Source organism: Abiotrophia defectiva ATCC 49176 (genome assembly GCF_000160075.2).
Lineage (GTDB): Bacteria > Bacillota > Bacilli > Lactobacillales > Aerococcaceae > Abiotrophia > Abiotrophia defectiva.
Window position 1 is genome coordinate 407,761 of sequence record NZ_KI535340.1, and the last position, 57,671, is coordinate 465,431.

The 57,671-nt window shown below is 46.4% G+C and carries 51 protein-coding genes, 1 tRNA gene, 2 pseudogenes and 1 riboswitch (1 of these 55 running past the window's edge); of the genes and pseudogenes, 13 read left to right on the forward strand and 41 right to left on the reverse strand.

The genetic code is table 11. The features are described from left to right. Window positions 1-220 precede the first annotated feature (220 nt). The 5 genes from smpB to GCWU000182_RS01865 all read right to left on the reverse strand — a co-directional run bounded on the left by smpB (window position 221) and on the right by GCWU000182_RS01865 (window position 5,236). Window positions 221-673 carry an SsrA-binding protein SmpB gene (smpB, locus tag GCWU000182_RS01845; RefSeq protein WP_023391036.1) on the reverse strand — a complete coding sequence of 151 codons (453 nt, stop codon included), beginning with the start codon at window positions 671-673 and terminating at the stop codon, window positions 221-223. Window positions 674-696: 23 nt separating this feature from the next. Next, window positions 697-3,294 (reverse strand): ribonuclease R, encoded by a 2,598-nt coding sequence (rnr, locus tag GCWU000182_RS01850; protein WP_023391037.1) that lies wholly within the window; start codon window positions 3,292-3,294, stop codon window positions 697-699. A 39-nt stretch (window positions 3,295-3,333) separates the two neighbouring features. Beyond that, window positions 3,334-4,080: an alpha/beta hydrolase gene (locus tag GCWU000182_RS01855; RefSeq protein WP_051372912.1), complete on the reverse strand. Its 747-nt coding sequence runs from the start codon at window positions 4,078-4,080 to the stop codon at window positions 3,334-3,336. Window positions 4,081-4,147: 67 nt separating this feature from the next. Next, entirely contained in the window at window positions 4,148-4,384 is a 237-nt protein-coding gene (gene secG / locus GCWU000182_RS01860) for a preprotein translocase subunit SecG (protein WP_023391039.1), read from the reverse strand. Between the two features lie 66 nt (window positions 4,385-4,450). Further along, window positions 4,451-5,236, reverse strand: a complete 786-nt coding sequence (locus tag GCWU000182_RS01865; RefSeq protein ID WP_246269777.1) for a sulfite exporter TauE/SafE family protein — start codon at window positions 5,234-5,236, stop codon at window positions 4,451-4,453. A 390-nt stretch (window positions 5,237-5,626) separates the two neighbouring features. On the opposite strand from GCWU000182_RS01865, the gene GCWU000182_RS10135 reads away from it, so the two are divergent. Further along, window positions 5,627-6,361, forward strand: coding sequence for a hypothetical protein (locus GCWU000182_RS10135; RefSeq protein WP_023391041.1), 735 nt, complete (start codon window positions 5,627-5,629; stop codon window positions 6,359-6,361). A gap of 134 nt (window positions 6,362-6,495) precedes the next feature. On the opposite strand, the gene eno is transcribed toward GCWU000182_RS10135, so the two are convergent. The 7 genes from eno to GCWU000182_RS01905 all read right to left on the reverse strand — a co-directional run bounded on the left by eno (window position 6,496) and on the right by GCWU000182_RS01905 (window position 14,588). Next, the gene (gene eno / locus GCWU000182_RS01875) at window positions 6,496-7,794 is read right to left on the reverse strand and encodes a phosphopyruvate hydratase (RefSeq protein ID WP_023391042.1); all 1,299 of its coding nucleotides are present in this window, start codon (window positions 7,792-7,794) and stop codon (window positions 6,496-6,498) included. 109 nt (window positions 7,795-7,903) lie between these two features. Then, window positions 7,904-9,433, reverse strand: a complete 1,530-nt coding sequence (gpmI, locus tag GCWU000182_RS01880; RefSeq protein ID WP_023391043.1) for a 2,3-bisphosphoglycerate-independent phosphoglycerate mutase — start codon at window positions 9,431-9,433, stop codon at window positions 7,904-7,906. Further along, the gene (tpiA, locus tag GCWU000182_RS01885) at window positions 9,433-10,188 is read right to left on the reverse strand and encodes a triose-phosphate isomerase (protein ID WP_023391044.1); all 756 of its coding nucleotides are present in this window, start codon (window positions 10,186-10,188) and stop codon (window positions 9,433-9,435) included. Before tpiA ends, gpmI begins: the two co-directional genes overlap by 1 nt. Before the next feature lie 75 nt (window positions 10,189-10,263). After that, on the reverse strand, window positions 10,264-11,454 hold the full coding sequence (locus GCWU000182_RS01890) for a phosphoglycerate kinase (protein WP_023391045.1): 1,191 nt from the start codon (window positions 11,452-11,454) through the stop codon (window positions 10,264-10,266). A gap of 198 nt (window positions 11,455-11,652) precedes the next feature. Next, entirely contained in the window at window positions 11,653-12,654 is a 1,002-nt protein-coding gene (gap, locus tag GCWU000182_RS01895) for a type I glyceraldehyde-3-phosphate dehydrogenase (protein WP_023391046.1), read from the reverse strand. Between the two features lie 26 nt (window positions 12,655-12,680). Further along, on the reverse strand, window positions 12,681-13,730 hold the full coding sequence (locus tag GCWU000182_RS01900; protein WP_035363905.1) for a sugar-binding transcriptional regulator: 1,050 nt from the start codon (window positions 13,728-13,730) through the stop codon (window positions 12,681-12,683). A 387-nt stretch (window positions 13,731-14,117) separates the two neighbouring features. Beyond that, window positions 14,118-14,588 carry an S-ribosylhomocysteine lyase gene (locus GCWU000182_RS01905; RefSeq protein WP_023391048.1) on the reverse strand — a complete coding sequence of 157 codons (471 nt, stop codon included), beginning with the start codon at window positions 14,586-14,588 and terminating at the stop codon, window positions 14,118-14,120. 228 nt (window positions 14,589-14,816) lie between these two features. Between GCWU000182_RS01905 and GCWU000182_RS01910 the strand changes: the two genes are divergently transcribed. Further along, window positions 14,817-15,479 (forward strand): hypothetical protein, encoded by a 663-nt coding sequence (locus GCWU000182_RS01910; RefSeq protein WP_023391049.1) that lies wholly within the window; start codon window positions 14,817-14,819, stop codon window positions 15,477-15,479. A gap of 48 nt (window positions 15,480-15,527) precedes the next feature. Here the strand turns inward: GCWU000182_RS01910 and GCWU000182_RS01915 are convergent. Next, window positions 15,528-15,615: transfer RNA gene (locus tag GCWU000182_RS01915), tRNA-Ser, on the reverse strand. Between the two features lie 138 nt (window positions 15,616-15,753). Beyond that, a riboswitch (THF riboswitch) is annotated at window positions 15,754-15,855 on the forward strand. A gap of 59 nt (window positions 15,856-15,914) precedes the next feature. Here GCWU000182_RS01915 and GCWU000182_RS01920 point away from each other — a divergent pair. The 3 genes and pseudogenes from GCWU000182_RS01920 (at window position 15,915) to GCWU000182_RS01930 (ending at window position 17,676) form a co-directional block, all read left to right on the forward strand. Continuing rightward, on the forward strand, window positions 15,915-16,478 hold the full coding sequence (locus GCWU000182_RS01920) for a folate family ECF transporter S component (protein ID WP_023391050.1): 564 nt from the start codon (window positions 15,915-15,917) through the stop codon (window positions 16,476-16,478). A gap of 80 nt (window positions 16,479-16,558) precedes the next feature. Beyond that, complete coding sequence (locus tag GCWU000182_RS01925) at window positions 16,559-17,110, forward strand: GNAT family N-acetyltransferase (protein ID WP_023391051.1); 552 nt, start codon at window positions 16,559-16,561, stop codon at window positions 17,108-17,110. 14 nt (window positions 17,111-17,124) lie between these two features. Further along, window positions 17,125-17,676: pseudogene (locus GCWU000182_RS01930) on the forward strand (GNAT family N-acetyltransferase). A gap of 102 nt (window positions 17,677-17,778) precedes the next feature. Here the strand turns inward: GCWU000182_RS01930 and GCWU000182_RS01935 are convergent. Next, window positions 17,779-19,131: an FAD-dependent oxidoreductase gene (locus GCWU000182_RS01935; RefSeq protein WP_023391054.1), complete on the reverse strand. Its 1,353-nt coding sequence runs from the start codon at window positions 19,129-19,131 to the stop codon at window positions 17,779-17,781. A gap of 287 nt (window positions 19,132-19,418) precedes the next feature. Between GCWU000182_RS01935 and GCWU000182_RS01940 the strand changes: the two genes are divergently transcribed. From GCWU000182_RS01940 to GCWU000182_RS01945, 3 genes and pseudogenes are all read left to right on the forward strand, one after another. Then, window positions 19,419-20,909 carry a flavocytochrome c gene (locus GCWU000182_RS01940; protein WP_023391055.1) on the forward strand — a complete coding sequence of 497 codons (1,491 nt, stop codon included), beginning with the start codon at window positions 19,419-19,421 and terminating at the stop codon, window positions 20,907-20,909. A gap of 163 nt (window positions 20,910-21,072) precedes the next feature. Further along, a pseudogene (locus GCWU000182_RS10420) lies at window positions 21,073-21,213 on the forward strand (helix-turn-helix domain-containing protein); the annotation flags it as partial. A gap of 57 nt (window positions 21,214-21,270) precedes the next feature. Beyond that, window positions 21,271-22,563, forward strand: coding sequence for a helix-turn-helix domain-containing protein (locus tag GCWU000182_RS01945; protein WP_156905281.1), 1,293 nt, complete (start codon window positions 21,271-21,273; stop codon window positions 22,561-22,563). A gap of 86 nt (window positions 22,564-22,649) precedes the next feature. Here the strand turns inward: GCWU000182_RS01945 and GCWU000182_RS01950 are convergent, their stop codons facing one another. Continuing rightward, window positions 22,650-24,929: a glycogen/starch/alpha-glucan phosphorylase gene (locus tag GCWU000182_RS01950; protein ID WP_023391057.1), complete on the reverse strand. Its 2,280-nt coding sequence runs from the start codon at window positions 24,927-24,929 to the stop codon at window positions 22,650-22,652. A gap of 127 nt (window positions 24,930-25,056) precedes the next feature. Further along, complete coding sequence (gene malQ, locus GCWU000182_RS01955) at window positions 25,057-26,640, reverse strand: 4-alpha-glucanotransferase (RefSeq protein ID WP_023391058.1); 1,584 nt, start codon at window positions 26,638-26,640, stop codon at window positions 25,057-25,059. Between the two features lie 208 nt (window positions 26,641-26,848). Here malQ and GCWU000182_RS01960 point away from each other — a divergent pair, with 208 nt between their 5' ends. Continuing rightward, the gene (locus tag GCWU000182_RS01960) at window positions 26,849-27,097 is read left to right on the forward strand and encodes a hypothetical protein (RefSeq protein ID WP_023391059.1); all 249 of its coding nucleotides are present in this window, start codon (window positions 26,849-26,851) and stop codon (window positions 27,095-27,097) included. A 48-nt stretch (window positions 27,098-27,145) separates the two neighbouring features. On the opposite strand, the gene GCWU000182_RS01965 is transcribed toward GCWU000182_RS01960, so the two are convergent. Further along, window positions 27,146-28,318, reverse strand: a complete 1,173-nt coding sequence (locus GCWU000182_RS01965) for a hydroxymethylglutaryl-CoA synthase (protein ID WP_023391060.1) — start codon at window positions 28,316-28,318, stop codon at window positions 27,146-27,148. Window positions 28,319-28,420: 102 nt separating this feature from the next. Next, on the reverse strand, window positions 28,421-29,686 hold the full coding sequence (locus GCWU000182_RS01970; protein ID WP_023391061.1) for a hydroxymethylglutaryl-CoA reductase, degradative: 1,266 nt from the start codon (window positions 29,684-29,686) through the stop codon (window positions 28,421-28,423). Window positions 29,687-29,815: 129 nt separating this feature from the next. On the opposite strand from GCWU000182_RS01970, the gene GCWU000182_RS01975 reads away from it, so the two are divergent. Next, on the forward strand, window positions 29,816-30,502 hold the full coding sequence (locus GCWU000182_RS01975; RefSeq protein ID WP_023391062.1) for a YggS family pyridoxal phosphate-dependent enzyme: 687 nt from the start codon (window positions 29,816-29,818) through the stop codon (window positions 30,500-30,502). 69 nt (window positions 30,503-30,571) lie between these two features. On the opposite strand, the gene GCWU000182_RS01980 is transcribed toward GCWU000182_RS01975, so the two are convergent. The 10 genes from GCWU000182_RS01980 to GCWU000182_RS02025 form a co-directional block, all read right to left on the reverse strand. Then, a complete protein-coding gene (locus GCWU000182_RS01980; RefSeq protein WP_023391063.1) occupies window positions 30,572-31,036 on the reverse strand; it encodes a hypothetical protein in 465 nt (154 codons plus the stop codon). Window positions 31,037-31,150: 114 nt separating this feature from the next. Then, window positions 31,151-31,657: a hypothetical protein gene (locus GCWU000182_RS01985; RefSeq protein ID WP_035363907.1), complete on the reverse strand. Its 507-nt coding sequence runs from the start codon at window positions 31,655-31,657 to the stop codon at window positions 31,151-31,153. 344 nt (window positions 31,658-32,001) lie between these two features. Next, the gene (gene glmS / locus GCWU000182_RS01990) at window positions 32,002-33,807 is read right to left on the reverse strand and encodes a glutamine--fructose-6-phosphate transaminase (isomerizing) (protein WP_035363909.1); all 1,806 of its coding nucleotides are present in this window, start codon (window positions 33,805-33,807) and stop codon (window positions 32,002-32,004) included. A gap of 658 nt (window positions 33,808-34,465) precedes the next feature. Next, window positions 34,466-35,017, reverse strand: coding sequence for a nucleoside tri-diphosphate phosphatase (ntdP, locus tag GCWU000182_RS01995; RefSeq protein WP_023391066.1), 552 nt, complete (start codon window positions 35,015-35,017; stop codon window positions 34,466-34,468). Between the two features lie 129 nt (window positions 35,018-35,146). Continuing rightward, window positions 35,147-36,865: an ABC transporter ATP-binding protein gene (locus GCWU000182_RS02000; RefSeq protein ID WP_023391067.1), complete on the reverse strand. Its 1,719-nt coding sequence runs from the start codon at window positions 36,863-36,865 to the stop codon at window positions 35,147-35,149. Further along, window positions 36,862-38,553 carry an ABC transporter ATP-binding protein gene (locus GCWU000182_RS02005; protein ID WP_023391068.1) on the reverse strand — a complete coding sequence of 564 codons (1,692 nt, stop codon included), beginning with the start codon at window positions 38,551-38,553 and terminating at the stop codon, window positions 36,862-36,864. The genes GCWU000182_RS02000 and GCWU000182_RS02005 overlap by 4 nt, the downstream gene beginning before the upstream one ends. Beyond that, window positions 38,550-39,713 carry an A/G-specific adenine glycosylase gene (mutY, locus tag GCWU000182_RS02010; protein WP_035363911.1) on the reverse strand — a complete coding sequence of 388 codons (1,164 nt, stop codon included), beginning with the start codon at window positions 39,711-39,713 and terminating at the stop codon, window positions 38,550-38,552. Before mutY ends, GCWU000182_RS02005 begins: the two co-directional genes overlap by 4 nt. A gap of 96 nt (window positions 39,714-39,809) precedes the next feature. Then, on the reverse strand, window positions 39,810-40,352 hold the full coding sequence (locus GCWU000182_RS02015; protein ID WP_023391070.1) for a biotin transporter BioY: 543 nt from the start codon (window positions 40,350-40,352) through the stop codon (window positions 39,810-39,812). Window positions 40,353-40,535: 183 nt separating this feature from the next. Beyond that, window positions 40,536-41,975: a DUF5068 domain-containing protein gene (locus GCWU000182_RS02020; protein WP_035363913.1), complete on the reverse strand. Its 1,440-nt coding sequence runs from the start codon at window positions 41,973-41,975 to the stop codon at window positions 40,536-40,538. Window positions 41,976-41,982: 7 nt separating this feature from the next. Continuing rightward, window positions 41,983-43,188 carry an AI-2E family transporter gene (locus GCWU000182_RS02025; RefSeq protein WP_023391072.1) on the reverse strand — a complete coding sequence of 402 codons (1,206 nt, stop codon included), beginning with the start codon at window positions 43,186-43,188 and terminating at the stop codon, window positions 41,983-41,985. Window positions 43,189-43,307: 119 nt separating this feature from the next. Here GCWU000182_RS02025 and GCWU000182_RS02030 point away from each other — a divergent pair, with 119 nt between their 5' ends. After that, window positions 43,308-44,333, forward strand: coding sequence for a lactonase family protein (locus tag GCWU000182_RS02030; protein WP_023391073.1), 1,026 nt, complete (start codon window positions 43,308-43,310; stop codon window positions 44,331-44,333). A gap of 48 nt (window positions 44,334-44,381) precedes the next feature. On the opposite strand, the gene GCWU000182_RS02035 is transcribed toward GCWU000182_RS02030, so the two are convergent. Further along, the gene (locus GCWU000182_RS02035; protein ID WP_023391074.1) at window positions 44,382-45,224 is read right to left on the reverse strand and encodes an undecaprenyl-diphosphate phosphatase; all 843 of its coding nucleotides are present in this window, start codon (window positions 45,222-45,224) and stop codon (window positions 44,382-44,384) included. A 131-nt stretch (window positions 45,225-45,355) separates the two neighbouring features. Here GCWU000182_RS02035 and GCWU000182_RS02040 point away from each other — a divergent pair, with 131 nt between their 5' ends. Beyond that, entirely contained in the window at window positions 45,356-45,862 is a 507-nt protein-coding gene (locus GCWU000182_RS02040) for a PTS sugar transporter subunit IIA (protein ID WP_023391075.1), read from the forward strand. Window positions 45,863-45,962: 100 nt separating this feature from the next. Here GCWU000182_RS02040 and serS read toward each other — a convergent pair whose 3' ends face one another. The 3 genes from serS to GCWU000182_RS02060 form a co-directional block, all read right to left on the reverse strand. Further along, window positions 45,963-47,243 carry a serine--tRNA ligase gene (serS, locus tag GCWU000182_RS02045; RefSeq protein ID WP_023391076.1) on the reverse strand — a complete coding sequence of 427 codons (1,281 nt, stop codon included), beginning with the start codon at window positions 47,241-47,243 and terminating at the stop codon, window positions 45,963-45,965. Window positions 47,244-47,543: 300 nt separating this feature from the next. Next, the gene (gene trmL / locus GCWU000182_RS02055; RefSeq protein WP_023391077.1) at window positions 47,544-48,071 is read right to left on the reverse strand and encodes a tRNA (uridine(34)/cytosine(34)/5-carboxymethylaminomethyluridine(34)-2'-O)-methyltransferase TrmL; all 528 of its coding nucleotides are present in this window, start codon (window positions 48,069-48,071) and stop codon (window positions 47,544-47,546) included. Window positions 48,072-48,158: 87 nt separating this feature from the next. Next, window positions 48,159-48,437 (reverse strand): hypothetical protein, encoded by a 279-nt coding sequence (locus GCWU000182_RS02060; RefSeq protein ID WP_051372913.1) that lies wholly within the window; start codon window positions 48,435-48,437, stop codon window positions 48,159-48,161. A 163-nt stretch (window positions 48,438-48,600) separates the two neighbouring features. On the opposite strand from GCWU000182_RS02060, the gene GCWU000182_RS02065 reads away from it, so the two are divergent. Beyond that, the gene (locus GCWU000182_RS02065) at window positions 48,601-49,116 is read left to right on the forward strand and encodes a NusG domain II-containing protein (RefSeq protein WP_023391079.1); all 516 of its coding nucleotides are present in this window, start codon (window positions 48,601-48,603) and stop codon (window positions 49,114-49,116) included. Between the two features lie 28 nt (window positions 49,117-49,144). Here the strand turns inward: GCWU000182_RS02065 and GCWU000182_RS02070 are convergent, their stop codons facing one another. The 9 genes from GCWU000182_RS02070 to GCWU000182_RS02110 all read right to left on the reverse strand — a co-directional run. Then, window positions 49,145-49,729, reverse strand: a complete 585-nt coding sequence (locus GCWU000182_RS02070; protein ID WP_023391080.1) for a uracil-DNA glycosylase family protein — start codon at window positions 49,727-49,729, stop codon at window positions 49,145-49,147. A gap of 12 nt (window positions 49,730-49,741) precedes the next feature. Next, entirely contained in the window at window positions 49,742-50,503 is a 762-nt protein-coding gene (locus tag GCWU000182_RS02075; RefSeq protein WP_035363918.1) for a polyphenol oxidase family protein, read from the reverse strand. 16 nt (window positions 50,504-50,519) lie between these two features. Continuing rightward, entirely contained in the window at window positions 50,520-51,167 is a 648-nt protein-coding gene (locus GCWU000182_RS02080) for a hypothetical protein (RefSeq protein ID WP_023391082.1), read from the reverse strand. Window positions 51,168-51,317: 150 nt separating this feature from the next. Continuing rightward, window positions 51,318-54,701 carry a sialidase family protein gene (locus tag GCWU000182_RS02085; protein ID WP_023391083.1) on the reverse strand — a complete coding sequence of 1,128 codons (3,384 nt, stop codon included), beginning with the start codon at window positions 54,699-54,701 and terminating at the stop codon, window positions 51,318-51,320. A 114-nt stretch (window positions 54,702-54,815) separates the two neighbouring features. Beyond that, window positions 54,816-55,733 (reverse strand): dihydrodipicolinate synthase family protein, encoded by a 918-nt coding sequence (locus tag GCWU000182_RS02090; RefSeq protein WP_023391084.1) that lies wholly within the window; start codon window positions 55,731-55,733, stop codon window positions 54,816-54,818. A gap of 17 nt (window positions 55,734-55,750) precedes the next feature. Then, a complete protein-coding gene (locus GCWU000182_RS02095) occupies window positions 55,751-56,194 on the reverse strand; it encodes a YhcH/YjgK/YiaL family protein (RefSeq protein WP_023391085.1) in 444 nt (147 codons plus the stop codon). A 29-nt stretch (window positions 56,195-56,223) separates the two neighbouring features. Then, the gene (locus GCWU000182_RS02100; protein ID WP_023391086.1) at window positions 56,224-56,547 is read right to left on the reverse strand and encodes a hypothetical protein; all 324 of its coding nucleotides are present in this window, start codon (window positions 56,545-56,547) and stop codon (window positions 56,224-56,226) included. Between the two features lie 32 nt (window positions 56,548-56,579). Beyond that, on the reverse strand, window positions 56,580-57,266 hold the full coding sequence (locus GCWU000182_RS02105; RefSeq protein ID WP_023391087.1) for an N-acetylmannosamine-6-phosphate 2-epimerase: 687 nt from the start codon (window positions 57,264-57,266) through the stop codon (window positions 56,580-56,582). 8 nt (window positions 57,267-57,274) lie between these two features. Further along, on the reverse strand, window positions 57,275-57,671 hold the 3' portion of the coding sequence (locus tag GCWU000182_RS02110; protein WP_023391088.1) for a carbohydrate ABC transporter permease. The gene runs 437 nt beyond the window's last position; only the last 397 of its 834 coding nucleotides appear in the window; the start codon falls outside the window, past its right edge; the stop codon is at window positions 57,275-57,277.

A 57,671-nucleotide genomic window follows, 5' to 3' on the forward strand; every position in this document is an offset into this window, starting at 1 on the left:
ACGATATGATACTTACAATTCCAACTTGTGTGTGCTAAACTATCATTGTCCTTTTTCATAAGGATACCTCCCTGGTTCTTTTTGTGTGGTCGGGAAACCTACACTAAGTTTACCACTTGGGAGGTCTTTTTGCTTACCTCGCTGTAAGCTCTCCGGAACCACCAGCATTGCTGGTGGTTTTCTCCATACAAAAAAAACTGGGACCCATGGTCCCAGTTGCTTATCTGATTTTAAGGGCGCGGTCAATATCCCGTTTGGCCTGTTGGTCCTTGAGGGCATGACGCTTATCATACTTGTTCTTACCACGCGCAAGGCCAAAGAGTAATTTGGCCCGTCCTCTTACCAGATAAACCTTTAGTGGTACCAAGGTCATCCGGTTTTGTTGAACTTCGCGGTGAAGAGTCTGAATCTCTTTCTTATGAAGCAAAAGCTTACGGTCACGCTCCGGATCATGGTTAAAAATATTACCATGGTCATAGGGGCTAATATGGACCTGCTTCAGCCAAGCCTCCCCGTCACGAATGGAGATAAAGCCATCCTTGAGGTTCATCTTACCCTTGCGAATAGACTTAATCTCTGTCCCGGTCAAGACCATGCCTGCCTCATAGGTTTCGAGAATCTCATAATCATGACGCACCTTACGATTCTGAGCTAAGGGCTTATCTTGCGACATCAGTCACCTCTTTTCCGCAGGAGCTAGCCTAGGCGGTTCGCCTGAGGCTGCTTGCGTTTAATCTTAAATTGCTTGAACTTGTTTTCCGCAGACTTAGCTGACTTTTTGCTAGCCTTATCGCTAGCAAAAGACTGTTTCTTGGCCTGACGGCTGTCCTTGCTTTGATGCTCAGACAGCTCCTTGCGATGGCGCTTGCTAGCAGACTTAGATTTGGCTTTTCCCTTGTCTTCTTGACGGCCTTTATTGGCTTTTGAGCCCTTGGACTTGCTAGCCCCGGACTTATTGTTAGAGACTTTGTCTTCTTTAGTCGCACGCTTCTGCTTACCAGTGCCTTTAAGCTTTTTGGCTTGGCGCTGTCTGTCTTGAGTCTTACCTTTAGCCGACTTATTAGCAGCTTTGGCTTGCTTACTGCGCTGTAGGACCAAGTCTACATCTAAGCCAGTCACGGGTTCAGCCTCAAGTAAGCTAAAGTCAATTTCGCGTTCGCCAACATTAACAGCTTCCAAGCGTACTTTAACCTTCTGACCAATGCGGAAGATTCGCCCTGTTCTTTGCCCTACTAGTAAGAGATGAACCTGATCGAACTCATAATAATCGCCCGTCAAATCCTTAAGGCTAATCAAACCTTCTACTGTGTTAGGCAAGGCAACGAAGATACCGAATGAGGTCACCGAAGAGATGACCCCTTCAAATTCTTGCCCGATTTTATCTAGCATGTATTCAGCTTTTTTCATGGCGGTCACATCACGCTCGGCATCAATGGCCCGGCGCTCCATTTTAGAACTTTGTTCCGCAATGCCAGGCAACTTATCAAAAATACGAGCCTTGTCCTGATGGCTTGGCTTCTTATCCAGATATGCATGAATGAGGCGGTGAACAATTAAGTCTGGGTAGCGACGAATAGGCGATGTAAAGTGGGTATACTCAGCCGTTGCCAAACCATAGTGACCTAGGGCTTCCTCACTATAGCGCGCTTGTTTCATAGAACGTAACATCATAGTGGACACAGCCTGTTCAAAGTCTTGCCCATCAACTTGCTTAAGGGCTTGCTGCAGTTGCTTAGGCGCAATGGTTTCTACCTTACCTCTGAGGACAATGCCGAAAGCTGTAATGAACTCAGCGAATCGCTGCATACGTTCTGAATCAGGTTGTTCATGGACCCGATAGAGCATAGGATAGTCACGTGTCATATAGTGCTTTGCCACCGTCTCGTTAGCCGCCAACATAAAGGACTCAATCAGGCGTTCAGCCACGCCTCGTTCCCGCAATTGAATATCTAGCGGATGACCTTGGTTATCGACCAAAACCTTGGCTTCTGGCGCATCAAAATCTAACGCCCCTCGCTTAATCCGTCTGGCTTCCAGCAGATGGTGGAGCTGACTCATATCTTCTAAAAGGTCCACGATTGGCGCATATTTTTGGTGCAGCCCCTCATCTCCTTCTAGAATCGCATTGACATCATCATAAGTCATGCGGTAAGAAGAATGGATGACTGAGCGGAAAATACGATGGGATTTAACCTGCCCTTGGCTATCTATGACCATTTGACAAGATAAGGTCAAGCGATCTTCATGAGGATGTAGGGAACAAATCCCATTAGACAAGCGTTGCGGCAACATTGGCACAACTCGGTCAGTTAAATAGACAGAAGTCCCTCGCTGATAAGCTTCCAGATCTAAGGCCGAACCTTCTTCAACATAATAGGACACGTCGGCAATATGAACACCCAGGACATAGTCGCCATTATCTAGGCGTTCAAGCGAGATAGCATCATCCAAGTCCTTGGCATCTGCCCCGTCAATCGTCAGGATAACCTCTTGTCGTAAATCTTCCCGATTGGCAAGGTCCTGAGCCGATAAGCTCTGAGGCACTGCCTCAGCCGCTTCCTTAACTACTTCTGGGAACTCATGCGGAATTCCGAATTGATAGAGAACGGACAAGATATCCACACCTGGCTCATCGCGGTGGCCAATTTCCTTGGCTACTAGACCTCGTAAGAGGTGAGGGTTTTCTGCTGTCGGATACTGACTAATCTTAACAATACAAATGGAATGGTCAGCAGGCTGGATCCCAGCTGGGTCGATTTCAACCCGGACGGCGTCACTGTAATCACCTTGTGGTAAGACATAGCCCAGAGCCTGACGTTCCTGACGGACTTCGCTCGGGTATGCGACGAATTCCCCTACCAACTGGCTCACAGCACGTTCTAGTACGCGTAAAACTTGAACTTCTGAGCCTTTACCCGTTTGAGGGTTGGCCAATTTCAGGACTTCAACCTCAACCATGTCCCCTTGCATAGCATTCAAAGCTCGGCCTCTAGGAACGAAGAAATCAGGCTGGCCTTCGGCATAGGTGACAAAACCAAAGCCTTGGGCATTAGCTCGATAGGTCCCCACTACTGTTTTAGCAGTCTTGGCGTTAAGGCGATAATGGCCTCGTTTGGTCTGCTCTAGCTCTCCGATACTTTCTAAATAATTAATGGCACGCACCAATTTCTTATACATCTTGGTGCCACCGTAATTGAGGGCTTTGGCCAATGACTGGCTTGTCACAGTCGCCCCCGCTTCTTGGTCCTTCAAATAGGACAAAATTCTTTTTTCAATGCTTGTGAGTGCACTCATAGCGTCTCATGCACCTCCTTTGTTTTAAATTAAAATTCTTTAGTCATCAAATACTTGGATAAATTGCAATAAGCTAGCTTCAAAGTCTGAACGATTACGGTTGGTGGTAATGACATGTGTGTTATCCTCACACCAGTGGAAGCTGATTTTGGCAGATTCCAGAGCCTCTAGCAAATCATAGACCGCTTCTGGATCCACTAATTCATCTTGGGCCGACTGAACAATGTAGACAGGTAGTTCAATCGAAGCGAGTTGGTCTTCAAAACCACGAGCGAAAGCTTGAATGTCCGCTACCTGTTGACGGTGGGCAGTCCGCACTGCTTCTTCCGTCTGCAAATAGTCAGGCAAATCGCCTCGCTTTTCTGCCAAGTAGCGGGCAAAAGACATGAAGCGATTTTCTAGCTGTAGGCCATCGCGACTAATCACTGGCGAGTTAAAGACGCCCCCACCAACAAGTTGACTATCCGCCTCACAAAGGGCGCGCATGGCCATAACTCCACCCATAGATAGGCCGAAGACTAGGACCTTATCGTAGCGTTCTTTCATAAAGGCTAGTGCCTCTTCCAAGTCACGCCACCAGATTTCAGGTCCAGCATCTAAGATATCTTGAATATCTGTCGTCCCATGCCCTGTGAATAAGGGACAGAGTACTCCGTAGCCTTGACGATTCAATAACCCAGCTTGGGGTCTTACGTCAGCTGTGCTACCTGTGTAGGCATGGCAGAGAATGATACCAAGCCGTGCTCCCGGAGCTTCTAAATAATAGGCACCCTTAGAGAGGGGCATAATCATTCCTCCTTTTCAAGAAAAAAGACCTCTGAGTCTAAGGTCAGAGATCTAAAACTTAAGCAACTTATTTAGAAGAGAAATAAGCGAGTGCTAAGGCTAATACAAAGAACAAGACACCAAATACCACAGTGGTGCGAATGAGAAAAGCCTCAAAACCACGGGCCTTGGTCTTGCTCATTTGGTTCTCGGCACTACCACCTGACAATGAGCTTGCTGCATTACTTTTAGATGGTTGCATAATGACCAACATAATTAGAATAATTGATACGATGACTAAGGCAACAGTCAATACTTCTGACAAGGTACTTCCTCCTTTTCGAAAATCTCTACCCCTTATAATACCACATATTAGGCAAGCTAACAACTCCTAATGCCATATTTGGTAGGCATTATAGAGATTAATCCCTATGACTAGCAAGACCACCCATTGAAAGACCCGGCGAACAGCTTGGTCGGATAGAAGTCGAGACATTCTAGCCCCCAATAAACCACCTATTATGGCAGCCGGCACAATATATACCAAAATCGACAGGTCATAGCGGGCAAAGCCTGTTCCCCAGGCAATGGTCACTAACTTAGTTAACTGGGAACAAAAAATGGTCGCAATGGAATAGACCGTTGCTTCCTTGATTGGCATGGCGAAAACCAGCATAAGCAAGGAAACATTAATGGGTCCTCCACCGATTCCTAATAGACTAGCAAAAAATCCCAAACTTAAGCCTACTGCACTATACCATAGCGCCCCTTGCTTGGACCAATGTAAATTTTCGATGCGCGTGTAAATCATGGCAAAAACTAACAGCGCAACTGTCACTACGATTTGAATCAGGGTAACTTGACTGGCCTGTGCTACTCTTTTAAGCAAAAACTCAAAAGTTTGATTACCCAGGTAGCCGCCCAAAACTGACCCCAAGGCCAGATAGGCTACTTGCTGCCACTGGATCTTACGTCCCGCTTGAACTTGACGTATGGTTGATACCAAAGACATGGTAAAGACTGCCACCGTCGAATAAAAAGAGATGGCTACTACCGAATCATGGCCTACAAAGTCCAAGACCGGCTTGATAATGACACCACCGCCCATACCCGACACGCTGCCTACGGCATTGGCAACTACAATAATCAGAAAATATAGTACCCCTATTCCGCTCACACTTATTCGCGCTCCTCTGACGTCATCACTTCTCGTCACTTCTATTTTACACAATTATCAGCTATTTTGCACAAGTAAAGAACTCCATTGTACCACTATTTTATAAAGTAAATCCTCATAAAAAATGTATAATTAAAAATTGTATCGATTATATTTAAAATAAAATGTCTACACATTAAATTCTAATAATCGCCTTTATAGATAAAATTCGAGATAAATAGGGTTTATGGTCCCTAAAATAACTAAAACTACCTTTTTAAACCTTGCTATTATTATTATTCATATACATATATTAAGTTTTCTATTTTATTAATTTCTTTAATTTTTTCGTTTACAATACATATCAACCATGCTATACTCAGTCCATCAAAACGTAAAGGAGAGAATCCTATGAAAAAATCCCTAATTAGCCTTTTAGGGCTATCAACTCTTGCTGCTTGCGCTTTGGCTTCTGCTAACGTCCAAGCCGCTGAACTTCCCCCATTAGTCCTAGACCCCCTGGACAACCAAGTCATGACGACTGATACGCTACCCCCACGACCAAGCCAAGGTCTGCCAGGCTTTGTTCCTCGCTTCTCTAACCAAGAAAGCCAACCAAAGAACACGATGGCCAATGGCTACAAGCCACTTGACCCGATTGTTTTAGCGCCTGAGGACAACCAAGTCATGACGACTGACGCGCTGCCTCCAAGACCAAGCCAAGGCTTACCAGGTTTTGTTCCTCGCTTCGCTAGCCAAGAGACCAAACCAAAAGACACGATGGCCAACGGTTACAAGCCACTCGATCCTATTGTTGTGGCTCCTGAGGATAGCCAAGTTATGACGACTGCAACGCTTCCGCCTGCTCCATCCCAACCAGGTTCAGTTTCCCAAGAAGATGAGCTAGAATCAAACAATCACGAATCAAGCGAAAGCCATTCAGAAGAAACACCTTCTTACCATAGTAGTGATGACAACAACTACGATTACAGCTATGACTATAACTATAATCAAAACTACGATTATAACTATGATTACAATTACAACTATTACTACAGCAATGATTATGACTATAACTACAATTATAACTACGGTTATTACAATCAATACGACTACAACTACAACACGTCTTACTACTATAACTAAGCACTTAAGCAGCCAGCTTCAGACACTAGGTCTGGAGCTGGCTGCTTGCTTGTCCTCTATCTAGTCAGTCGCCAATCCCTAAGTCAACAAAAAGAGACTAGGACATACGTCCTAGTCTCAAGCCTACTTAAGAATTATTTACCTAAGTTGTAGAAAGACTTCAAGCCGTCGTAGCGAGCTACTTCGCCTAATTCGTCTTCGATACGGAGCAATTGGTTGTACTTAGCGATACGGTCAGTACGTGACAATGAACCAGTCTTGATTTGGCCAGCGTTAGTTGCTACAGCGATATCAGAGATGGTTGAGTCTTCAGTTTCACCAGAACGGTGAGATACTACCGCAGTGTAACCAGCTTTTTGAGCCATTTCAATTGCATCGAAGGTTTCGGTCAAGGTACCGATTTGGTTAACCTTGATTAAGATTGAGTTACCAATCCCTTTTTCAATCCCTTCAGACAATTTAGCAGTGTTAGTTACGAACAAGTCGTCACCTACTAATTGAACTTTAGAACCTAAACGGTCAGTCAATAATTTCCAACCATCCCAGTCGTTTTCGTCCATACCGTCTTCAATGGTGATGATTGGGTATTTGTTAACCAATTCTTCCAAGTAGTCTACTTGTTCAGCAGAAGTACGTTTTGCACCTTTGTCGCCTTCGAACTTGGTGTAGTCGTATACGCCATCTTCGTAGAATTCAGAAGCTGCACAGTCGAAACCTAAGAATACATCTTTACCTGGTTCCAAGCCAACGTTCTTGATAGCTTCTAAGATAGTTTCTACGCCATCTTCAGTCCCTTCAAAGTTAGGAGCGAAACCACCTTCGTCACCAACTGCAGTTACTAAACCGCGTTTGTGTAAGATAGATTTCAATTCGTGGAAGATTTCTGCCCCCCAACGAAGTGCTTCTTTGAAGCTTGGTGCGCCTACTGGCAAGATCATGAATTCTTGGAAAGCGATTGGCGCGTCAGAGTGAGAACCACCATTGACAATGTTCATCATTGGTGTTGGTAATACTTTCGTATTGAAGCCACCTAAGTATTTGTAAAGTGGAACGTTTAAGTAGTCAGCAGCAGCGCGAGCAACAGCAATCGATACACCTAAGATTGCGTTAGCACCGAGTTTCCCTTTGTTAGGAGTCCCGTCTAATTCAATCATCAATTTGTCGATGGCGTTTTGTTCTAAAACATCGTAGCCTAACAAAGCGTCAGCGATGACGTTGTTCACGTTGTCAACTGCTTTAGAAACCCCTTTACCTAAGTAACGTGATTTGTCGCCATCACGCAATTCAACTGCTTCATATTCACCAGTTGACGCACCTGATGGAACCATCCCACGACCGAAGGCACCACTTTCAGTGTAAACTTCTACTTCGATGGTTGGGTTACCGCGAGAGTCGAGGACTTCACGAGCATAAACGTCTGTAATGTATGGCATATTGTTCTCTCCTTTAAAGTTGATTAGCCTCTTAATTACTTAAGAGTATTGCCACTATCTATTTTAGTGATTTTCGTGGCAAAATGCAAAGATTTTCTTGCTTTTTAACCTATTTCTTAATGAGGGATTCCCCGGTCATTTCTTCCGGTTGCGCAACCCCTAATAAATCTAGCATGGTTGGGGCTAAGTCAGCCAAACGGCCGCCTGAACGGAGCTCTACCCCTGGCTTAGTTACAATAACCGGCACTGGGTTCGTTGTGTGGGCAGTCATTGGTTGACCGTCTAAAGTCACCACTTCGTCTGAGTTCCCGTGGTCAGCTGTAATGATGGCAGAACCGCCTTTGGCTAAGATTAAGTCAACGACTTCACCCAAGCACTCATCAACTGCTTCAATTGCTTTGACAGTTGGTTCTAACATACCAGAGTGACCTACCATGTCTGGGTTAGCGAAGTTAAGGATGATGGCATCCAACTTATCTTCATTGATGGCAGCTACTAAGGCATCCTTGACTTCATAAGCAGACATTTCTGGCTTGAGGTCATAGGTTGCGACCTTAGGAGATGGGATTAAAATCCGATCTTCGCCTGGAAATTCCTCGTGACGGCCACCACTCATGAAGAAGGTTACGTGAGGATATTTCTCAGTTTCTGCAATCCGTAATTGTTGTTTGCCATTATCGGCCAGGACTTCACCGATGGTGTTTTTGAGGTCAACCTTCTTGAAGGCAATCTCTGCTAAGACATCATCACTGTATACAGTGAAGGTCACGAATTTGAGGTCTTTTGGATAGTCGCCGCGGTCGAACCCTTCGAACGCTGGGTTAGACAAGGCAGTCCCTAATTGGATAGCCCGGTCTGGACGGAAGTTGAAGAAGACAACAGAGTCGCCAGATTCAATCTCAGCTACTGGTTGACCACCTTCAGTAACCACGAATGGCACTACAAATTCATCGTAAACTTCTTCCTTATAGGAAGCTTCAATCCCTGCCACAGCAGAGTCAAATTGGGCACCTTTGCCGTGAACCATAGCGTCATAAGCCAGTTGCACCCGTTCCCAACGCTTGTCACGGTCCATAGCATAGTAACGACCAGAAATGGTTGCGAAGCGACCTACGCCGACTTCACCAAATACTTCTTCAGTCTTCTTAACGAAGTCTAAACCTGAAGATGGCGCCACGTCACGACCATCTAAGAAGCCATGCACATAGACTTTTTCAAGGCCATATTGCTTAGCTAAACGCAAGAGCGCGAAGAGGTGTTCGTAGTGAGAGTGAACCCCACCATCAGAGATTAAGCCCATCAAGTGAAGAGCTTTACCTGATTCTTTGGCTGCTTTCACCGCTTCAACCAATTCAGGAATTTCATAGAATTGGCCTTCACGAATGGAAATGTTAATACGGGTTAGGGATTGATATACAATACGCCCTGCCCCAATGTTCAAGTGACCTACTTCGGAGTTACCCATTTGGCCATCTGGCAAGCCTACGTCTTCACCGCTGGCTTTGAGTTGGTTGTGAGGATAAGTTTCCCAGTAACGGTCAAAGTTTGGTTTCTTGGCTGCTTTAACGGCATTCCCGAATACTTCGTCGCGAATAGCAAAGCCATCCAAGATGATTAAGGCTACAGGAGCTTTTGACATTATTTCACACCTTCTAATAACGCTAAGAATGATTCTGGTACTAAAGAAGCACCGCCGACTAAGGCACCGTCAACATCTGGGCATGACATGTATTCTGCCACGTTCTCTGGTTTAACTGAGCCACCATATTGTACGCGTACAGCGTCTGCTGCTGCTTGACCAAAGTTCTTAGCTACGACTGAACGAACCGCTGCACACATTTTTTGTGCGTCTTCTTTGGTTGCAGATTTACCAGTCCCAATCGCCCAAATTGGTTCATAAGCGATAACAGAAGCTTTCACTTGATCTTCTGAGAAACCTGCCAAAGCAGCTGTTACTTGTTTTTCAACAACTTCTTCTGCTTGACCTGCTTCGTATTGTTCTAAGGTTTCACCACAGCAGATAATTGGCACCATGCCGTTTCGGAAGATTGCTAAGCCCTTCTTGTTAACGTCTTGGTCTGTCTCATGGAAGTATTCACGACGTTCTGAGTGACCAATGATAACATAGTCAACACCTAATGCTTTGAGTGATGCTGGGCTAGTTTCACCTGTAAAGGCACCTGCATCTTCGAAGTAGCAGTTTTGTACTGCCAAACCTAAGTTTGAACCAGCTAAGCTTGTTTTAACGTCAGAAGCCACTAAGGCTGGAACGCCCACAACTGCTTCAACAAGATCTGCGGAAGGTAATTTACCTTTAACCGCTTCAACGAAAGCTTTCGCTTCTTCGTTGGTTTTGTTCATTTTCCAGTTACCTGCAATAATTGGTTTTCTCATTAGTATCCTCCTAAGGATTACGGAAGGTCCCAGGGCTTAGAAAGAAGCCCTGGCCTTCACAGATTGATTTAATTCTTATTTGTCTGAGATAGAAGCAACCCCTGGTAATTCCTTACCTTCGAGGTATTCTAAGGATGCGCCCCCACCAGTTGAGATGTGAGTGAACTTGTCAGCATAGCCTAATTGAGCTGCAGCTGCTGCAGAGTCCCCACCACCGATAATAGTGGTTGCCCCTTCAAGGTGCGCAATTGCTTCGCAGACCCCAATGGTCCCGCCAGCAAAGTTAGAGAACTCGAAGACACCCATAGGCCCGTTCCATACAACGGTCTTAGCATCTTGTAAGTAGTCAGAGAAGAGTTTAACAGTCGCTGGACCGATGTCTAAACCTTCTTGATCTGCTGGGATAGCATCTGAAGATACTACTGTAATTGGTGCGTCATTGCTAAATTCTGGTGCCACCTTGTTGTCAATTGGCAATACTAATTTGTCGCCAGCCTTGGCCATGATTTCTTTAGCTAATTCTACGCGATCAGCTTCTAAGAGAGAAAGCCCTACTTCGTAGCCTTTTGCTTTGAAGAAGGTGTAGGCCATCCCACCACCGATTAAGACTTTGTCAGCCTTATCGAGGAGGTTTTCAATAACCCCAATCTTATCGGAGACCTTAGCCCCACCTAAGATCGCAACGAATGGACGTTTTGGATTGTCAACCGCGCCACCAATGAACTTGATTTCCTTATCCATCAAGAAACCAGCGGCAGTTTCCAAGTGGCTTGCCACCCCAACGTTAGATGCGTGAGAACGGTGTGCTGTCCCAAAGGCATCGTTGACAAAGAGGTCACCCAAGCTTGCCCAGTATTTGCCCAATTCTGGGTCGTTTTTAGATTCTTTTTTACCATCGATGTCTTCAAAACGAGTGTTTTCGAATACTAAGACATCGCCTTCAGCTAAACCGTCAATAGCTGCTTCTAAAGCTGCCCCGCGGGTTTCTGGCACGAAAGTTACTTCCTTACCTAATAATTCACCTAAACGTTTTGCAACTGGAGCCAAAGACTTAGAAGCCTTGTCTTCTTCAGTTTTAACTTTACCTAAGTGAGAGAAGAGGATGAGTTTTGCTTTGTTATCGATTAAGTATTGGATAGTTGGCAAAGCTTGAACAATCCGGTTGTCGTCAGTGATGACGCCATCTTTCATCGGAACGTTGAAGTCCACCCGAACTAATACCTTTTTACCTGCTACATCTAAATCAGTTACGATTTTTTTTGCCATATAAAAACCTCCTTGGGCATGCGATTTGGTGCTGTTATCAATTGACAGCAGTGACTCTTCCTGGCGATGGGTCAACCTGCTGATGCAACTGACCTCAACACCAAAGCGGTGATAATAAACAAAAGGCGAGGAAGCTTGTCACTTCCCCGCCTAGAGTGTCATGCGACTAAGCTCGACATTCGTATATGAAACTTATGATTATAAGCTTGCGAAGTAAGCTAAGGTACGAATTAATTGAGCAGTGTATGACATTTCGTTGTCATACCAAGATACAGTCTTAACTAATTGTTTGTCGCCTACAGTCATTACTTTGGTTTGAGTTGCGTCAAATAATGAACCGTAAGTGATCCCTACGATATCAGAAGATACGAGTGGATCTTCAGTGTAACCGTAAGATTCGTTAGCTGCTGCTTTCATTGCTGCGTTAACTTCTTCAGCAGTTACAGGTTTTTCTAAAACAGTTACTAATTCAGTTAAAGAACCAGTTGGTACAGGAACACGTTGTGCAGCCCCATCTAATTTACCGTTCAATTCTGGGATTACTAAGCCGATAGCTTTAGCAGCACCAGTTGTGTTAGGTACGATGTTTACAGCTGCTGCGCGAGCACGACGCAAGTCACCTTTAGGGTGTGGAGCGTCCAAGGTGTTTTGGTCACCAGTGTAAGCGTGGATAGTAGTCATCAAGCCTTCTACAACGCCGAAGTTGTCTTGTAAAGCTTTAGCCATTGGAGCCAAGCAGTTAGTAGTACATGAAGCACCAGAGATTACTGTTTCATCCCCAGTTAAGATGTTGTGGTTAACGTTGTAAACAACTGTTGGTACGTCGTTACCACCAGGAGCTGAGATAACTACACGTTTAGCACCAGCTTTTAAGTGTAATTCAGCTTTTTCTTTTGAAGTGAAGAAACCAGTACATTCAAGCACGATATCTACACCTAATTCACCCCAAGGTAATTCTTCAGGATTACGGTTAGCTAAAACTTTAACTTCTTTACCGTTCACACGGAAAGCACCGTCTAATACTTCAACTTCACCGTTGAAACGACCTTGAGTTGAGTCATATTTTAATAAGTGTGCTAATTGTTTAGCATCAGTTAAGTCGTTGATTGCGACAACTTCCAAACCTTCTACTTCTTGGATACGACGGAATGCTAAACGACCGATACGTCCAAAACCGTTAATACCTACTTTTACTGTCATATTTGACTTCCTCCTTAAGGAAAAATTTATTTTAACGGGGTATTAGCCCCACTTAAAACCATGTTTGCGATTCCTTCATCACAGATTAGAACCCCATGATGTTGGATAAGTTTGTAGTAAGCCTCTACAGCGCGGGCCTTGCTAGCGCCGCCTACTACGGTAATCAAGAGAGGCACCTCACGCAAAGACTGGAATTGAATTCCGAATCTCGGTAAACGCAAGACCTCCTGGCCACATTGATTGAAAAATACCCCGAAGGCTTCTCCAACCGCATCTTGGTCCTTCAATAATCGCTTCTGATCCGCCGTTAAATCATGTCGTTCTGCCATCACATTGGCATTGCCGACCGATAACAAGAGCACATTGGCTGTCTTACTTAATTCAACAGCATGACGTATAGAAGGATTGTTGAGTAGTACTTGCGAAACTTGCTCCCCGATATTCTCAGGGATAAAGAGTGGCACAAATTGACCGTCTGTCTGCTTAGCCATCAAGCCTCCGATATTGTTGGCTTGAATATCATAAGAACCCCCAACCCCGCCACGAGCCGGTACAAAGACTAGGTCTCGACCTTCTCCTAATTGAGGTGTGAATTCTTGGGCTACTTGAGCCAGGGTAGTTCCCCCGGTCATGGCAAGCACTTGACGTCCTGATTCTAGGTTCAAGGCCAGAAACTCTGCTACCTTGCGTCCTAGCCGGCTCCCAACCTTAGGATCGACATCGGCATCACCTTTGACAATCCAGACTTCTTGCAGTCCTAGCTTCTCCTTGACTCCTTGAGCTAGCTCGAAGAACTCATGGTGATCGTCTAAGGCTTGCTCCATGGCTTCTAAAACATCTAAGCCAATGGGTGTTAGCCGAATTCCTGACTGCTTGACATCCACCAAGCCCTGAGACCGCAAGCTATCCATCAAGGTTCGCAAGCTACGCTCTGATAGGGCCACTTCCTCTGCTAGGGTCTTACGACCAATTCGCTCGGGATGTTGGGCCAAGGTCTTCATTATGCGCAATCGCTGTACTAATTCTTGGCCGACTTGCGGGACGACTTTCTCAATCAAAGAAAACATATCTCGCATCATCTGCCTCCTTTGGTCAAAGATTGACCATGCAAAGCTTCTCAGACTCCTGTCTTAAGAAGAATCGCTCCTTCTCTAACCTCTTTTATGATACCATTCTTATTCCTATAATGCAAATGTTAAACCGCATACAGTTTTATTTCTCACTAAATTTTCATCTAGTTTCAATTGGGCGGGAAATGACCAATAAATAGGAAGTGCTTTCATGAAAATTACGCTGTCATCGCCTTTTATGTCCTATAAGGAAGTCAGGATGGCAAGCAAACGCCCTACTCTCTCATAGTCAGCTCTTGTCCTTACCCTATCTTTCCTGTCGACAACATTTTTTTGATTCCTATCTTGGAGTAGACAAAAAGGACAGGCTCATGCCTGTCCTTTTCATATGGCTTAACGAATTACTTGGTCACGGACAAAAGGATCCGTGCTAATGCCTTGTTCTAAGACCAAACGGGCATACTCTTTGGCGCCCCAGAGCGAATGATCCTTGTAATTACCACATTCCTTAGCCGTCGCTGCCGGAATGTCCGTAAAACCTTGAACCTTTTTCAAAACGTTAGCTAGCGCTTGGGCTACTTCTGCTGGTGTGTGCTCATTCCAAATCACCATGTAATAACCAGTCCGGCAGCCCATTGGTGAGATATCTACGACCCCTTCCAACTCATCGCGTAAGTTAATGGCCAAATAGTGTTCTAGGGTATGAAGCGCTCCTGTAGGGATTGCGTCTTGGTTAGGTTGCAAGAATCGCAAGTCATATTTTTGCAAGAGGGCTCCAGTTTCGTGGCGCTCCGTGCCGGCTAGGCGAACATACGGCGCCTTAACGGCATTATGATCTAGGGTAAAACTTTCTACTTGTGCCATAGTATTCCTTCTTTCTATCTTTCTTCAGCCAGAAATCCGTTTGTCAGTCCCTTTTTTAGGAGGGTGCGGAAGTTTTTCTTCCTATAAAATACGGGTTATTGCTAGTTACTATTATAGGTATTTTGCGTCTGAACTTCAACCCGTCTGCTTGAGGATTTCCGGATAGGCAAATTAGGCGAATTATGCTAGAATAAGAGGGTTGTCAAATCAAGAAAGGAACTTTAAATAATGTCTCAACCCCGCCCACTCACTCTCCAGGAAAAAATCTACTACCTATCTATCTCAATCTTGCTTAATACCTTTGGCAATGCCCTGACAGTCTCTATGAATATGGGCTCTTCCATGTGGACCGCTGCCTCCGTCAATATTTCTAACTACTTCCCTATTCAATTGGGTACCGTCTTGCTCTTCAATGCCCTGCTCGGCATTATCCTGAACATTATTATTGATAAGAAAATAGATATTCCCCTGATTATAGGGAACTTTGCCTTCATCTTCCCTTTCAGTGTCATGGTCCAGTTTTTCGTTCAAGGTATGGGCTGGCTGGGCTTACCTGGGCTGCCGGTTTGGTTACGTCTGGTCTTGAATGTGGCTGGCATCTTCTTGATTGCTATTGCCATTTCTATCTATCAACGGGTCAATTGGATTATTCATCCTCTCGATGAATTGACTAACACCCTCCGTTTTAAGTTCTGTAATGGCAACCCGGTTCAGGCACAACTCCTAACCTTTAGCATCCCAATTGCTATGCTGATTATCATGTTTGTCCTCTCTGGCCACCTCTATGCCGTTAACCTGGGCACCATCGCCGCCCTGCTCTGCCAAGGCGCCTGGATTGGTTGGGCCGACAAACGCGTCTTCGCTAGCCTGCCGCATTATTTTAGAGATTAAAATGTCAAAAGCCATCCTTACGTGGGATGGCTTTTTTATCTGATATAACGGAGACGGTGGGATTCGAACCCACGTGCCGGTTGCCCGACAAAATGATTTCGAGTCATTCCCGTTACGGCCTCTTCGGTACGTCTCCGGAACAAGCTTATTATAGCACCGGAATTCTCAGTCTGCAAGGCTTGACAAAGCCTCCTTTTATCCCTATGCTTAGGAGGTTAGAACCCTAATCTAGAAGAAGGAGGTTATGGCAAGGAGGGCGCTGACACCAACTAACACCAGAGTAAGAAAAGAAGCGTTAAGTGATAGCGAGATGGAATGTTGCTCCTATACGAAAAAATGCTGGACATTTTGCGGTTTCTTTTCTGCATTCGCTGCATTTAATTGGTTCTGTCAGTTAAATGAAGCAACTCGCTAAATTAAGGAGATGCTATTAAAATGGAAAATCAAGTATACCGCCGTAAAGGCGCCGTCACCACCCTACAGTTAACCACCCTGGCCATCTTGTTGGCTATTCGCTTCGCCTTGGATTACCTACCAGAAATCGATTTAGGCGTTACCAAAATGGGTTTTGGCTTTGTGGGGGCTGCCTTGACTGGCGCAATTGCCGGACCAATCCCTGCCATGATTCTTGGCGCTGCCCACGATATTCTCAAATTCGCCTTGGGTGGTGCTAAAGGTGTCTACTTCCCCGGTTACACCCTAACAGCCATTGTCGGCGGGTTGATTTATGGACTTGGTCTTCACCGCCAAACTAAGACCCCTCTTCGAATCTTCCTGACCGTCTTGGCTGTCACCCTCATCTGTAACTTGGGGCTCAATACCCTCTGGACCATGATGGTTCAGAAAAAAGCTATCATGGCTATCTTGCCTGTACGTTTCTACAAAAATATGGCTTCCCTAGTGGTCAATTCAGTCGTCCTCTATTACCTCTTCAATAACGAGCCAGTCAAACGACTGATTGAACAGATTCAATTCCCTAGCCTTTTGCGCAAAAAATAAACCTAGCCAAGACAGTCCGTCTGTCTTGGCTTTTTTCTTTCTCGGGCGTATAATCAAGGTCAAAGAAAGGAGGCTTGCCTATGAAAGCCATTGGAACCCAAAGTCTCATCACAGAAGACCTTATCTTACGACGATTTGAACTATCCGATGCGCCTGCCATGTTCAGCAACTGGGCAGGCCGTCCCGACAATGTCACCTACCTAACCTGGCCAGCTCACGCCGACTTAAGCGTCACTCAAGCCACCCTAGAGCGTTGGGTAGCGGCCTATCAAGACGGCGACACCTTTAAATGGGCCATCACCCTCAAATCCCAACCTGATCAAGTCATTGGCGATATTAGTGGCGTCGGCTATGACCCAGCCACCAATTCCATAACCATAGGCTATGTCCTAGGACGAGATTACTGGGGCAAAGGCTACATGACCCAAGCCCTCATTGCGGTCAGTCGTTTCTTCTTGCAAGAAGCAGACATCAATCGACTTCGGGCCACCCACGACACTGCCAACCCGGGCTCTGGACGCGTCATGCAAAAGGCCGGCTTCCACTTCGAAGGCATTCTCCGCCAGGCTGGGTGTAACAACCAGGGCATTGTGGATTCGGCCTACTATAGCCTGCTCAAATCTGATTTATAGAAGGAGGCTTGCTTATGAAAGCCATTGGAACCCAAACTCTCATCACAGAAGACCTTATTTTACGACGATTTGAACTATCAGATGCGCCTGCCATGTTCAGCAACTGGGCGGGCCGTCCCGACAATGTCACCTACCTGATCTGGCCGGCTCACGCCGACTTAAGCGTCACTCAAGCCATCCTAGAACGTTGGGTAGCGGCCTATCAAGACGGCGGTACCTTTATATGGGCCATCACTCTCAAACCCTAGCCTGACCAAGTCATTGGCGATATTAGTGCCCTCGACTATGTGCCTTCCACCAATTCCATGACCATAGGCTATGTCCTAGGCCGAGATTACTGGGGCAAAGGCTACATGACCCAAGCCCTCATTGCGGTCAGCCGTTTCCTCTTGCAAGAAGCAGACCTCAATCGACTTAGTGCCACCCATGACCCTGCCAATCCTGGATCTGGACGCGTCATGCAAAAGGCCGGCTTCCACTTCGAAGGCATCCTACGCCAGGCCGGGTGTAACAACCAGGGTATTGTGGATTCCGTCCACTATAGCCTGCTCAAATCTGATTTATAGGCAGACAAAATTCCCATTATATCATATATGATATAATGGGAATTTTTCTTGTCCCCTCCAACTCACAAAAAAAGAGACTGGCAAGGCCAGTCTCTTTTGCTATTAAGCGTTAAGTTTGCGTTCTTGTTCAACTGCAGCTTGAGCTAAGATGTTGAGGTAGTTCCAAGGACGGTCAAAGACAGGTTGGAAGAAGAAGTCAACATAAGCCAAGTCTTCAATGGTCATCTTGTTTTGGATAGCCAAGGACAAGGTGTTAGCAGAAGCGGTACAGTCGTATTTAGACATTACTTGCCCACCTACGATGCGGTTAGTCCCTACTTCGTAAACTAACTTCATGTAGATTTTCTCGTTTGTTGGCATGAATTCTGGACGGTAGTTGTCCACCACGTATACTGAACGAGTATCTAAACCGAAGTGCTTAGCAGAGCCTTCATTCACCCCAGTTGAACCGATGTTCCAACCGAAGAGGTGGAGACCAGAAGTTGATTGAGTCCCACGGTAACGAACTTTGTCGCCCGCGATGTTCTTACCAACCAAAGCACCCATACGCACAGCGTTAGTTGCTAATGGAATGTAAGCATGGCCACCGTTAGGGTTGTAGTTAACCGCACAGGAGTCACCTGCTGCAAAGACATCTGGATGGCTAGTCTTCATGTAGTCGTCAACGATGATAGCACCGTTAGGCATGGTTTCAACTTGGTCTTTAACTAAGTCAGTGTTTGGACGGAAGCCTACACAGAGGATTACCATGTCTGCTTCGTATTCGCCTCCAGTGGTTACCACTTTCTTAACGACGCCGTTTTCGCCCTTGAAGCCTTTAACCATTTCGTTAAGACGCACTTCAACGCCACGGTTACGTAGGTCTTCTTCTAAGATATCAGTAAATTCTGGGTCTAAGTATTTGTTCAAGATACGGTCTAAACCGTCAAGCAAGGTAACGTCTTTACCTTCTAAGTTGAAGGCTTCAACGAGCTCAATCCCGATATAACCCCCACCGATAACTACCACTTTTTTCTTGTCAGTTTTCTTAGCGAAGATTTCTTTAGCTTGGTTGTAGTTCTTGCAGAGTTGAACGTTTTCTAAGTCTAAACCTTCTAATGGTGGGATGATTGGCCAAGAACCAGTCGTTACCACTAACTTGTCGAAAGTTTCATCAAATTCTTCACCAGTTTTGAGGTTTTTAACTCGTAAGGTCTTAGCCTTCAAGTCAGCCTCTAAAACATCGTGTTCCATATTTACTTTAGCGCCTAAAGCAGCTAATTCTTCTGGGCTTGAGTAGAAGAGCCCTTGAGGATCTTTCACAACCCCACCAACATATAACGCAATCCCACAAGACAAGAAAGATACGTTGTCGTTACGTTCGTAAACAACCACTTCCGCTCCTGGGTTTTCGTTTAAAATAGTTTTAACAGATGATGTACCCGCATGAGTACAGCCAACTACTACTACTTTCATATTTTTTCTTCCTCCTTAAGATATTGCTTAGCAACAGATACATCATACCATATATACAGTAAAAAGGATAGCGTTTTAGACTCTTTAGTGCATTTTTCTTGAGCGTTTACATCCTATTCATATCGGGACTCTTACGTGCATTGCTTTCACAAGCTTTTTTCATTTTGCTCCCGCAAGCAAGGGGACATTTCTTTTCCTGTCTTTTCCTTGAAGGGCATTGAAATTTGAGCCAAAATTTTGTATAATATAGCAAGATAATTAAATCACAAAAGGAGATGTCAGTTCACATGCGTAAAAAATTATCTATTATTTTCGCAGCTTTGTTCCTGGTCTTTGCTAGTCTCGGTCAAACCCTGTCCGTCTTAGCCCAAGAATCTTCAAAGCCTGATACAACTTCAGGGGCGTCCGAGAAAAAATATACGGACCCTGCTGAACTCAAGGAAAGCTACGACGTAGTCGTTGTCGGTTCCGGTGGTGGCGGTATGGCCGCAGCAATCGCAGCCCATGACGCTGGAGCCAACGTTGTAATTTTCGAAAAAATGCCAATCGTGGGTGGGAACACCAGCAAGTCTTCTGCTGGGATGAACGCCAGCGAAACAAAATTCCAAAAGGAAGCTGGTATTGAAGACTCTAACGACAAGTTCTACGAAGAAACCTTCAAAGGCGGGAAAGAAAAGAACGATCCAGAATTGCTTCGCTTCTTAGTAGACCACTCTGCTAGTGCCATTGACTGGTTAGACTCCATGAACATTAAGTTAGACAACTTAACCACAACTGGTGGGATGAGCGTTAAACGTACACACCGTCCATCTGATGGTTCTGCCGTTGGGGGCTACTTAGTAGAAGGCCTCTACGCTAACGTAACTGAACGTAAGATTCCAACTTTTGTTAACTCTGACGTTACAGAAATTACAGAAGAAAATGGTGCCGTTTCTGGTGTCAAAGTAACGGTTGAAGGCCAAGAAAAAACCATCAAATCTAAGGCCGTTGTCTTAGCTACCGGTGGTTTCGGGGCTAACTTAGACATGGTCAGCCAGCTCAAGCCAGAACTCAAAGGCTTTGTTACAACTAACCAAGAAGGTTCCCAAGGGGACGGTATCAAGATGGCTGAAAAGCTTGGTGCCCAAACCGTTGATTTGGATCAAATCCAAATCCACCCTTCTGTTGAACAAAAGACTTCTTACTTAATCACTGAAGCCGTACGTGGTGAAGGTGCTATCTTAATCAACCAAGAAGGTAAACGTTTCTTCAACGAATTAGAAACTCGTGATAAGGTTTCTGCTGCCATTATCGGCCAAGAAGGCAAATCAGCTTACGTTGTCTTCGACGAAGCCCTCAAGGGTCGCGTTAAGGCCATCAACCAATACGAATCCAAAGGTTTAGTAGTCAAAGGTGACACCATTGAAGACTTAGCTAAGGAAATTGGTGTTGACCCAGCTAACCTAAAAGCTAGCCTGGAAACTTGGAACAAGTCTGTTGCTGATAAGAAGGACGAAGAATTCGGCCGGACTACCGGGATGGACAATGACTTGTCACAAGCCCCTTACTACGCAATTAAAATCGCACCAGGGATTCACCACACCATGGGTGGTCTCAAGATTAACACTAACGCGCAAGTCCTCAACAAGGAAAACCAACCAATCAAAGGTTTGTACGCTTCTGGTGAAGTAACTGGTGGGGTTCACGGTGCCAACCGTATTGGTGGTAACGCCGTTGCCGACATCATTATCTTCGGTCGCCAAGCTGGTGAACAATCCGCTGCTTTTGTCAAAGAATAATGACTTCTCACACCTCCCTCTTGGGAGGTGTTTTTGTATGGTTAGAAGCTACCAAATTGGCCTGTTTTTTTCGTGATTTTGGGTCATCTTTTTTCCTCAAATGGACGTTTTTATGATATAATTAATAGGAATTCGTCAGTACAAATTTAAGGGGGCCATCATCATCGAAAAGTTACTTTCCAAGACGCATAAACGTCAACTCCAGTTATTAAATATCCTCCACTCTTCCGATGACGCCCTGCCATTAGACCAGCTGGCTAGTCGCCTCGACTGCTCTACCCGAATTTTGAAGGAAGACCTCCAGCAAATAGCCAGTAACCTGCCACAGTATGACATTTCCATTCAACCTGATGGCGCTAAAATGGTCAATCGCTTCACGGTCGACATCAACCTTGCCTACCAATTCTACTTGGCTAACTCTGTCCACTTCCAAGTTTTAGAATACCTCTTCTTCCACCCCCAAACTGAAATGGAAGAGGTCCTAGAGCACTTTTTCATGAGTTACCCTACTTTCTATCGTACCATCCGTCGTATTAACCGTTGGTTTAATGGTCTCTATAATATCCAGGTATCAACCAAACCTTTGGCCATCACCGGGAATGAAAATGAGATTCGCTTCTTCTTTGGTCAGTACTTCGCTGAGCGCTATCCCGCTACTACATGGCCTTTTGACGACATCAAAGAAGCCCATGTAGACAAATTCGTGGCTACCTTCATCAAGATTTTGGATCGGCCACTGGATTTCTCCCTCTACTACCTGATTAAGCGCGCCACTATCATTAACATCAAGCGTCACCACTTCAAACGTGACCTCCCCCTTCACAAAACCAATGTTTCGACCCTTTTTGCTCAGGCCTTAGAGCAAAAAGCAGACCAGGAATTTGTTCGGTCTTTAGCTGACTATGTGGGAGAACCATTGGGAGATATCGTGCTGTCTAACCTACTCTACCCATTCTTGCGTGATGATTTCTTCTATACCTATGAAGATATGCTTAAGGCTTCGCGCCTACAAGCCGCCATCCATACTTCATTGACTCAGGCTCAGCTTATGATTGAGGATATTCGCCAGCATTTCAATCTTGAAATCAACAACCCAGAAGTTCTGACCATCCTCTTCCATAACGCCTCGTCCGTCGAATGTTACGAGGTATTCGCTAAGTCTGAAATTTTCCGACGTCGGGCTACTTGGATGAGCCATCTCTACGAAGATTTTCCAGACTTCTACAACTATATTGAGAAGTCTGTTATCCAATACCGTCAAGCCAATAAGCTTCATACAGGTACTGAAATTGTTCGATACTTAATCTACACCATCTTCTCTACTTGGTCTGAATTAATTCCTCAGCTCATGAAATGCCAGAAGAAAATTCGCGTGGGGATTTTCAGTAATATTAACTCTTCCCACTCCTTGATGATCCGTGACCTCTTGGCTTGTTCTTGCTCCCAGCAACTTGAGTTCCATGCTCCGCAGGTTCTCTATCAGAATGTCCGGGAAGTGATTCGTTGTGACTATGACGTCATTCTCAGCAATGTGCCTATTCCGCAATTGCATTCTAAATTATTCATCAATATCAATGCCATTTCCATTGAAACGCTGATTGAACGCCTTAATAATATTGGCACTGAGCTTGCTCAGTGCCCTCAAGAAAGTTAATAAATAGCCGGAAGACATAAGTCCTCCGGCTATTTTGTTATATATAAAAAGGCTGCTGGGATAAACCCAGCGGCCTAATGAATTGATTAGTCAATTTCTACACGGTTTTCTTTCAAGTGCCAGATATCGCGGTTGTATTCTGCGATCGTCCGGTCAGATGAGAAGAAGCCTGCCTTAGCAATGTTAATCAAGGCTTTCTTGTTCCATTCAGTGCGGTTTTCGTAGTCAGCCAACATCTTTTCCTTAACTTGGATGTATTCTTCCAAGTCGATTAAGGTCATGAACCAGTCTTTGCTGATTAATTCATGATGTAGACGGTTGAGGCGTTCTTCGTTCCCTGCTGCTAACATCTTATCGCTCACGATGAAGTCAACTAATGGACGAATCGCGTCATGCTCGTAGTAGTCACGCGCTACATACCCTTGAGTTTCGTATAGCTTGATGATTTCATCACTGTGCTTACCGAAGATGTAGATATTGTCATCACCAACTAATTCGTGGATTTCCACGTTAGCCCCATCTTCAGTCCCTAAGGTCAAGGCACCGTTCAACATGAACTTCATGTTACCAGTACCACTTGCTTCCTTAGAAGCCAAGGAAATTTGCTCGGAAATGTTACATGCTGGAATCAAGTATTGAGCACGTTCTACGTTATAGTTCTCAATCATTACCAATTGTAAGTGTGGGCTTACTTCTGGATCATTAGCGATTACTTGAGACAAGGTCAAGATTAAGTGAATAACGTCTTGCGCGATCGTATAAGCTGGTGCAGCCTTCCCACCGAAGAAAACAGTCAATGGAGTTGCTGGAATGTTGCCGGCTTTAATGTCTAAGTACTTGTTAATGACGTAGAGAGCGTTCATTTGTTGACGCTTGTACTCGTGCATACGTTTGATTTGGATGTCAAAAATAGAGTTCTCGTTAATGTCAACGCCTTGTACTTCCTTGAGGAAGTGTTTGAGGCGAAGCTTGTTGTTGAACTTGATTGACTCTAACTTATCTAGGACTGCTTGGTCGTTAACATAGTTGAGTAAGCCTTCTAACTCAGCAGTGTGGTGCCATTTACGGCCAATCAAGGAGTCGATGTAGTCAGACAATTCCTTGTTAGCATCCATAATCCAACGACGGAAAGTAATCCCGTTTGTCTTGTTGTTGAATTTCTCTGGGTAGATTTCGTAGAAGGCACGCAATTCTGACTTCTTCAAGATGTCTGTATGCAGTGCTGCAACCCCGTTGACAGAGAAACCATAGTGGATTGACAAGTGGGCCATGTGAACACGGTCAAATTGGTCGATGATTTGTACTGCATCGTTATCTGGGAATTGTGCCTTAATACGAGCATCCAAGTTACGGATAATGGCCATTACGTTAGGAATTACTTCTTCCAAGAAGGATACTGGCCATTTTTCTAAGGCTTCAGCCAAGATTGTGTGGTTGGTGAAGGCAGTCATTGAACGAACGATTTCTACTGCTTCATCGAACTCAATCCCGCGTTCGCCCAGGAGGCGAATCATTTCTGGGATAACTAAGGCTGGGTGAGTATCGTTAATTTGGATCACTGCGTAGTCTGCCAAGTCGTGTAAGTTGCTGCCCTTAGCGACTGCTTCTTCCAAGATCAATTGAGCCCCGTTAGATACCATGAAGTATTGTTGGTAAATACGTAATACTTCACCTGCGTGGTCAGAGTCATCTGGGTAGAGGAAGAGGGTCAAGTTCTTCTCGATATCGTGTTTGTCGAAGGAAATGCCATCTTCAATAATGTCAGAAGTTACGCTGTCTAAGTCGAAGAGACGGAGACGGTTACGCTTGGTTTGTTTGTAACCTAATACGTCAATATCATAAAGGGTAGAATGCAAGGAGAACTTGCGGAATGGAACAGTATAAGCTTTCTTGCTTTGGATAGTCCAGTCATCACCAGTCAACCAAGCATCTGGAATAGTTGTTTGTTGGTTGTCTTTGAAAACTTGACGGAAGAGCCCGAAGTGGTAGTTCAAACCAACCCCGTCCCCGTTGATCCCTAATTTGGTGATAGAGTCAACGAAGCAGGCAGCCAAACGTCCCAAGCCCCCGTTACCTAAGGAAGGTTCATTTTCAGCTTGTTCGATGTCCATGATAGATTTGCCGTGAGCTTGTAACTCAGCGTTCACTTCGTCGTAGATACCTAAGTTCAAGAGGTTGTTGCTCAAGAGTTTCCCGATTAAGAACTCTGCAGAGAAGTAGTAGAGTTTTTTCTTGTCATCGTGAGTTGGTAATTCGCGAGATTTGTCACGCGTAATATCTAAAAGCGCTTTGTAAAGCTCTGCATCGTTACATGCATCAATTGATTTATTAAAAAGCTTTTGAGTATAGTTTTCTAAAATAGTCATGTTTAACTCCTTATTTTGATTAGGCCGTAAGCCTCAATGATCTTTCTGATTAACAGGTAGGCAAGCAAGAGGTGTTAGAAGAAATCTCCTAACACCGGCCACATTTATTTACGGGTCTTGCTGGGTATTACTTAGTTGTGGCCTTTTTGGCCTTTTGAACTTCAGTAGTCTTAGTTGACTTAGTCTCTTCCGCTACTTCAGCCGCTTCACTTGCTGCTTTGAAGGCAGGATTCAAACGGCAGTAAGTAGTTGTCAACTCCAATAATTCTTCCGCTAACTGGTCAGTCAAAGCATCTGACTTCATACGCCATTTCCAGTTGTTACCTAAGGTAGATGGCACGTTCATACGCGCTTCGTTACCTAAGTTCAACAAGTCTTGCATGGTGTAGATGGCCATCTTGCTGACAGCAGCAGCAATCCCGCGGTTGAGGGCATGAGAAACTGTTTCATCTTCCCCACGTCTCATGTAGGCATTGAAGAATTCGCGTGATGCCTCATCAGCTGAATCTTGGAACCAGCCTAAGCCTGTTTCGTTATCGTGGGTTCCCACATAACATACAGAATTATAGACGTAATTGTGAGGTAAATCAACTGAATCCCCTCCGCCAAAACCAAATTGCATGATTTTCATACCTGGGAAGCCGGTTTCATCCCGCATATCAATTACTTCCTGAGTCATGAAACCTAAATCTTCAGCAATAATCTTAACATCGCCTAATTCCTTGCGAATAGCGCGGAAGAGGTCGCTGCCTGGGCCTTTGACCCACTCGCCATTAATAGCAGTGGTGTCGCCAAATGGAATTTCCCAGTAAGACTCGAAGCCACGGAAGTGGTCAATCCGAACCACATCGTAGAGCTTGAAGCTTTCCTTAAGACGAGTAATCCACCAAGCATAACCGTCAGCCTTCATAGCGTCCCAGTTATAGATTGGGTTACCCCAGAGTTGGCCGTCGGCAGTAAAGGCATCTGGTGGGCAACCAGCCACTACGCTTGGTTGGTGATCTTCAGATGTCTTGAAGTAATGTGGGGTCATCCACATTTCAACGCTATCAGCCGCAACATAGATTGGCATGTCCCCAATAATCTCAATGTGTTGCGCATTGGCGTATTTCTTAAGTGCTTGCCATTGGATGTTGAAGAAGTATTGTACTACACGGTGGTAGGTCAGTACATCCGCTAATTGCTGACGCAAATGAACGATGGTTGCTTCATCGCGCAAGGTAGCTTTTGGATCCCATTGGAACCAAGGTTTGAGATCATAGTGCTCCTTGATTGCCATGTATTCACAGTAAGGCTCCAACCATTCATAGTTATCCGCCAAGAATTGTTGGTAATCTTTCTTGTCAGCTTTAGCCAAGAAGTTAGCAACTGCCTTCTCCAAAATTGGACGACGTTCTGTATAAACCTTGGCATAGTCCACATATTCTGGGTGGTCACCGAAGTCTACCCCAGCATAATCAGCTTCTGTCAGCCAGCCTGCTTCAACTAGGAGATCTAAGTCGATGAAGTGGGTGTTGCCGGCAAAAGCAGAGAATGATTGGTAAGGGGAGTCTCCATAAGACGTGGTCCCTAGAGGCAAAATTTGCCAGTATTGTTGGCCTGTTTTAGCCAGGAAATCGACAAAGTCATAGGCCGATTGCCCGAAAGACCCAATCCCAAACTTAGATGGGAGAGATGATATATGAAGGAGTACGCCACTCGTACGTTGCATACCCAAACCTCCTTTGCATATTTTCTTTTTTTGACAACTCTAATTATACGCAAACGGTTTGCAAGTGCAATGCCTTTCCCTGATGTTCTCGGTATCAGAATATCAAGCAATAGAACTGGTTTCAAAACTTACAAGCAAATCCCTTGTTTCCTAGTCATATCAGGCTTAAAATGAGTCTAAAGACCATTACTTTGAGGAGGATTTTTTCATGACTCACCCTACTCTATTTTTTAGTGACAAGTGCCCCGATACCCAACCTTTTGTAGCTGGACTTGAAGCTCGTGGTATCCGCTATGATGCAGTCAATATTACGAACTCCATGCGGGAACTTAAGGCCTTTCTCCACTTGCGTGATAGCCGACCAGAGTTCCAAGCTGTTAAAGATGGCGCAAGAGTGGGCGTCCCTGTCTTGCTTAAGCCAGACGGTAGCCTGCATTTTAGCTTGGACAGCCTTTAGGCAGACTTCCTATATAAGAAAGAAACTGGGACTTGCGTCCCAGTTTTTTTAGTATTGGCGATAGTAACGGCGGTGGCCGTCGATTTTATCTAAGACAAAGCCTGCTTCCTGGCTTTGGTGAGCTACTTGATAGTCCGCTTCTTGTGGCAAGCGCTGAGAAAATATCCGCTCGTAGTCTTGGACTGCTAGGGCTTGGCGGCGCTCCAGGTGGGCCTTTAAGGCTGCCAGATCCAAGGCCTCTCTAAAGCCTTCTTGTAGTGTCCCAGAAAAGAGTTCAGCAACCGCGCCCGAGCCATAGGAGAAGAGTCCCAGGCTGTCCCCTGCCGCTAAATCCTCTACTTCCGTCAAATAGGATAGGAGGCTGAGATAGAGGGAACCGGTGTAAATATTACCCACCTGACGCCCCAAACGCGTAGCCGGCTCATAGGCTGCCTGCCAACGCTCAATTAGATCCGCATCCACGCTTCCTTTTTGCGCTAAGGCATCCAGGGCCTTCTTGCCCATCTTGGTAAATGGCAGGTGGAAGACCACATTGCGCCAGTTTTCAGGCGACAAACCTGCTTGTTTGGCTGACGCCATGACCTGACAGAAGCAATCTTGGTAGAGTTCAGTCGAGAATTTGCCGTCAACTAGCGCCACGTCAGAATAAGAGGGACGCCAGAAATCAAATTGGTTATCAGTATAAGAAATCGATTGGCTATCCAGGGCCAAAATCCGCGGATTAGCAGAGATGAGCAAGGCAACTGCTCCAGCTCCTTGTGTGGGCTCACCTGGCGTGCCCAGACCGTAGCGGGCGATGTCGGTGGCCACTACCAGGACCTTACGGTCTGGACGTAGGCGCACATAGTCACAGGCCGACTGGAGGCCAGCGGTCGCCCCGTAGCAGGCTTGCTTGATTTCATAGGCTTTACAGTAAGGTTGAAGGGCTAATAATTCATGTAAGTAGCTGGCCACTGATTTGGAATAGTCAAAAGCCGATTCAGTCCCTACAATGACTTGGTCAATAGCTAAACGGTCTTGCTCATCTAAGATGCTAGTTGCCGCATTGGCCGCCATCGCAACTACATCTTGGTCCAGAGGTGGCACGGCCATCTTGTCTTGGCCAATACCAATCGTGTATTTACTTGGCTCAACACCACGGGCTTGAGCTAATTCGGTCATTTCAATATAGTATTGGGGCACATAGAGCCCGATTTTGTCTATACCGACAGTTACGGTCATCTTTTATCACCTTTATTCCTAATTTGTCACGCTTATTGTACCACGAAAAGCGCGCCTTTATCTTAAAGGCGCGCTAACTTAATAAATTTTTTAACTTCCCTCTTAGTTGCGTAACTGGGCCAAAAGTTGTTCAGCCAAACTTCTATTCATGGTAGGAGCCTGACGCAAGGCCTTAACAAGGGCCGGCACTTCCTCTAGGCTGGCACCGACTTGCAGGGCCAAGGACCGGGCTTGCAAGGCCATATGGCCCTTTTGGATGCCATCGGTCACTAGGGCTCTCAAGGCAGCAAAGTTCTGGGCTAGGCCGACTGCTGCAATGATTTGAGCCAGCTCACGGGCATTGGGCTTGCCTAAGATAGCTAGGGCCAATTGGGCCGTCGGATGGACAGCTAGGGTGCCACCAACAGTTGCTATAGACAAGGGCAGAGTTAATTCCCCTTCTAGTCTGGCTTGATCAGCGGAAAGGGACCACTGACTGAGCCCCCGATATTGCCCATCCCGAGCCGCATGGGCGTGGACGCCAGCTTCCACGGCTCGCCAGTCATTGCCTGTGGCAAGCAAGACCGCATCTACCCCATTCATAATGCCCTTATTGTGGGTCACCGCCCGACGTGGATCCAACTGGGCCACGCGACTGGCCTGACTCAAGCGTTTGGCCAGGGTCAAGGCTTGCTCTGGATTGGCGTGAAGCTGGGAGACGGGCAAGCTAACCCGGGCTTTGACTAGGAGCTTGTCGCCATGATTGGAAAGAATACGCAGGAGGGCTTGACCACCCAGGCTGGCTTCCACTTCAGGCGCTAGGGCCTCTAGGACGGTATTCATGACATTGGCACCCATGGCGTCACAGGGATCCAGACTTAAATAGACACAGAGAAAATCGCCCTGGTCATCCCCGTAGCTATCAGCCCATAAATCGCAAGGCCCGCCACCACGAGCCACCATGCTAGGACAGGCTGCCCGTGCTAGGTCTAGCCAGCGGTCTTTTTGAACTATCACTTGTTCAAGCGCTGCAGTCAAGTCTTCAATATCAGTTAGCACAATTTGACCGATTAGTTGGCGACTCAAAACCTGAGACTGGATATTGCCCAGACGTTTGCCCCCGTTGCTGGCGGCAGCCACCACGCTAGGCTCTTCAATGGCCATTGGCACCACATAGTCCCGACCATTAATTTTGAAGGTCGGAGCCAGACCAAAAGGCAGGCTATAATTGCCCACATAGTTCTCAATCAACTGGTTGGCCACTGACTCTGGCAAGGTCAGGGCTGTTTCCAGGGCTTGGCCGTACCCTTCCTCTTCCAAATAAGTCGCCAAAATGGCCCGGCGCTGGCTGATTTCTTTCTGATAGAAGCCTCCAAAATCTGCTGGCATCTTAGATCCTCCTCAAGACGTATTCTACCTCCTTAGTATAGCATGTCCTGCGCTACTTGGGAACGCGGGACTTTTGCAAAAAGTTAGCGGCCGTGCTATACTACAGCCATTAAGTAGGAGGAATATTCCATGACTCAGAAGCTCATCCAGGATCGCTATCAAGCGGTCTTAGACCGTATCCAAAAACATAGCCCAGAAGGTAATGCCCCGCAGCTAATTGCCGTCAGCAAGACCGTGGGCGCCGACCAGATTCAGGCTCTCTATGATTTGGGCCAACGGCATTTTGGCGAGAATCGCTACCCTGCCCTCTTAGAAAAGCAGGCCGCCCTAGCCCAAACTGCTCCAGACATTGTCTGGCACTTCATCGGCCGGGTCCAAACCCGCCAGGTCAAGGAGTTTATCAATCAAATTGACTATCTCCATGCCCTGGACCGCTTTGACTTAGCCAAGGAAATTCAAAAACGGGCCGACCACCCCATTAAGTGCTTCCTCCAGGTCAATGTATCGGGCGAAGAGAGCAAGACAGGCTATGAGCCCGAGCAAGTCTTTGCGGCCATCGAGCAACTGGCCCCTTACGACAAGATTGAAATCGTGGGTCTCATGACCATGGCGCCAGCCGATGCCCTAGAAGGCGAGCTCCACTTCTTCTTCAAGACCCTCAAGCATCTCCAACTCCTAGTCCAAGAAGCCGGCTATCCTCACGCTCCTTGTACAGAGCTCAGCATGGGCATGAGCCAAGACTATACCATCGCCACCGAGGAAGGGGCTAGCTTCCTGCGTGTGGGCAGTGCCCTCTTCGCGCCTGAAGGCTATTAAGTTATGCTATCAAGAAAAGACCCCTGAAGCCAGGATTCCGAATGGCTTCAGGGGCTTATTTTATTGTTTTTAACGTTGACGGGCTGCCTTAAGGTCAGACAGTTTCACCACTAGGCGACCATCTTGGGTATAGCAGAAGTTGCGTACCTTGCTGGCATCAGCCATCACTTCAATGAGACGGTCGCGGTAAGGCTCAGCCAACTCGTCGAAGAGGAACTCGTCATCGGACAGTTGCAGTTGTTGACGTTGGGCGTCAATTTGTCCTTGGGTCCAGAGTTGATAGCTACGACTTGGCAAATTGCCTTGGAATTTGCGTTTTTCAATCCGGTAGACATAACGGTCATCATCATAGGTGATTTCCAAGGCCCCGGTATTAGTCCGCGTCTCCTTGACGTCCCGATGGTGTTCCTTGTGGATGCGCCACCAGGTGTAAATAGCATTGAGGGCTTCTTCCTCTGTCGGGTAGGAACCATGCTCCTTGCGGGCATCTGTATAGCGGTCTACCCAATAGTTCGTGTACACAACTTTTTCCATATAAGAACCTCCTTGTTAAGCGTTTCCATAATCTTATTATAGCATAGCCTTATGAAATAGCAATGAAAAAGCCGACTACTTTGGCAAGTCACTGCTGAGTAGTCGGCTATGGCCCTAAGGCTTGACTTCTTGAATAGAAAATTGGTTACCCTGTAAATCCAGGGCCTTGCCGGTCAGAATTTGAGCCACTAAACGCGTGACCGTGGTCTTATCATATAGGACCTTAATAGAAGATGGCTCTTCTACTATTTCCACATTCTTAAACTCAAAGTAACGCGGTGTGATGTCTTGGTCATGGTCACTATGCTCGACATAGTCCAGCCTTTCCTGGCTGGCCTCCTGCTTCTTACTTGGATCAGCCAAGGAAACCCTTTGGGGATTCTGGGTCAGCTGGTAAAAATCATCTAGCACTTGGTCGGTCTGACTGTCGCGGTTAAAGCGATAGGTCTCTGGCAGATAGAGTCGTACCGTCGTGTCCTTGATTTCAATGGCTACTAGACTGCTGTCGGACCTATCATTGCGGAAGACCACTTGGCGCGGACTGGCAGCCACCGAGGTCCAAGTGACCAAGCTAATTAAAATAGCTAGAAAAGGAATGAGAAATTGTTTGAGTGCTTTCATCTCGGACACCTCCATATGCTGTGTCTCAGTTTCTCCTTAAGATTGACTGACGCTTAATAAAAAGAACGATTAGGCACCAACATAGAGTCTTTAACAGGCAGGGCCTCCTTCTAGACGAGTCATATCAAATTCTCTCACTAGTTTGCTTTCACGCTCTCTTCTTTCAAATATTCAGCTATTTCTTAATCTAGGGCTAGGCTCTTTTTACCACCTGTCTATAATTTCATGTAAGTGCTTGCAGATAGTATACACCTACCTACCTTACCTGTCAATAGGCCCCTCATTTTACCCATCATTAGAAAAAGGCTGGGACGACAATCCCAACCTTTTAACCTTTTAATCTTTTATTCAACTGTCACAGACTTAGCCAAGTTACGTGGTTTGTCCACGTCTAGGCCACGGCCTAGGGCAGTATAGTAAGCAATCAATTGAGTCACGACCACCATGGCCAGTGGGCTCAATAATTTGGTTACATTTGGTACCACGAAGAAGTCGTCTTCTTTGGCTACTTCTTGGCTAGCAATCACGACGGCTTGGGCGCCACGTGCCTTGACTTCTTCCACGTTACCTCGGGTATGAGCGGCTACGCTTGGGTCGCTGATTAAGGCCAAGACAGGCGTCCCTTCCTCAATCAAGGCAATGGTCCCGTGCTTCAATTCACCCGCTGCAAAGGCTTCGGTCTGAATATAGGTGATTTCCTTGAGCTTGAGAGCAGCTTCCATGGACACATAGTAGTCCAAGAGACGGCCGATATAGAAGGCATTGCGTGGTTCCATCAAGTTGGCATTACACCATGCTTCAAGCTGGTCTTTCTCCGCCAAGATAGATTCCATGGCGCTAGCCACTAAGCTCAGCTCATGGGCCATGTCGAAGTCTGTTTCCTTACCTAAGTGGCGGGCTAGGCAGTCTGCCAAGATGGCCATAACTGCGATTTGAGCGGTATAGGCCTTGGTAGAAGCCACCGCGATTTCTGGCCCTGCGTGTAGCAAGAGGGTATGGCTTGCTTCACGAGATAAGGTAGAGCCCTTAACGTTGGTAATGGTCAAGGATGGGTAACCCAACTCATTGACTCGAACCAAAGCCTGACGGCTGTCTGCCGTTTCCCCAGACTGGGTCAAGAAGATAAAGAGCGGTTTGCTGCTAAAGATTGGCAGGTCATAGGCAAATTCGCTGGCCAAGAGGACATCGACTGGTTTGCCAGCCATCTTCTCAATCAAGTTCTTGCCGACCCAACCTGCATGGTAGCTGGTCCCGCAGGCTACCACATAGAGGCGGTCCGCTTCTGTTAAGGCAGCCAAAAGGTCTTCAGATACATGGAAGTGGTCCTTGTCGCCTTGGTATTCTTGAATCAGACGACGCATAACGGTTGGTTGCTCGTCGATTTCTTTGATCATGTAGTAAGGGTAAGCGCCCTTCTCTAAATCTGCTGCGTCTAATTCTGCTTTGAAGGCAGCACGCTCTACAACTTGACCTGAGTAGGTTTCGATGGTCACAGCAGACGGTGTCAAGGTCACAAATTCCTTGTCCTTGATTTCAAGGTAGTCAGAAGTTAAGTGAATGGTTGCCATGGCATCTGACGCAATCAGGTTGTAGCCTTGGCCTAAGCCCACTAAGAGCGGTGATTTATTCTTAGCTGCATAGAGGGTATCTGGGGTCTCGCTATCGATTAAACCGAAGGCGTAAGAACCGTGAATCAAGCTCAGGGCTTTCTTGAAGGCTTCCTTACCAGACAAGCCATCTTTTAAAGCAAAGTGCTCAATCAATTGAACCACAACTTCTGTGTCCGTATCAGACTTGAAGTCGACGTCTTGCAGATAGTTAGCCTTAAGGTCAGCAAAGTTCTCAATCACACCATTGTGCACTAAGGCAAAACGGCCGCTAGCGGATAAATGTGGGTGGGCATTGTATTGGGTAGCTGGCCCGTGGGTAGCCCAACGGGTGTGTCCAATCCCAACAGTGGCAGGTAAATCGAAATCCACAATTTCCTTGAGTTGAGCAATGCGCCCTACTTCCTTGAAGAAGCCCACGGTCTCATTGTTGCGCACAAAGATACCTGCTGAATCATAACCACGATACTCTAATTTTTCTAGGCCGGTAATCAAGGTTTCTTGAACCTTGCCCGCGCCGATCATTCCTACTACTCCACACATGGGGGTAACAACTCCTTTATTATCATAAATTAAGTTGCTTTTAGGTGCTTAGACAGAGCCTCTGTCCTGGGATTTGCATCCCCAGTTTTATGCTCTCTCTTGTGGACTGCACGGCCCCGGGTCATCCGCCGAAAATTCGATAAACCCGCTCCTCGTCCCCTTCTCATGTGAAGGGCTGGCGCTATCCATTAATCTACAACTATCCTCCTTAACTTTAAATTCTCTAAAAGCTCCTTATACTTTACTATAAAGTATTTGTAATGTCAAAAATTCTCAACTCCTGATTAGACCGGGCTTGAACGCACTTATAAGCTAAGGCTGACAAAATTTATAGGCAAATATACATTTGTTATATAAGGGCATTTTCATAAATGGCCCGAGCAGAATCCCTTTAAATCAGCCTTTTTCGTCGGAAACACGAACATTCTTGTGAAATTGGCCCGACTATGTGAAATCCAGCCAAATTACCCCGTAAAAAAGTCGTGCTCAAACCCTATTTATAGGTGTAACCTATAAATAGGCAAGGCTAGTAAGTTCATAGGCTAGCACAAGCAAAAGCCCGCCCCCAAATCTGAAAGATTTGGGGCTGAATACCAAACAAAAGAAGAGGCTGGGAGTTTTCCCAGCCTCTTCTTTAATCAATTGGCATCACGATTAATCAGTTATGCTTAGATTTACGTCGATGAGTCAGTTGACAATACCGCTCATACCAGATATCCACGAATTCTGGCGCGAAGGGACCTTTCTTCTCTTCGATCCAGCGGACCAGTTCTTGGATATTATATTTGAGGATACGATCGATTTCTTCCGGGTAGCGGTATCGCTTGCTGTGGAGCTCGTACTCGTCCAAGTCCAGCAGCCGCTTTTCCCCATCAGGAAATACCTTAATATCTAAATCATAGTCGATATACTTGAGCGCCTCATTATCAATCAGATAAGGAGAAGCCAAATTACAGTAATAAGTAACGCCGCGTTTGCGAATCATGGCTACAATATTAAACCAGAAATGCTGGTGATAATAGAGCAAGGCTGCTTCCCGGGTTACCCAGCGACGACCGTCCGATTCCGTTACTAAAGTATGATCGTTACACCCAATGATGGATTGATCGCTGGTCTTCAATACCATGGTATCGCGCCAGGTCCGATGCAAAGACCCATCATGCTTATAACTTTTAATCGTGATGAACTCGCCTTCCTTGGGTTGTTTCATCACTGAACCTACTTTCCGTTCCAAATTGAACCGGTACTTCGACCGTTAACCAATACTCCGATATTATAGCACAATTTCACCTATTATGCTAAGGCTTTATGCGGACTTAGCAAATTTTTCTGAAGAGTCTTAGACTTCTTCTTGCATTTGGTAGTAAAGTTGGCGCTTGGCCATGAGTTGGTCGTGACTCCCTTGCTCTACAATGGCCCCATGATTCATGACAATAATCAGGTCCGCGCTGCGAATAGTAGCCAAGCGGTGGGCAATGACAAAGCTGGTCCGGCCGGCCATAAGCTGGTTGAAGGCTTCTTGGACCTTGAGTTCGGTATAAGCGTCGATGGACGAGGTCGCCTCATCCAGCAATAAAACCTTAGGTGGCTTAATGAAAATTCGAGCCAAGGCCAGCAATTGGGCCTGACCTTGCGACAGTCCCCCACCCTGTCCTGACAGGATAGTGTCATAGCCCTGGGGCAGGAGTTCAATAAAGTGATGGGCCTTAGCCGCCTTAGCTGCAGCGACTACCTCCTGGCGACTAGCATCTGGTCGGCCAAAGGCAATATTGTCATGGACCGTCCCCGTGAAGAGCCAGGTTTCCTGGGGCACCAAGCCAAGTTGGTCCCGCCAAGATTGTCGTCGATAGGTCGCAATAGCTTGGCCATCTAGCTCAATGGCCCCAGAGCTTGGCTCATAATAGCGCATGAGCAGGTTAATCATGGTCGATTTACCGGCCCCTGTTGGCCCTACTACAGCTACCATACTGCCAGGCGGCACATGCAGATTGAAGTCTTGGATTAGGGGTTGGGCTGGGTCATAGGAGAAGGCCATGTCGACAAAGTCAACAGCGCCTTGAACTTGGTCTCCTGCTAGATCAAGTCTTGCACTTTCAACCAAGCTTGGTAAATCCAGAATTTGGTAGAGACGTTCGGCACAGGCAATGGCCCCCTGAAGTTCCGATAAGACGGAGGAGATATCATTGAAGGGTTTGGTGTACTGGGTGGCATAGGCCAGAAAAGTCACCAATTCCCCTACCGTAAACTGGCCGCCCACTACCCGACTAGCCCCCACTCCAATTAAGAGGGCATAAATCAAGGCATTGACGAAACGGGTCATAGGATTAACCGTTGAAGAATAGAAGGTCGCCCCCAAGCTTGCCTGGCTATAGACCTGGTTCAAGGTTTGAAACTCGTCAGCTAGGAATTCCTGGGCATCTAGTTGCTGCAGCAAGGTCATTTGGCGAATGGTCTCTTCTACCCGCTGAGCCTGGTCACTCCGGGTCTGAGCTTGGTCCCGATAGCGGTGATAGCTTTGTTTGGCGATAAAACGAGCAATGAAGAGGGAGACTGGGGTCAGAATGACTACCAAGCCAAAGAGGACCAAGTCCATGCCCGCCATGAGATAGAGGGTCACGCCAATAGTGAAGAGGCCACTCATGAGTTGGGTGAAGAGCATCATAAGGCCATCCGTTAATTGCTCCAAGTCGTTGGTCAGACGGCTGACCAAGTCTCCCAGCCCAAAGCCATCAAGGGCAGGCACCGGACTAACTTGGAGCTGGGCCATGACCTTTTGTCTTAGCTCGGCCATATGGCCATAGACCAGTTGATTGTAGAGCCAAGGATTAAGCCACTGGAAGGCAATGGTTAGGGCAATAAGCACTAACATTTGGACCAGCAAATCTTGCAGGACTTGCGCTTGCCCTGTCCCAATCCAGTCAATGGCCCGACCAATCAAAACGGGTAAATAGAGGACGAGACCGGCCTGGATTAAGGTAGACAGCAAGGCTAGGCTCATGAGCCATGGTCGACTAGCCAAGCCTTTAAGTAGACGTTTCATTACTTGACCTTGTGTCATTGGCGGTCACCTCCCTGGCTTTGGGTCTGGACTAGGGTCCGGTAGTATGGATTGGATTGAGCCAAGTCTTGGACTGGGCCATAACCCGTTGTCTGACCATCTTCTAAGACCAAGATTTGGTCAGCAAAACGCAAGGCATTCAAGCGCTGCGAAACCATGATGACCATGAGGTCAGGCCGCGCCGCCTTTAGGCCAGACAGGAGGCGACTTTCAGTGGCATAGTCCAGAGCTGAGGTCGCATCATCAAGGATCAGGCCTTTTTTGGCCTTAAGTAAGGCTCGGGCCACAGTCAGTCTTTGCCGTTGGCCACCCGATAAATTATGACCAAAGGCTGTGACTTGGGCATCCAGTCCGCCCTTTTCGGCAACAAAGTCTGCTGCTTGAGCCAGGGCCAAGGCCTGCCATAAGTCCTGGTCACTGGCCTTGTCTTGGGCCAAGAGCAGATTAGAGCGAATGGTCCCTTTGAAGAGTTGGGCTTGTTGAGGCACCCAGGCTAAATCTTCAGCATCTGGCCCCACTAGGTTACCCTGGTCAGCTGGTAAGATACCCAGTAGGAGTTTGATTAGACTAGTCTTACCTGCCCCGGTTACCCCGGTCAGGCCCAGCCACTGGCCTTCTTGAAGCTGCAAGCTAACCTGCTTAATGGTTGGCATGGGACTGCCTGGGTAGGTGTAGGACAGATACTGCGCCTGCCAGGTCGAATCGGAAGTGTCTCGCGTCACTTGGCTACTTGTTTTCTGGCCTGGGTCCTCTTCTGGCATAGCCAGGACTGCTTGAATTCTCTGAGCACTAATCCAGGCCTTGTTGAGGTTACCTAGGACAATGGTTGTTTTAATCAACTCACCCAAAATCAAGGTCAGATAGTTGACTAGAGCAACTAGCGCCCCTTTGGCTAAGAGCCCTTGATCCAGAGCCCAATCCCCTTGCCAGAGGACTAAGACCGTGGTGACATTAACGACTAGGTAAGTCAGCGGATTAGTTAGAGCTGCTAGGAAGCCGGTCTTTAATTGATGGCCAAGCAAGTTTTGATTAACCTGGTCATAAGTAGTCAGATAGCCATCTACCTGATTAAAACTCCGGATAACCCGATAACCCGCCATGCCTTCTTGGGTAACTTGGACTACTCGGTCAGTAGCTTGGCGAATCTTGGCATATCCAGGCGCTGTTAGCCCCATTAAGACTGCCAAAATCAGATATAGAACCAGAATCATGACTAAGAGATAGCTGGCCAACTGGGCATTGAGTTGCCAGGCCATATAGGCCGCCCCGAAGACAATAAAAGGTGACCGCAAGAAGAGACGGAAGAAGATATTAAGCCCCGTCTGCACTTGATAGGTGTCATTGGTCACTCGCGTAATCAAACTGGATTCCCCTAGACTCTGGCGCTGGGACTCGGACAGGCGACTAATCTTTTGATAGAGGGCCTGGGTCAATTGCCGGGTATAGCCAATGGCCGCCTTAGCCGAAAAATACTGGGCGGTAATGGCCATGAGGACACCGGCCAGGGCCAAGCCCAATAGCAAGGCAATGGAGCCCCAAATGGCACCGTCACCCGTCAAGATGCGGTCAATGATTTGGGCCACTACCAAGGGAACGGCTAATTCAAGAAGGGCTTCCGCCAACTTAAGCAAGGGCCCCAAGAGGGCAACCCCACGGTAGCCCTTAAAAAAAGACCATAAGGATTTCATCGGATGGCCTCCTTTTCATGAACTAGGACCTGCATAAGTTTCTCTTGCAAGGTAGACAAGGGTAGCTGGCCAACATCCTCTGGCGCCACCCAGCACCAGCCTTCTTGGAGGGGACCGCTTGTATCCAGCCGCAAGCCAACTAACTGTACCTGCCAAATGCGGTGGCTGAAGACATGCTTGACTTGGCCTAGGGCTGGACTGACTACTTGGCTACTTAGGGGACTATCACCCTCTACCAGGGCCTCTTCTCTTAGCCAATCTAAGAGTGGCTCAGTCAATTCGGCCGCTGTCACTTCTTCATAGACCATGCTTTGTTCCAGCATGGGGAAGTGCCAAAGGCCCGTCAGGAGTTCAGCCTCCCCATGTCGGCGCAGGAGCCAATTGCCTTGGCTATCAAGAACAAAATAAGCGGTCAAATCATGCCGGGTTTGTTTGACTTTTTTGCTCTTGACCGGATATTGGTCAGAATCCCCAACTTGATAGGAAGCATCATAAGCAGCCAAGGGATGATTGTCTGGCCGGGGATTGCTTGGTGTCATGACACAGGCACCCAAATCCATCATGGCCTGATTAAAATCTCCCGGCCGGTCTGGGTCAATCAAAATATCCAGAATTTCCATAAAGACCTTACGACTTTTAGGCAGGGCAATATCGTCTTTGAGCCGGAAGAGGCGAGCTACAATCCGGAAGAGGTTGCCGTCCAGAGCCGGCGCCACCCTACCAAAGGCCATGGAGGCGATGGCAGCTGCCGTATAGGGGCCAATGCCTTTGAGACTTAAGAGGCTGTCAACTTGGTCAGGCATCCGACCGCCAAAGTCAGCCATAACTTGTTGAGCCGCTGCCTGCATATTACGGACTCGGCTATAATAACCTAGTCCCTGCCAGAGATTGAGCAGGGTCTCTTCTGGCGCTTGAGCTAAGTCGGCCACTGTGGGCAAGGCCGCCATAAAACGTTGGTAATAGGGAATAACAGTAGCCACCTGGGTTTGTTGCAACATAATCTCGCTGACCCAGATGGCATAGGGATCCTGACTCTTACGCCAGGGCAAATCACGTTTATTTTTATCGTACCAGGCTAGGAGGTCTTTCCGAAAGGCATGGACACGGGCCTGGTCCCAAGCTACCATAGCTTGAGGCCAGCTACTTCTAGAATTAGTCATATATAGAGCTTCCTTCCTACTCACATTCTCATTTATTATAACCAAAAAAAGCCCGAGAACCAAGTTCAATCACTTGTTTCCCGGGAAGGAAGATACTTAGTTAAAATGACGTGTTACCACCTGCAGACGGTCTGCTAAGAAACCTGATACAACTGCTTTGAGGATATCACCTGGTACAAAGATCAAGGCAGTCGTCACTGCTTTAGTTAAATCCATATGCGCGAATTGCACGAAGCCCCAAATCCCCATGACCGTTACAATTGGAACGGTGATGATGAGGGTTCGCAAAGCATAAGAGACAAAGCTTGGCTTTTTGCCCTTGAAGATAGACAACAAGGTATAGGCAATTGGGAAGGAGAAGAGGTAACCCCCTGCTGGCCCTACAAAAGAGGCAAATCCACCGCGACCACCAGCAAATACCGGTAAGCCTACAGCCCCTAGCAATAGGTAGAGTAAGATAATCGCTAAGGCTTGTTTAGGTTTATAGACCAAACCAATCAAGCAGAGGGCAAAAGTCTGCATGGTAATAGGTGCTGGGAAGCCCCACAAGGGGAAGGACAAATAGGAGCAGACGATTAAGACTGCCAAGCCTAAGGCCATGCGGGTTAAGACGCGAACATCTTTAAAATCATTGAACATTAGAAAAACTCCTTTATTTGGGGCTAGGGCCCCTAGAATAATAGCTATGTTATGAGTATAGGCAATTCGCCCCTTAATGTCAACCTATCGACAGCGTAAGGTTGACGCAAAAACAAAAAAAGAACAGGCCACCCATCCTAACCATAAGAAAAAGGCTGAGACCTAGATCCCAGCCCCTCCCTACTATGGGTTTTGACTATTGCTTGTGCTATTAGCCGGTTGAAGCTTCAAATCTTCGCTAAGCGTCTGAATCAACTTAGGCACCAAATTGAAGGTAACACTATAGGTGGTCACTTCAGGCGCTGGGTTAGCAGTTTGACCTTGCATTTGAGCCCCTTGAGTTTCTGGATCAGCTTGACCTTCTTGCCCCTCTTGGCTGGAGCTTGCAGAATCCACTACTGGTTTCTTTTCAGGAACGGAGATGGTTAGGCTATAGTCATGACCTTGCCAATGTTCCTGGTAGCGACTCTTGTCCAAGGCGAAAGTCTTGATAACATGGTAGGTTTGACCCGGTGCCAATTCCTTACCATAAACTTGGTTGGTTAAGACATAGTCACTATTAATCGGATCCCCATTAATAGTTAAGACTGTATTGCCATCAACTGGCAAGAGTGTCTTCTGTGACTTGTTAGTCACATCATATTCGACGGAAACAATCACGGCCCCATATTTAAAGTTACGGAAGGATTCTTCGTTGTAGCTATTTGGTTGGAAATCACTGACTTCCAAACGCGTAATCGTCACATCGATACCTTCATCACTTTCCTTAAGCTTAGGCTTATCGTCAGCCAAGACTCTCTTAGTCCCCCAGTATTCTGTGGTTAGACGGTCTGGTACATGAGTGGCAGATTCTTTGAGTGATTTAGCCGCTTCATCCTTAGCCGGCAAATACAGCAATTGCTCGTCACCCAAACTATTAACACTAATCCCGGTAATATCAGATTCGCTACGCTTAGGAGAAACTACCTTGATATAGAAGTAGCCATCTTCCTGAACACGTTTGACTGAACTAGCGCTTAAACCAAAGACTAGGTAGCCAGACACTGTTTGACCGGCATCAATGGTCCCCTTATTGTCAGATAAGGTTTGAGCTAGGTTGCCATCCTCTGCAGGGTAGAGTTGGTAACTTGGCGATACTTCTAAACTTGCCTCGTTATAAGATAACTTAAGCTCCTCAACCGGATAATGCACGGTTTCTTTGGTCTTGTTGGTGATAGAGACGTGCATGACCACTAATCCCCCACCACCTTCTTCAAAGTTGAACTCATTCTCTAGCTCTTTTTCAAAACTATTGACCGTGTAGAGTCTCAGCATATCCACTGTCACGGCAAAGTTCTGTTGGTCTGCCTTAAAATCATCATCTGTTTGGTAGAAGGCTTGGGGATTAATTTTTACCTGACTATTTTGCTTGAGCAATTCTTCTAATTGATTGTAGGCCTCACGACTAACCGAGGTATCCGCCTCTTGGAAGGAAGAGCTAGACTCGGCTGGGTCTACCATCTTGACTTGGCCACTGGAAGACGACTCAGTCTGAGCACTGACTAAGAGTGCGCCTTGGCTCAAGCCGGTCGCTAGGGCTAGACCCAATAGGGTCACACGTTTGAATACTTGTTTTACTGACATCCTATCACTACTTTCTTTCATTGCTAGCAAGTTCTTGGCTAGTTTGGTCTGTTGGAGCTTGGATAGCTTCTTTGGGACCATATGCCCCAGAACGCTCACGATATAATTCATAAAACTCACCCACAATTACCTTGATAACGGCGTAACCTGGCACCCCTAGGATGACCCCGACTAAACCGAAGGCCTTACCAGCAGATAAGAGAACAATCAGAATTGTCACCGGATGAATCTTGAGGTTATTACCCAAAACTTGTGGGGCAATAAAACGTCCTTCGATGGTTTGCTCGACCATCATGACAATGGCCACCTTCAGGACCATAACAGGACTGGTAATCAAGGCAATGATAAAGGCCGGAATCACTGCGATGAAGGATCCAAGGAAGGGAATAATATTGAGGAAACCAGACACGACCCCAAGGGCAATAGCATAGTCTAGCCCGACAATACTGTAACCAATAGAGAACATAATGGCAACACAGATTGCCACAATAATTTGGCCCCGAATATATTGGGCCACTTGATAGTGTCCTTGATACATCATACGAGATGCCATGGCACGGTGCTTAGTCGGCACGAATTTCAGAATATAATCGCCCAAACGCTGACCATCTGCCAAGAGATAATAGAGAATAATTGGCACGGTCAAGAGCCCCATAATGACGGAGGTCACTGCCCCTACCACGGATCCTAAACTACCGAAGGTCGAAGAAGCGAAACGACTCAGCTGCTCCGCCATACTGCGGAAATCAAAACCATCTAGGAAGGACTGTAGTCGTTGGGTGACTTCCTTATTCTCAGTCAGAAAAGGTGACTGATACAACATATGGTAGATTTCATCATAGTACTTAGGCAAACTACGAGCAAAGCTCAGAATTTGGGTCTGTAAGGTCGGCACAAGGGAGGCAATTCCCCAAGCTGACAATAGAATTAAGCCAATAAAAATAGCCCAAATGGCCCACTGGCGATTCATTCCCCGCGCTTGCAATCGATCTACTAGTGGATAAAGCAGATAATAGAGGACACCTGAGGTAATGATAGGGAAAGCCGCCACATCAATGACCACCCCGATTGGCGCGAAAACGTGTGTAATTCTAGTAAAGACCCAAATAATTAATAAAACCAATAGCAAAATCAGAAGACTGACTACCATCTGGCTATTTAGGAATTGACGGGTAAACCAAGACGACTGGCGTTTTGGTGTGTGTTCTTGCATAGAACTCCCTCCTTGAAATTTCTGTCATCTTATTCTACCATAAGGATAGGTGCCTTGTCTTAGATTTATACACGGCTAAGGCTATAAAACTCAAATCATTTGCGAAAGGACCTGATTTTATGACGGAAACCTATATCCTAGGTGGCTACACTAAGGGGCGCAACCAAGGAATTTCAAGCCTTGACTTTGACCCTGTTACTGGCCATTTAAGCGAGCCACAGCTGATTGCTAAACTCAATCAACCTACTTTTCTAGCCTATGCCAAGGAAAGTGGCACCCTTTTCGCCCTTCACCGTGGTCAGGAAGAAAGTGGCTTGGTAGCCTTTAGACACCAGGGTAAGGACTGGCAGGAGGTCAGTCGCCTACTCAATACCAAAATCCCTGGTTGCCATCTAGCAGTCCATGAAGCTAGTCAAACCGTCTATGTTGCTAATTACCATGAAGGCTCCGTTGATAGCTACCATTATGACCAGGCTGTCTTAAGTCCTTTCGAACGCCACGAACATGTGGGATCTAGCGTTCACCCTAATCAAGCCAGTGCCCATATCCATTTTGTCGGCTTAAATCCTGAGGGCGACCTGCTCTATGTCTGCGATTTGGGCAGTGACAAAATATATGTCTATGACGTAACCCCTAGCTCTGGTGCCCTCAGCTTGGTTCAGAGCTTTACCTGTCCACCAGGAACTGGTCCTCGTCACCTAGTCTTTCATCCGAGTCAAAATCTAGTATATGTCATTGGCGAGCTGGCTAATAGCCTTCTAACTCTAGTCCTTGATTCAAGCGGTCAACTTAGCTTGGTCCATCAGCTGGACATTCTAGATCCTGAATTTTTAGAATCTGCCGCTAGTGCTGCCATTCGCATCAGCCAGGACGGTCGTTTTCTCTATACTTCCAGCCGCTTCCATGATGTCATCTGCGTCTTTTCTTTGGCCGCCCCTCAACAGCCTCTTAAGATTCAAGAAATTGCCAGTGGCGGACAGATTCCACGGGACTTCGTTCTAAGCCAAGACCAGACTTACCTCCTTGTGCCCCACCAAGACACTGACCATATCGCTGTCTTCAGTCGCGATGCTGACAGTGGACTTGTCACCTTCATCGAGGCAGAGACCCAGGCGCCTGAATGTGTCTGTATCTATCCTATCTAACTTTGATATTAAAAATGTCTGGAACCCTTAATAGGTTCCAGACATTTTTTATTTGCCTTTAAATACTCCTAAGAAGTAGAGCACTGCTACTAAAATCCCCAAGGCTACGCGGTAGTAACCGAAGACCTTGAAGTCGTGTTTCTTGATATAACCCAAGAGGAAGTTGATGACTAAGAGGGATACCCCGAAGGCAATCAACATCCCTAAGATAAGATAAGTCGCTTCAGCCGCTGTATAGTGGAAGCCAAACTTCACTAACTTGAGGAAGCTTGCCCCAAACATGACGGGGATACTCATGAAGAAGGAGAATTCAGTCGCTACATAGCGTTTGGTTCCCATTAAGAGCGCCCCGATAATAGTAGCTCCAGAACGAGAAGTCCCTGGCACCAAGGCCAAGCACTGCCATAGCCCCATGAGGGCAGCATCTTTATAGCTAATGGCTTCTAAGCTATTGATACGGCTCGCTTTAGCTTTACGCTTGCCGGATTCCACCCAGATAAAGGCTAAACCGTAGACGGTAAAAGTAATCGCATAGACCCATGGCTTGTCGAAGTATTGGTCCATTAAGTCATCTAAGAGGAAACCCAGAACAAAGGCTGGCATAGTCGCCACAATCACCTTAGACCATAAAACCCAGGTGTTTTTCTTTTCTGCTGCTGACTTGCTTGGCGACAGCGGATTAAGTTTGTGGAAGAAGACCACCATTACTGCCAAGATAGCCCCCAACTGAATGACCACAAAGAACATATCCGTAAAGGCTTTGTTTAATTGTAGTGGCATAAAAGCATCCACTAAACGCATATGTCCAGTCGAAGAAATCGGTAGCCATTCGGTAATCCCCTCAACAATCCCAAGGATGATTACCTTCACTAATTCTATAATTCCATTCATATTTTAAGTCCTTTCTCTATAAGCTATCACCCATTATACACCATCTTGGCATTAAATGCATTGAACTTCTCGCAAAGAATGTGGTATGATAAGGACAAGAAATAAATTTCAAACACAAAGGAGATAGGATCATGTTTGGATTTTTCAAAAAGAAAAAAGAAGAAGCGGCTCCCGTTTCAAAAGAAGTAACACTCTACGCTGTCGCTGATGGCCAATTGATCAACATCGAAGAAGTAAACGACATCGTCTTCGCGCAAAAAATGATGGGTGATGGCTTCGCAATCGTCCCTTCTAATGGTGAAATTTCTGCGCCTGTTGCAGGTGAAGTGGTCAATGTCTTCCCTACTAAACACGCAGTTGGCTTCAAGTCTGGTGCCTTAGAAGTTTTACTCCACATGGGGATTGATACGGTGGCACTTAACGGTGGCCCATTCGACACCAAGGTTTCTGACGCTCAACACGTTGATGCTAACACCCTAGTATCAAGCGTTGACTTAGATCAGTTAGCAGCTGAAGGCAAAGACAATGCCATGATCGTGATTTTCACTAATGGTAATGATTTAGTAGAAAGCTTCGAACTCACTGCTTCAGGTCAAGTAAGTCGTGGCCAAGAAATTGGTAAATTAATCTTAAAATAAGCGCAAGCTGTTAGGAGCTAGGGATAATCCCTAGCTCTTTTTTGATTTGTTGATTATCAGAAAAGAGGCTAAAAACTTTGTTTTAGCCTCTTACTATTTATTATTTAGCCGGAATTTCGGTAATGCCATTCATGTATGGTACCAAGGCTTCAGGAATCTTAACAGAGCCGTCCGCTTGTTGGTAGTTTTCTAGGATGGCCACGAAGGTCCGCCCCACTGCCAAACCAGAGCCATTCAAGGTGTGAACATATTCCACCTTATCTTCTGCATTGCGGAAGCGGATTTTAGCACGACGAGCTTGGAAGTCACCGCAGTTTGAGCAAGAAGAAATTTCACGATAAGTATCTTGGCCTGGAATCCAGACTTCTAAGTCATAAGTCTTAGTTGCTGAGAAGCCCATGTCACCAGTACATAAGGTAATGACACGGTATGGTAGCCCTAAGGCTTGTAAGATACCTTCAGCATTTTGGGTCATGCTCTCTAATTCCTCGAAGGAATGATCTGGATGCGCATATTTAACCATTTCCACCTTATTAAATTGATGCAAACGAATGAGACCACGCGTATCACGACCTGCACTCCCCGCTTCAGAACGGAAAGAAGGACTCAAGGCAGTGAATTTAATTGGCAAGTTCTCAAGTGGTAAGATTTCATTAGCGTAATAATTAGTTAATGGTACTTCTGCTGTTGGAATCAAGGTCAAACCACGTTCGTCATTAACCCGGAAGGTGTCTTCCACGAATTTAGGATATTGGCCAGTCCCGAACATAGATTGATCATTCACCATGTATGGCGGGATAATTTCTTGGTAGCCATTGTGTTGGGTATGAGTATCCAACATAAAGTTATAGATGGCCCGCTCCAAGCGCGCCCCCAAGCCCTTGTAGAAGACAAAGCGACTACCTGACACCTTAGCCCCACGTTCAAAGTCGATAATATCTAATTTTTCAGCGATTTCCCAGTGATTAAGTGGTGTAAAGTCGAATTCGCGTGGCGTGCCCCAGCGACGCACTTCCACGTTATCTTCTTCGTCGGCCCCCACTGGTACCCCTTCAGCTGGAAGGTTAGGCAAACGATGCTCGATGGCTTCTAAATCTGCTTCGATTTGAGCCAAGCGCTCGTCATCACGCTTAATACGATCACCGATTTCTTTCATTTCAGCAATCTTATCATCTGCATTTTCCTTGTTACGTTTGAGTTGGGCGATTTCTCCAGACACTTGGTTACGGTATTGTTTAGCCCCTTCAACGTCAATCAAAAGTTCACGACGCTCACTATCTAGGCGGCGATAATTCTCCAATACCTCCCGATCTACACCACGAGTGGCTAATTTCTCTACCACCCATTCAAATTGCTCACGCAATAATTTACGATCTAACATCTCGTTTCCTCCTTTTAGTCAAATAACAAAAAGAGCCCTCGTCTTATTGGGACGAAAGGCTCTTCTTGGTTTCGCGGTACCACCCGATTTCAGGACATTATTCCTGCACTTAAGGCCTGTAACGGGGGCAACCGGCACTACTTGAGTCATAGGCTGCAGGGTTCTGGTGGATTCCAGGGCTAGTCCGTGATGATTCACACCAGCCATCATCTCTCTGAAGACGTCCTATCCTGTACTAGTCAAAACCGTCGCATCATTTATCTGCTTCTATACTATCACGAATCGGCTACTGGCGCAAGTCTACCAATTGAGATCGCGTGCCTTGTCCGTGTCACGATAGTGATGGGTGACATCCAATCCCTCAAAAGCTTGTTGTCTTAAAGCTTCATAAATGACGATATTGGCTGTATTGGACAAATTCAAACTCCGAACATGCTGGTCATTCATCGGAATGCGCAAGCAGTCCGCCTTGCGTTCCTCCATCAAGTCAGCGGGCAAGCCGGTTGTTTCCTTACCAAAGAGGAAGAATTGCTCGCCAGCGCTATTTTGAGCTAGGTCTGCTTGGCAATAAATGCGAGGCGCAAACTTGGTAATCAAGTAGAGTGGTCGCTCACCCACAAAAGCTAAGAAATCCTCCAAACTTTCATGGTAGTGAACTTCCACATGCTCCCAGTAATCTAAGCCGGCACGCTTAAGCATCTTATCGTCGGTCGAAAAACCCAGAGGCTTGATTAGATGGAGTGGCGTATTGGTAGCAGCGCAGGTTCTGGAAATATTTCCCGTGTTAGCCGGCATTAGCGGTTGATATAAGGCAATATGATTTTTCATAGGCTCTCCTTCTCAGTGGGCGCCTCTAGAGGTCGCCACAAAAAATCCCGCTGCCAAGAACTGACTAGCGGGACTTATCATTTAAAATTAAGCGAGTTTGAAGTCTACGCTGTAGATTTCGTCTGACAAAGCAGCCTTGTTAACAGCTTTAACGACAACATTTTCTTTCTTGCCGTCGAATTCTAATTCAAAAGCTTGGCTCAAACCTTGAGTTTTCAAGACAACGTCGAGTTCACGACGGTTAACTGTTAAAGAAACAGCCTCTGAACCTTTCCCGTATAAAGTTGCTGGAACTAACCCAGCTTCACGTACTTTTTTAGCTGAGCCAGAGCCCACTTTTTCGCGTAATTCTGCTTTTAATGACATGGTATTTAAAACTCCTTTTGCTTGCATTTTTTTATAAAGCGACTAGCGCTTTTTATTGGCATAATGGTATCTTACCAAAAAACGGCACAAATTGCTAGCTTATTCTACCCTTTTTTTATACAATAGTACTAGTTTTGTGCTCAGACAAGGTGGTGATTCCTCAATGAAACGGTTATTTAGCTTATTAAAACCTTTTGATTACCTGATCATTTTAGGGGTCATTGCCTTATCTTTCTTGCCCAATATCCTGACCTTCTACCACTATCAAGGCTTGAATAAACCTGAGGTAGTCAGCCAAGCTACTGAATGGTCCAGCACTAAGGAAGCACCTGCATCTTCCTCCACCTATGCCCTCATCAAAATAGACGGCAAGGAAGTGGACCGTTTCGACCTCTTTGAGGACGCTCCTCATGAAGAGAAAACCTACTACCCACATCCGGGACAGTATAACATTATTGAGCGTGATGGCAAACGAATTCGCGTGCGCGAAGATAACAGCCCTGATCAAATTGCGGTTAAAACAAGTTGGGTGGGCCGACCAGGTCAGGTTTCCATTTGCTTGCCCCACGGACTCATTATCGAGATTCATGGCGAACGTTCAACCGGTGGCCGCACTGACGCTAGTCAATCAACTAGCACTAGTTCAAGCCAAGAAGAAGAATTAGTCTTACCAAAATAAGGACTGGAAGTTTTCCAGTCCTTTTTGTCTACTTTAGGATAGCCTGGACTAGTTTTTGTAAATCCGGCACCACTTCTTGCTCAAACCAGGGGTGTTGTTTCAACCAACGTTGGTTGAGAGGTGAAGGATGGACTAAGGGAAAATAGTCCGGCAGGTAGTCCTGATAATGGGCGACTGTTTCTGTCAGATTGCTTCTTTTGCTCTTAGCCAAATAATAGTCCTGGGCATAACGGCCAACTAATAGAGTCAATCTAACCTCCGGTAATTGAGCTAAGATCTGAGGATGCCACTTAGCTGCAAAGCCCTTACGAGGTGGCAAATCACCGGATTTGCCTTTACCTGGATAATAGAAGTCCATGGGAAGAATTGCCAAAAGGTCAGAATCATAGAAAGTCGAACGATTCATTCCCAACCATTCTCGCAAGCGGTCACCAGAGCGATCATCCCAAGGTCGACCGGCTTCTTGAGTAGCTAAGCCCGGGGCTTGGCCCACAATCACTAGGCGAGCGGCTTTAGGTGCCGTAAAAAGCGGTTCAATCCCCGCCTTGCTATAAGCCTGGTTTTCTGGCGCTTGCATGATGGCATCGCGAATCCCTAAATTTTCTCTCACCATTTTTCCCTCCTCTTAGGATTTCAGATAGGCGACAACCGCATTAAGACCATAGCCATCTCTTCCATCGCGCCGATACGAATGACAACCTAAGGCTTGTTTAGTCGATACAGCCACGTCATACTGTTGTTCCAAAGGAACCCCCATGGCGAGGAAACGCTCCTTATTAATTCCTTTGGTATCTATGAGCCAGTGATGCTCATCCTCCTGCTTGAAGGCCTGGGGATGACTCGCTTCTAGGGGTTGGAAGCGACGATAGACATCTTCCTGTACCTGAAAATCTTCCATGCTAAGGGCGGGCCCGTAGGCAATCAGCAGATTAGATGGCCTCACATCATATTGGCTCATCATAACTTCTAAGGCTTTTTGGCCAATCGATTGGAGTGTGCCCGGCCAGCCAGAATGAACTAGGGCAAACACCTTTTTAACCGGGTCAAAGAGAATAATGGGAATACAGTCCGCAATCTTGACCATTAAGGCCAAATCGCTTGCCTCCGTTACCAAGCCGTCGTAGTCGCCTAGAGTCCGCAAGCCCCATCCCGTCCCCAATTGGCCAGCCCTTACTTGGCAGATATCAGCTCCGTGAACCTGGTGCACCTCCGCCAGGGGCATATCCGCTTTTAGAAAAGTTCGATTGACAACTTCTACGGACGCCTCCTTAAAATCAGGTTTAAAATTAAGCGGCTTACCAATAAAACGATGCTCCAAGCCCGCTTCAAGCAAGGCTGGCACCGTGTAGTAGTCGTAGTCAGACCCCTTTATATACTCGTAATCCATTCCCATGTCTCCTTTCCTAGCTTTGAGTCACTTGGTAAAGGGGCCAAAAGCCAGCTACTGCCTTAACTAAGTCCTCAACCAAATCTTCTAAGTCGCTATAGTCCGACAATGGCTGCATATCTTGACGCAATAGCACCTTTCGTACCTGCCCGGCCTCATAGGCTTGTACCAGCTCTTGCCGGTGATCTTCACTTGTGGTCATGCGTCGTGTTTGCTTATCCGAGTCCTGAACCCAATAATAGGCATCTTGTGGTGCTGGTACTTCTAAGATTCGCGCCTGTTGGGCTAGCGTCTGCTCTTGGCGACTTCGTTCAATAAAACTTAACTCCAAGCAGACGGTAAGCGCCCCTTGATCCGAAACTAACCGCAGGGCAAAGCTTGGACTAGCCGAGCGATTTTCGGGCGGAAAATAATAGACCCAAAAATGAGGTCGAGCCACTTGAGCTTGATTCATCCAGGCACTTACTCGCCCCTGAGTCCAATCTGGAAAAGCTTGCCCAAAGGCAGTCGCCAATTTCGAAAAAGCCTGCCGGGCCGCTTGGCCACTTCTTTTGAGGTTTTCCATGTCCTCAATTTCTATTGGATTATCTAGTTTAGCCGGATTACGATAGTGCTGACCTTGATAAGTCAGATAGTCTGTCAGCGACTGTACCCACTTCATCATTTCACTCCCCTTTTACCCTATTATATCAAATTATGACTTAGTCCCCCTAGCTTGGCGCTTCAAAATTACAAAAGACACGACCAAAGGAGAAAGGTCGTGTCTTTAATTCGTTATGCTCCAAAGGGTGAGCCTACCCCCGAGCTATCAAGATTATTCAGTTTCTTTTGGCTTGTAGCTTGCAAGTCCTAAACCAGCTAAGAGGCAGAGTGTTGCAGCACTAAAGAAGAAGTTACTTGCTTCCCCAGCAGCTGGTAATTGCCCATGTTTTGCCTCATTAGCATTGCCTGTAGGGCTCTGACTAGTAGATGCCAAACCAGGTTCAGCTGGTGTTTGTTGAGGTTGACTTGTTTGGTTTCTATCTGCTTGCTTTGATCCAACCTCAACCGCATAGAGTGAGAAGTGAGGCGCAGTCAAAATAACCTTGCGTCCATCTTCTGACATACGGAAATCCACTGCTTGTCCTGGCTTACCTTGATCATCTAAATGATAAGCCTTGGCTACCGTCCCATCTACTGGAATGGCTACTTGGGCTGGTCGTTGGATTTGAACGCCTTGGCCCATCTTATCTTGGAAATGAATCTCGTAGACCAAGACATTGTCAGGTAAACCAGGCACCTTAACCCGTCCCACATGTAAAGACACTACTTGCTTGCCTAAACCTTCTGGTGGGATGGTGACACTAACCCCCGTATCCTTGTCATTATCTTCAAAAGTTACAGTACCATCTGGGTTGTAGGTAACATTTACTCCTTGGCTACGATAGAGTGGTACTGTCACATCAGCGTCTGACGGATTAGTTGGTTTATCTGGCTCAGGCGCCACAGGATCAGTTGGATGGTCAGGTTCTGGCGTCACGGGGTCTGCAGGACTAATCGGCAAGGTAACACCTTCAACCTTGACTGGTAGACCATGCAAACTTTCAATATGGCCAGACTCTAACCCCGTCACACTTACCTTGTCATGCACTGTTTCGGCACTAAAGAGTAGGGTTTTGCTAGATAGTTGTGTGTAGAATCGCGCCGTCTTACCGTTTGATAAGGTCAAAACTGGCCAATCATTCACTAGCACTTCGTGGTCAAAATTCACTGCAAAAATCTTGCTATCATAGTGCTCGCTATTCAAAGCCTTGACTTCGTTGGCTTGAACTGGATCTTTGGTAATAAAGTCCCAATTAACTGTCTTGTAGGATAGGGTAAAGTCATTTTGAGTCCCTTCCTTGTGTTCATAGAGAATCCCATAAACACCTGGCGACACCTCTTGAAGTGAGTTGTAGGCATAGGACCCTGGCTGAATCAAACGATGGTGCAACCAGGTTAAGCTCCCATCCGATTCTACACGAGCTAAACGAATAGTCCCTTCACTTCGAGAATTCCCTTCCCCATTAGCATTAGAGAGGACAATATACTCTTGTCCTTGATGGTGGGTCGAAATGGCCGCTAATTGAACATATGAATCATGCACATCTTGATAGTAATCCAATTGTTTGGCCCAGGTCTGACCGCCATCATAGCTGGTCGCCACTTGCAACTGGCCAAATAAGCCACGCATGAAGAGTTTCACCTGTCCATTATCAAGTTGAACGGCTGAAGCTTCTGTATTTTGATACCAGTAATCATCCATAGTGCTTGAATGTAAGGTGCCGTCTTCAATTGGCAAATTATCATTGACCGCCTCTCCCATGTGCCAGGTTTCCCCATGATCATCAGAATAGATGACTCGAGAAGATTGAGAGCCACTGAGGTGGGAGACAAAGTTAGTTGAATAGGTTGGCACGATAATGCGACCAGCATGGGGACCAGTTCGAAGTACTGTTCCCGTCCCAGGTCCTACACCCAAGAATTTCATCCAATCGGCTTTGACCATTGGCGTAATATCTCGCGGTGCTGACCAAGTCTTACCATCATCATCACTGTATGATAACCAGAGATAGTTGTCTTTGGCTACTCGGAAAGGTGAGGTCTTATTGCTGGTGAAGTAGACATTACTTAGGAGATTTTCCCCTTGGTAGAGATCACCTTTATCCTCATATTTTGGTTTAACTGGCTCTACTACTACTCGATAGTCAGTCTTAGTCCCATCGGGAGCATAGACATGACCGTGTTCCCGAATGGTGTAGAGCCCCTGCTCCCCTTCACGATAAAGCACTTGATAGGTCTTACCATCAATGGTCTGATACATGGTTTCCTTTTGCTCAGACATGCCGAAGATGCCTCGGCCTTCTGGGAACATATCATAAATTGAGAAAATGCGTTTCGTTTTTGGATCTTGAACCAGCACTTGGTCGATTGTCACAGGAGAGGCTTGGTCTGCTCGTTCAGGATTAGGATTATCGCGTAGGTTAGCAATATGGATGCGGTCACCCCAGGTCTTACCGCCGTCCTCGCTACGTCGTACCACCATCCCGATATCGCCCCAGTCAGAAGCGTGAAGTCGTCGTTCGTCAGCAGCAGCAATTAAAGTCCCCTTATCAGTCTTAAGCAAAGCAGGAATACGATAGCTGGCAATGCCGTCAGCATTCGGTTGGCCACTGTGACCACTCTCGAAGACATCCTTTTTATCCGAAATCTCTGCTCCCGGTGCTGGCTCTAACTGTAAAGGTTGACGCTTGAATAGCTGGCTACGTTCCCCCACCTCTTCTTGTGATAAGGCGCGATTGTAAATGGATAAGTTACGGACTGTCAAATCACTACCCCAACGTAGGTCATTCCCTCTACGTGTCTTACCAATTTGTAGATCTGTCAAATCAGGCATATCACTTAGAAATTTACCTGATACTGGGCTAGTTCGTGACAAGACCCCATTGACATAGAGGCGAACTTGTCCTGTTTCTTTGTTAGGATCTGGACGTTCCACTGTAAAAGTCACTGAATTCCATTGGCCTGGCGTCACTTTAAGGGGCGCATCACTATAGCTTCCATAAAACTGCTCACCTTGGCGACCACGAGCTTCCACCAAGGCAGTCCCATTATGAACGGCAAGGGTGAAATATTCATTTACAAATTTATTACTCGAAGCAGAAAATAGATTATAGAATTGCGGGGCCTTCTCACTTGGTTTGAATTCCATATGAATGGTGGCATTAGTCAATTTTTTCAGACTTTCAAGATGCTGACTTAAATCCACCCGTTGATTATTTTCTTGATTGGTTGCGACATCATTTTGTTCTAACACTTGGTTTTCACGCCCCACTTCTCGCACGATTTCATCACGTTGAGGTTGGCTGGATTCTTCGGTTTTTTCAGAACTTGAGACCGAGCTTTCTTCCTCTGCTTTGGGGGAGCTTGCATCAGTCGCTGGGACTTCTTCAGGCTTGCTAGTTTCAGAAAGCTCATTCACTTTTTCGGAAACGTTTACATTTTCAGGTTGACTAATGGACTCCGTTGTACTTGCTTGAGGGATTTCTTGAGCCGCAACAGTCGTTTGAGGTGATAAAAAGAGGACATGTCCAATGACAACTGAGAAGACTCCCGTCGCTAATTTACGAATGGCGAAGCGAGACCGGCGATCAAAAAGATGTTTTGCTTGTTTACTCATGTTAAGCCTCCAAATTATAGGGATTTTGGGTTGCTGATACGACAAAATCTGGCTACCAGGGTAGCTAGCATAAAACTAGCTCCCTAGTAGTCAGGTCTTGCATAGTGTGAGTGATTATTTAACAAATTCCGCCCGAGCGGCTTGGATCATGGCGTGCGCCTTGTCAACAACAGCTAGGTCTTCTGGCCCAACACCCGTTAATGGTGGACGAACAGAACCACAGTTGAGGCCTTCGCGCTTGAGGATTTCTTTCTGTACGGCATAGAGGTTAGCTTTACCACTGACCAAGGTGAAGATGATTTCATCAATGCGGCCTTGGATAGTGAAGGCTAGGGCTAAATCGCCTGCTTCTAGGGCTGCATTAGCTGCTAAGAAGAGTTCTGGCATTACCCCATAGGTACCACCAATCCCCCCGTCAGCCCCCATAACACGACCACCAATGAATTGCTCGTCTGGACCGTTGAAGACAACGACTTCACGATCACCAGCCGTCAATTTCCAAGTGATTAAGTCTTGAACTGGCATAGAAGAGTTCTTAACCCCAATCACTTTAGGATTTTCCAACATGGACTTGAACATGCTAGGAGTCAAGGCATAACCTGATAGTTGCGGAATGTTGTAAATGATGAAGTCAAGCTCTGTGGCATCAATCATAGCATTCCAGTAATCCTTGATTGAATGTTCTGGTAGGCGGAAGTAAATTGGTGGAATCGCCGCTAAGGCATCTACCCCTAGGCTTTCCGCATGCTTAGCTAAGTCAACTGAATCACGTGTAGAGGTAGCCGCGACGTGGGCAATGATGGTCATCTTGCCACCAACTGCCTTCATGACATTTTCTAAAACTTGTTTGCGCTCTTCCACATTTTGGTAGATACATTCGCCAGATGAACCGCCAACGTAGAGACCTTTGACCCCTACTTCTAGATAATGTTTGGCAAGTGCTTGGGTGCGTTCTGGACTGATATTGCCTTCATCGTCATAGCAGGCATAGAAGGCTGGGATAATTCCTTTGTACTTATCGAATTTTGACACGTTTAAGACTCCTTTGGTTATGCAACCGGTAATTTTATGACTAACTTTTTATAGGTGCTGGCCTGACCTAAATGACGGGCAGGCTTATGAGCATCTTCTGGAAAAACCACACAGGCTTGTCCAGGGTAGAGTTTAACAATGGTTTGGATTGGACCGTCTAAAAAGGCAATGTCCTTTTCGGCATCGTAGGCGGTGACTTCATTCAGCTGACATGTCGGGGCCACAATGAGATATTCATGTCCTTCTAGCGGCACATGGATATCTAACCATTTCCGATGGGCCTCATAATGCGATGCATCAACCGCACCCAGCTCTCCATCTTGAATGAAGAAGTAGCCACCCTCGAAATCATAACGGCCGATAGCTTCTTGAGCTAAGCCATTGAATGTATCGAGTGCTGCTTTAATGTGGGGAATACGATCGCTGTATGCTTGAAGACCTTGTAATTGATCTACAATCATCTTTTCACCTCCTCTTTGCCAACAACAGTTTATTTATCGGTATCTAAGGCTTCTTCGCGAGGATCGTGTAGGGGTCGCCCGCGTCGAATGAGAAAGAGTACCAGATTATAGGTAACACTAGCCGCTACAATTGGCATATAGGTAAAGAGGTAATTCTGTAGGAACATGTCTGCCGTAAATTGTTTTAAGGCGACCATTCCCATGAGAATAATAATGGCTACCGCATTGATTATGAGTGGCGCAGTATAGTAACGCTTGGCTACTCGGTTAATCAGGTAGGTTGCCAAGACTGACAAGCCCATGAAGAAGATTCCATAGAAGAACCAGCCAATAATCAGTTGCTCCAGGGTCATATCAGGCCCTCCTTTCTCTTTCTCGCTTTTCTTTAGTTTACTACGCTAACGAAGCGTTTAGCAATTTCTAGTGGTCGTGTAATAGCGCCACCTACAACAGCTGTGTGAATCCCTTGGGCGAAAGCTGTCGCTAGGTCTTCTGGTGTATGAATCTTACCTTCAGCCACGATTGGAGTATGGGTTTGTTCCACTAAGGCTTTCATTAGCTCAAAGTTAGGGCCAGTGGTTTGGCCTTCCGTATACGGCGTATAACCATTCATTGTGGTCCCAATCAAGTCAAAACCTAGGCGTTCAGCATTCAGTCCCTCTTCCAAAGTGGAAATATCGGCCATCAGCAGTTGATTAGGGTATTTGGCTTTGATTTGAGCGATGAACTCATCCAAAGTCTCCCCAGCTCGCTCACGTAAGGTAGCATCTAGGGCAATAATATCAGAACCAACTGCTACTAACTCATCCACTTCTTGCATGGTGGCGGTAATGTAGGAACCATAGCCTGGATAAGCTCGTTTAATAATCCCAATCACTGGCACATCAAAGGCTTCCTTAATCTGGGCAATATCTGTAACCCCTTGAGCCCGGATACCGACGGCTCCAGCTTCAATAGCTGCTTTGGCCATGAGAACCATGACCCCACCTTCTTCTCGGTAGAGCGGTTCGCCAGGTAAAGCCTGACAGGAAATAATTAGTTTTCCTTTTAATCGTTCAATCGTTGGATGCATTTTGCTCACTATCCTTTCACCGCCCCGACCGTAATACCTTGGGCAAAGAAGCTTTGGAACATCAGGAAGACAATAATCATTGGCAAGGAAGCCAAGAGCGCGCCAGCCATGAGGACCCCATAGTTAAGTGAGAACTCAGCAGATTGAGCCATAGACGCCAAACCTAAAGGCAAAGTCTTCATTGTTTCTGAGTTAGTGAATACCAATTGAGAGAAATAGTCATTCCAAGAGGAAATGAAGGTGAAGATAGCCAAGGCACCAATACCTGGTTTAACAATTGGTAAGACGATATTGACGAATTTCTTGATTTCACCACATCCGTCAATGTCTGCAGATTCTAAGAGAGAATCAGGTACAGAGTGGGAGAATTGCTTCATGAGAAAGATCCCGAAGGGCCAACCGACA

Excerpts from the sequence above, each read along its gene's own strand:
- smpB (WP_023391036.1), bottom strand. The coding sequence starts at position 673 with ATGTCGCAAGATAAGCCCTTAGCTCAGAATCGTAAGGTGCGTCATGAT.
- rnr (WP_023391037.1), bottom strand. The coding sequence starts at position 3,294 with ATGAGTGCACTCACAAGCATTGAAAAAAGAATTTTGTCCTATTTGAAG.
- GCWU000182_RS01855 (WP_051372912.1), bottom strand. The coding sequence starts at position 4,080 with ATGCCCCTCTCTAAGGGTGCCTATTATTTAGAAGCTCCGGGAGCACGG.
- GCWU000182_RS10135 (WP_023391041.1), top strand. The coding sequence starts at position 5,627 with ATGAAAAAATCCCTAATTAGCCTTTTAGGGCTATCAACTCTTGCTGCT.
- eno (WP_023391042.1), bottom strand. The coding sequence starts at position 7,794 with ATGCCATACATTACAGACGTTTATGCTCGTGAAGTCCTCGACTCTCGC.
- gpmI (WP_023391043.1), bottom strand. The coding sequence starts at position 9,433 with ATGTCAAAAGCTCCTGTAGCCTTAATCATCTTGGATGGCTTTGCTATT.
- tpiA (WP_023391044.1), bottom strand. The coding sequence starts at position 10,188 with ATGAGAAAACCAATTATTGCAGGTAACTGGAAAATGAACAAAACCAAC.
- GCWU000182_RS01890 (WP_023391045.1), bottom strand. The coding sequence starts at position 11,454 with ATGGCAAAAAAAATCGTAACTGATTTAGATGTAGCAGGTAAAAAGGTA.
- gap (WP_023391046.1), bottom strand. The coding sequence starts at position 12,654 with ATGACAGTAAAAGTAGGTATTAACGGTTTTGGACGTATCGGTCGTTTA.
- GCWU000182_RS01900 (WP_035363905.1), bottom strand. The coding sequence starts at position 13,730 with ATGCGAGATATGTTTTCTTTGATTGAGAAAGTCGTCCCGCAAGTCGGC.
- GCWU000182_RS01905 (WP_023391048.1), bottom strand. The coding sequence starts at position 14,588 with ATGGCACAAGTAGAAAGTTTTACCCTAGATCATAATGCCGTTAAGGCG.
- GCWU000182_RS01910 (WP_023391049.1), top strand. The coding sequence starts at position 14,817 with ATGTCTCAACCCCGCCCACTCACTCTCCAGGAAAAAATCTACTACCTA.
- GCWU000182_RS01920 (WP_023391050.1), top strand. The coding sequence starts at position 15,915 with ATGGAAAATCAAGTATACCGCCGTAAAGGCGCCGTCACCACCCTACAG.
- GCWU000182_RS01925 (WP_023391051.1), top strand. The coding sequence starts at position 16,559 with ATGAAAGCCATTGGAACCCAAAGTCTCATCACAGAAGACCTTATCTTA.
- GCWU000182_RS01935 (WP_023391054.1), bottom strand. The coding sequence starts at position 19,131 with ATGAAAGTAGTAGTAGTTGGCTGTACTCATGCGGGTACATCATCTGTT.
- GCWU000182_RS01940 (WP_023391055.1), top strand. The coding sequence starts at position 19,419 with ATGCGTAAAAAATTATCTATTATTTTCGCAGCTTTGTTCCTGGTCTTT.
- GCWU000182_RS01945 (WP_156905281.1), top strand. The coding sequence starts at position 21,271 with ATGGTCAATCGCTTCACGGTCGACATCAACCTTGCCTACCAATTCTAC.
- GCWU000182_RS01950 (WP_023391057.1), bottom strand. The coding sequence starts at position 24,929 with ATGACTATTTTAGAAAACTATACTCAAAAGCTTTTTAATAAATCAATT.
- malQ (WP_023391058.1), bottom strand. The coding sequence starts at position 26,640 with ATGCAACGTACGAGTGGCGTACTCCTTCATATATCATCTCTCCCATCT.
- GCWU000182_RS01960 (WP_023391059.1), top strand. The coding sequence starts at position 26,849 with ATGACTCACCCTACTCTATTTTTTAGTGACAAGTGCCCCGATACCCAA.
- GCWU000182_RS01965 (WP_023391060.1), bottom strand. The coding sequence starts at position 28,318 with ATGACCGTAACTGTCGGTATAGACAAAATCGGGCTCTATGTGCCCCAA.
- GCWU000182_RS01970 (WP_023391061.1), bottom strand. The coding sequence starts at position 29,686 with ATGCCAGCAGATTTTGGAGGCTTCTATCAGAAAGAAATCAGCCAGCGC.
- GCWU000182_RS01975 (WP_023391062.1), top strand. The coding sequence starts at position 29,816 with ATGACTCAGAAGCTCATCCAGGATCGCTATCAAGCGGTCTTAGACCGT.
- GCWU000182_RS01980 (WP_023391063.1), bottom strand. The coding sequence starts at position 31,036 with ATGGAAAAAGTTGTGTACACGAACTATTGGGTAGACCGCTATACAGAT.
- GCWU000182_RS01985 (WP_035363907.1), bottom strand. The coding sequence starts at position 31,657 with ATGAAAGCACTCAAACAATTTCTCATTCCTTTTCTAGCTATTTTAATT.
- glmS (WP_035363909.1), bottom strand. The coding sequence starts at position 33,807 with ATGTGTGGAGTAGTAGGAATGATCGGCGCGGGCAAGGTTCAAGAAACC.
- ntdP (WP_023391066.1), bottom strand. The coding sequence starts at position 35,017 with ATGAAACAACCCAAGGAAGGCGAGTTCATCACGATTAAAAGTTATAAG.
- GCWU000182_RS02000 (WP_023391067.1), bottom strand. The coding sequence starts at position 36,865 with ATGACACAAGGTCAAGTAATGAAACGTCTACTTAAAGGCTTGGCTAGT.
- GCWU000182_RS02005 (WP_023391068.1), bottom strand. The coding sequence starts at position 38,553 with ATGAAATCCTTATGGTCTTTTTTTAAGGGCTACCGTGGGGTTGCCCTC.
- mutY (WP_035363911.1), bottom strand. The coding sequence starts at position 39,713 with ATGACTAATTCTAGAAGTAGCTGGCCTCAAGCTATGGTAGCTTGGGAC.
- GCWU000182_RS02015 (WP_023391070.1), bottom strand. The coding sequence starts at position 40,352 with ATGTTCAATGATTTTAAAGATGTTCGCGTCTTAACCCGCATGGCCTTA.
- GCWU000182_RS02020 (WP_035363913.1), bottom strand. The coding sequence starts at position 41,975 with ATGTCAGTAAAACAAGTATTCAAACGTGTGACCCTATTGGGTCTAGCC.
- GCWU000182_RS02025 (WP_023391072.1), bottom strand. The coding sequence starts at position 43,188 with ATGCAAGAACACACACCAAAACGCCAGTCGTCTTGGTTTACCCGTCAA.
- GCWU000182_RS02030 (WP_023391073.1), top strand. The coding sequence starts at position 43,308 with ATGACGGAAACCTATATCCTAGGTGGCTACACTAAGGGGCGCAACCAA.
- GCWU000182_RS02035 (WP_023391074.1), bottom strand. The coding sequence starts at position 45,224 with ATGAATGGAATTATAGAATTAGTGAAGGTAATCATCCTTGGGATTGTT.
- GCWU000182_RS02040 (WP_023391075.1), top strand. The coding sequence starts at position 45,356 with ATGTTTGGATTTTTCAAAAAGAAAAAAGAAGAAGCGGCTCCCGTTTCA.
- serS (WP_023391076.1), bottom strand. The coding sequence starts at position 47,243 with ATGTTAGATCGTAAATTATTGCGTGAGCAATTTGAATGGGTGGTAGAG.
- trmL (WP_023391077.1), bottom strand. The coding sequence starts at position 48,071 with ATGAAAAATCATATTGCCTTATATCAACCGCTAATGCCGGCTAACACG.
- GCWU000182_RS02060 (WP_051372913.1), bottom strand. The coding sequence starts at position 48,437 with ATGTCATTAAAAGCAGAATTACGCGAAAAAGTGGGCTCTGGCTCAGCT.
- GCWU000182_RS02065 (WP_023391079.1), top strand. The coding sequence starts at position 48,601 with ATGAAACGGTTATTTAGCTTATTAAAACCTTTTGATTACCTGATCATT.
- GCWU000182_RS02070 (WP_023391080.1), bottom strand. The coding sequence starts at position 49,729 with ATGGTGAGAGAAAATTTAGGGATTCGCGATGCCATCATGCAAGCGCCA.
- GCWU000182_RS02075 (WP_035363918.1), bottom strand. The coding sequence starts at position 50,503 with ATGGATTACGAGTATATAAAGGGGTCTGACTACGACTACTACACGGTG.
- GCWU000182_RS02080 (WP_023391082.1), bottom strand. The coding sequence starts at position 51,167 with ATGATGAAGTGGGTACAGTCGCTGACAGACTATCTGACTTATCAAGGT.
- GCWU000182_RS02085 (WP_023391083.1), bottom strand. The coding sequence starts at position 54,701 with ATGAGTAAACAAGCAAAACATCTTTTTGATCGCCGGTCTCGCTTCGCC.
- GCWU000182_RS02095 (WP_023391085.1), bottom strand. The coding sequence starts at position 56,194 with ATGATTGTAGATCAATTACAAGGTCTTCAAGCATACAGCGATCGTATT.
- GCWU000182_RS02100 (WP_023391086.1), bottom strand. The coding sequence starts at position 56,547 with ATGACCCTGGAGCAACTGATTATTGGCTGGTTCTTCTATGGAATCTTC.
- GCWU000182_RS02105 (WP_023391087.1), bottom strand. The coding sequence starts at position 57,266 with ATGCATCCAACGATTGAACGATTAAAAGGAAAACTAATTATTTCCTGT.